At 49.8% G+C, this 57,671-nt stretch carries 37 protein-coding genes (1 of these 37 running past the window's edge); 15 read left to right on the forward strand and 22 right to left on the reverse strand.

Going from position 1 to position 57,671, the window contains the following annotated elements:
* Nucleotides 1-464 precede the first annotated feature (464 nt).
* Both F1593_RS13195 and F1593_RS13200 read left to right on the forward strand, forming a co-directional pair.
* The gene (locus F1593_RS13195) at nt 465-1,382 is read left to right on the forward strand and encodes a hypothetical protein (RefSeq protein ID WP_149402037.1); all 918 of its coding nucleotides are present in this window, start codon (nt 465-467) and stop codon (nt 1,380-1,382) included.
* Nucleotides 1,383-1,507: 125 nt separating this feature from the next.
* Entirely contained in the window at nt 1,508-1,846 is a 339-nt protein-coding gene (locus F1593_RS13200) for a hypothetical protein (protein WP_149402038.1), read from the forward strand.
* A gap of 77 nt (nt 1,847-1,923) precedes the next feature.
* Here F1593_RS13200 and F1593_RS13205 read toward each other — a convergent pair whose 3' ends face one another.
* Both F1593_RS13205 and F1593_RS13210 read right to left on the reverse strand, forming a co-directional pair.
* Nucleotides 1,924-2,997 (reverse strand): NADH:flavin oxidoreductase/NADH oxidase, encoded by a 1,074-nt coding sequence (locus tag F1593_RS13205; RefSeq protein WP_149402076.1) that lies wholly within the window; start codon nt 2,995-2,997, stop codon nt 1,924-1,926.
* A 275-nt stretch (nt 2,998-3,272) separates the two neighbouring features.
* Complete coding sequence (locus F1593_RS13210) at nt 3,273-4,997, reverse strand: aldehyde dehydrogenase family protein (protein WP_172632095.1); 1,725 nt, start codon at nt 4,995-4,997, stop codon at nt 3,273-3,275.
* Between the two features lie 224 nt (nt 4,998-5,221).
* On the opposite strand from F1593_RS13210, the gene F1593_RS13215 reads away from it, so the two are divergent.
* Entirely contained in the window at nt 5,222-8,488 is a 3,267-nt protein-coding gene (locus F1593_RS13215) for a S41 family peptidase (RefSeq protein WP_149402040.1), read from the forward strand.
* Between the two features lie 461 nt (nt 8,489-8,949).
* Nucleotides 8,950-9,591 (forward strand): DUF4870 domain-containing protein, encoded by a 642-nt coding sequence (locus F1593_RS13220; protein ID WP_149402041.1) that lies wholly within the window; start codon nt 8,950-8,952, stop codon nt 9,589-9,591.
* A 104-nt stretch (nt 9,592-9,695) separates the two neighbouring features.
* Here the strand turns inward: F1593_RS13220 and F1593_RS13225 are convergent, their stop codons facing one another.
* Entirely contained in the window at nt 9,696-10,184 is a 489-nt protein-coding gene (locus F1593_RS13225; RefSeq protein ID WP_149402042.1) for a hypothetical protein, read from the reverse strand.
* Nucleotides 10,185-10,797: 613 nt separating this feature from the next.
* Here F1593_RS13225 and F1593_RS13230 point away from each other — a divergent pair.
* Nucleotides 10,798-12,117, forward strand: coding sequence for a S53 family peptidase (locus tag F1593_RS13230; protein WP_149402043.1), 1,320 nt, complete (start codon nt 10,798-10,800; stop codon nt 12,115-12,117).
* 125 nt (nt 12,118-12,242) lie between these two features.
* On the opposite strand, the gene F1593_RS13235 is transcribed toward F1593_RS13230, so the two are convergent.
* Nucleotides 12,243-14,093, reverse strand: coding sequence for a serine/threonine-protein kinase (locus F1593_RS13235; protein WP_149402044.1), 1,851 nt, complete (start codon nt 14,091-14,093; stop codon nt 12,243-12,245).
* 478 nt (nt 14,094-14,571) lie between these two features.
* Between F1593_RS13235 and F1593_RS13240 the strand changes: the two genes are divergently transcribed.
* From F1593_RS13240 to F1593_RS13250, 3 genes are all read left to right on the forward strand, one after another.
* On the forward strand, nt 14,572-14,883 hold the full coding sequence (locus F1593_RS13240) for a GlsB/YeaQ/YmgE family stress response membrane protein (RefSeq protein WP_149402045.1): 312 nt from the start codon (nt 14,572-14,574) through the stop codon (nt 14,881-14,883).
* A gap of 276 nt (nt 14,884-15,159) precedes the next feature.
* Complete coding sequence (locus F1593_RS13245) at nt 15,160-15,507, forward strand: peptide chain release factor family protein (RefSeq protein WP_149402046.1); 348 nt, start codon at nt 15,160-15,162, stop codon at nt 15,505-15,507.
* Nucleotides 15,508-15,576: 69 nt separating this feature from the next.
* A complete protein-coding gene (locus F1593_RS13250; RefSeq protein ID WP_149402047.1) occupies nt 15,577-17,007 on the forward strand; it encodes an outer membrane protein assembly factor BamB family protein in 1,431 nt (476 codons plus the stop codon).
* A gap of 157 nt (nt 17,008-17,164) precedes the next feature.
* On the opposite strand, the gene F1593_RS13255 is transcribed toward F1593_RS13250, so the two are convergent.
* Both F1593_RS13255 and F1593_RS13260 read right to left on the reverse strand, forming a co-directional pair.
* Nucleotides 17,165-17,632 (reverse strand): hypothetical protein, encoded by a 468-nt coding sequence (locus F1593_RS13255; RefSeq protein ID WP_149402048.1) that lies wholly within the window; start codon nt 17,630-17,632, stop codon nt 17,165-17,167.
* A gap of 142 nt (nt 17,633-17,774) precedes the next feature.
* Nucleotides 17,775-18,731 carry an aldo/keto reductase gene (locus F1593_RS13260; protein WP_149402049.1) on the reverse strand — a complete coding sequence of 319 codons (957 nt, stop codon included), beginning with the start codon at nt 18,729-18,731 and terminating at the stop codon, nt 17,775-17,777.
* A gap of 290 nt (nt 18,732-19,021) precedes the next feature.
* Between F1593_RS13260 and F1593_RS13265 the strand changes: the two genes are divergently transcribed.
* Entirely contained in the window at nt 19,022-19,450 is a 429-nt protein-coding gene (locus tag F1593_RS13265) for a PPOX class F420-dependent oxidoreductase (RefSeq protein ID WP_149402050.1), read from the forward strand.
* A 325-nt stretch (nt 19,451-19,775) separates the two neighbouring features.
* On the opposite strand, the gene dhaM is transcribed toward F1593_RS13265, so the two are convergent.
* From dhaM to glpK, 6 genes are all read right to left on the reverse strand, one after another.
* Nucleotides 19,776-20,180: a dihydroxyacetone kinase phosphoryl donor subunit DhaM gene (gene dhaM / locus F1593_RS13270; protein ID WP_149402051.1), complete on the reverse strand. Its 405-nt coding sequence runs from the start codon at nt 20,178-20,180 to the stop codon at nt 19,776-19,778.
* 41 nt (nt 20,181-20,221) lie between these two features.
* A complete protein-coding gene (dhaL, locus tag F1593_RS13275; RefSeq protein ID WP_149402052.1) occupies nt 20,222-20,857 on the reverse strand; it encodes a dihydroxyacetone kinase subunit DhaL in 636 nt (211 codons plus the stop codon).
* 24 nt (nt 20,858-20,881) lie between these two features.
* Nucleotides 20,882-21,883: a dihydroxyacetone kinase subunit DhaK gene (dhaK, locus tag F1593_RS13280; RefSeq protein ID WP_149402053.1), complete on the reverse strand. Its 1,002-nt coding sequence runs from the start codon at nt 21,881-21,883 to the stop codon at nt 20,882-20,884.
* A gap of 113 nt (nt 21,884-21,996) precedes the next feature.
* Complete coding sequence (locus tag F1593_RS13285; RefSeq protein WP_149402054.1) at nt 21,997-23,676, reverse strand: glycerol-3-phosphate dehydrogenase/oxidase; 1,680 nt, start codon at nt 23,674-23,676, stop codon at nt 21,997-21,999.
* 103 nt (nt 23,677-23,779) lie between these two features.
* Nucleotides 23,780-24,664, reverse strand: coding sequence for an MIP/aquaporin family protein (locus tag F1593_RS13290; RefSeq protein WP_149402055.1), 885 nt, complete (start codon nt 24,662-24,664; stop codon nt 23,780-23,782).
* 166 nt (nt 24,665-24,830) lie between these two features.
* The gene (gene glpK / locus F1593_RS13295) at nt 24,831-26,336 is read right to left on the reverse strand and encodes a glycerol kinase GlpK (RefSeq protein ID WP_149402056.1); all 1,506 of its coding nucleotides are present in this window, start codon (nt 26,334-26,336) and stop codon (nt 24,831-24,833) included.
* A 510-nt stretch (nt 26,337-26,846) separates the two neighbouring features.
* On the opposite strand from glpK, the gene F1593_RS13300 reads away from it, so the two are divergent.
* On the forward strand, nt 26,847-28,019 hold the full coding sequence (locus F1593_RS13300) for an aminotransferase class I/II-fold pyridoxal phosphate-dependent enzyme (RefSeq protein WP_149402057.1): 1,173 nt from the start codon (nt 26,847-26,849) through the stop codon (nt 28,017-28,019).
* A gap of 51 nt (nt 28,020-28,070) precedes the next feature.
* On the opposite strand, the gene F1593_RS13305 is transcribed toward F1593_RS13300, so the two are convergent.
* The 5 genes from F1593_RS13305 to F1593_RS13325 form a co-directional block, all read right to left on the reverse strand.
* On the reverse strand, nt 28,071-28,805 hold the full coding sequence (locus F1593_RS13305) for a thioesterase II family protein (protein ID WP_149402058.1): 735 nt from the start codon (nt 28,803-28,805) through the stop codon (nt 28,071-28,073).
* A gap of 18 nt (nt 28,806-28,823) precedes the next feature.
* The gene (locus F1593_RS13310; RefSeq protein WP_149402059.1) at nt 28,824-34,232 is read right to left on the reverse strand and encodes a non-ribosomal peptide synthetase; all 5,409 of its coding nucleotides are present in this window, start codon (nt 34,230-34,232) and stop codon (nt 28,824-28,826) included.
* Nucleotides 34,229-38,233, reverse strand: coding sequence for a bifunctional LLM class flavin-dependent oxidoreductase/SDR family oxidoreductase (locus F1593_RS13315; protein ID WP_149402060.1), 4,005 nt, complete (start codon nt 38,231-38,233; stop codon nt 34,229-34,231). Before F1593_RS13315 ends, F1593_RS13310 begins: the two co-directional genes overlap by 4 nt.
* A 30-nt stretch (nt 38,234-38,263) precedes the next feature.
* Nucleotides 38,264-43,579 carry a hybrid fatty acyl-AMP ligase/type I polyketide synthase gene (locus tag F1593_RS13320; RefSeq protein WP_149402061.1) on the reverse strand — a complete coding sequence of 1,772 codons (5,316 nt, stop codon included), beginning with the start codon at nt 43,577-43,579 and terminating at the stop codon, nt 38,264-38,266.
* Between the two features lie 649 nt (nt 43,580-44,228).
* Nucleotides 44,229-44,426, reverse strand: coding sequence for a helix-turn-helix domain-containing protein (locus F1593_RS13325; protein ID WP_149402062.1), 198 nt, complete (start codon nt 44,424-44,426; stop codon nt 44,229-44,231).
* Nucleotides 44,427-45,143: 717 nt separating this feature from the next.
* On the opposite strand from F1593_RS13325, the gene htpG reads away from it, so the two are divergent.
* Both htpG and F1593_RS13335 read left to right on the forward strand, forming a co-directional pair.
* Nucleotides 45,144-47,021, forward strand: coding sequence for a molecular chaperone HtpG (htpG, locus tag F1593_RS13330; RefSeq protein WP_149402063.1), 1,878 nt, complete (start codon nt 45,144-45,146; stop codon nt 47,019-47,021).
* A 645-nt stretch (nt 47,022-47,666) separates the two neighbouring features.
* Nucleotides 47,667-47,906: a hypothetical protein gene (locus F1593_RS13335; RefSeq protein WP_149402064.1), complete on the forward strand. Its 240-nt coding sequence runs from the start codon at nt 47,667-47,669 to the stop codon at nt 47,904-47,906.
* 180 nt (nt 47,907-48,086) lie between these two features.
* On the opposite strand, the gene F1593_RS13340 is transcribed toward F1593_RS13335, so the two are convergent.
* Nucleotides 48,087-48,947 carry an aldo/keto reductase gene (locus F1593_RS13340; protein ID WP_149402065.1) on the reverse strand — a complete coding sequence of 287 codons (861 nt, stop codon included), beginning with the start codon at nt 48,945-48,947 and terminating at the stop codon, nt 48,087-48,089.
* A 242-nt stretch (nt 48,948-49,189) separates the two neighbouring features.
* Between F1593_RS13340 and F1593_RS13345 the strand changes: the two genes are divergently transcribed.
* Complete coding sequence (locus F1593_RS13345; protein WP_149402066.1) at nt 49,190-50,341, forward strand: M20/M25/M40 family metallo-hydrolase; 1,152 nt, start codon at nt 49,190-49,192, stop codon at nt 50,339-50,341.
* A 119-nt stretch (nt 50,342-50,460) separates the two neighbouring features.
* Here F1593_RS13345 and F1593_RS13350 read toward each other — a convergent pair whose 3' ends face one another.
* The gene (locus F1593_RS13350; RefSeq protein ID WP_216368863.1) at nt 50,461-51,309 is read right to left on the reverse strand and encodes an IS630 family transposase; all 849 of its coding nucleotides are present in this window, start codon (nt 51,307-51,309) and stop codon (nt 50,461-50,463) included.
* 13 nt (nt 51,310-51,322) lie between these two features.
* Nucleotides 51,323-51,601, reverse strand: a complete 279-nt coding sequence (locus F1593_RS13355; RefSeq protein ID WP_149402067.1) for a helix-turn-helix domain-containing protein — start codon at nt 51,599-51,601, stop codon at nt 51,323-51,325.
* A 997-nt stretch (nt 51,602-52,598) separates the two neighbouring features.
* Here F1593_RS13355 and F1593_RS13360 point away from each other — a divergent pair.
* Nucleotides 52,599-53,507 carry a G1 family glutamic endopeptidase gene (locus F1593_RS13360; RefSeq protein ID WP_149402068.1) on the forward strand — a complete coding sequence of 303 codons (909 nt, stop codon included), beginning with the start codon at nt 52,599-52,601 and terminating at the stop codon, nt 53,505-53,507.
* Nucleotides 53,508-53,638: 131 nt separating this feature from the next.
* Here F1593_RS13360 and F1593_RS13365 read toward each other — a convergent pair whose 3' ends face one another.
* Together F1593_RS13365 and F1593_RS13370 are read right to left on the reverse strand one after the other, a co-directional pair.
* Nucleotides 53,639-55,105, reverse strand: a complete 1,467-nt coding sequence (locus F1593_RS13365) for a PQQ-binding-like beta-propeller repeat protein (RefSeq protein WP_172632096.1) — start codon at nt 55,103-55,105, stop codon at nt 53,639-53,641.
* 18 nt (nt 55,106-55,123) lie between these two features.
* Nucleotides 55,124-55,654, reverse strand: a complete 531-nt coding sequence (locus F1593_RS13370) for an RNA polymerase sigma factor (protein WP_149402070.1) — start codon at nt 55,652-55,654, stop codon at nt 55,124-55,126.
* Nucleotides 55,655-56,605: 951 nt separating this feature from the next.
* On the opposite strand from F1593_RS13370, the gene F1593_RS13375 reads away from it, so the two are divergent.
* Nucleotides 56,606-57,671: the 5' portion of an acyl-CoA dehydrogenase family protein gene (locus tag F1593_RS13375; RefSeq protein ID WP_149402071.1), read on the forward strand. It continues 140 nt past the right edge of the window; the window shows 1,066 of its 1,206 coding nt (coding positions 1-1,066); its start codon is at nt 56,606-56,608; the stop codon falls past the right edge of the window.

A 57,671-nucleotide genomic window follows, 5' to 3' on the forward strand; every position in this document is an offset into this window, starting at 1 on the left:
GTGCAGGAAAGGTGCACAGCACCTTTCCTGCACTACACACTAAAAAGGGCGCAGGCGCGCACGCGCCTGCCAGCCAGGGAGCAGCAAGATCCCGCTGGTATTGGGGGCTGACACTCTCTATGAGTGTGTCAGCCCCCCATGCTCGCCGCGATCTCTGTGCATGAGTTTTCGCACCTGCGGTGCTCAAACAGATTTTTATTATGTGATGTAGAAAAGGTTCGAAGAACCTTTTCTACATCACATAATAAAAAGGGCGCAGGCGCGCACGCGCCTGCCAGCCAGGGAGCAGCAAGATCCCGCTGGTATTGGGAGGCTGACACTCTCTATGGTGCAATTTTCATATTTATAATGACAGGTCGGATATTTTTATAAATTCATTATGTCCATATGGTTAAAATGGTGTTATCCTTATATAAAGCATGGAAGATGCATTGTTGTGTTTGTTTAGATGGAAAGGGAAGTGTATGACATACGAGGCGCCAGAGCACGATCCTCAGCAGCTAGAACATATTATGGCGACTGTTTTTACATGTCGTAGTATTGTGAAGTATAATCTTACACTGGGCGATACCCAGAAAACAGAGCTATTGGATGATATTGATACCGCCCTGGAGGTATTACGCACGCAGCTGATTGCACAACCAACCGTAAAACCTGATGCAACACATGCGCACCCGCAAAGCCGGAATCTGTTTAGTCCTGTGACAGAGGATCAGGCGCAACCCAATCAGTCCGGTCTCACTCCTGAAGAGACATTGCAATCGCTCTATCATATGTATCATAGATATGTTGATACTCAGCAGTCTACCAGTATCAGTACTTTTATTGAGCGTTTTAATGACGTAATGACAACCCTTAATGATATACAACGTTTCGCAGAAATGAACGGTAGCTCTTATGAGCCCTGTTCACCACAGGCGATCATAACCGATCCTTTGCAGAGAATACGCCTCTTTATCTCCGATATCTATTATATCTTCATGGATTTTATGCGTTTGTTGTCTGAAGTACTCCAAAGCAATGATGTGCAGTTGGATACGGAGAAACTTTCCTCTTTATCAGATAGGGAAAAAAGCCAGAGGGAGCTTGGACATCTACCCTCGATAGCTCATCCTCATGGAGAGACCTATAGCTTGAGCTTATTGGCTCAGGTGTACACTCATCACCAGCAATTAATCCACATGAAAGGGCATTATGCGCATCGTATCAATGAAAGTACTGCATTTTTAGAGTTTCTCAAGGAGCGTTTTGTACCACAAGCCAGCGAACAGCCCGAGCTTGTGAAGCATATCGATGGGGTAGTGAAGCTACTGCTGGATATGCAGCATCTCCTCGCTGGTTATGAACGGGTAGCAGCCGCTTTGCTTGGACTGGGGAGCTAATCGGCAAGCAACAAAAAGATAGCTAAGTTGTCTGTTCCAGGAGCAATTTGAAGCCAAAGAAAGCGCTCATCCTTGTAAACAGTAGAGATGTCGTTTTGTTGTTTGAGAGATGAGAGGTTCATCGTATGAATGTTATGGCTATCGGGCATGCTGAATTATATATCTATCCAGAGAAAGTTGCTCCTCAAGATCGCATTGTATCTCCACAGCGCATTGATGTAGCCAGCACGCAAGAATTATTAGAGGTTCTGACTTCAATGTCTGCTGAGACCAGTTTTAGCGTCTTGCTGGTGATCAATGAGTGTGTCGTGGGAAATGGCAAATACTTTATGACCCATGAGACGGTGACGATTCTGCATGAGTTTGGAGCCTGTATAGGTTTCCTGGTCAAGCCACTGGCGCTGCTACGTGAGGCACGCCTGGAGTACCAGCAACGCTATCGTGAGGAGCAGGCAGCAGAATAGCCGCCCTCGTACGGAGAGCGGCTATTCTGCTGCCTGCCAGGTATAAAGCGTCTGGATGGTGTATTCAGGTATAAGCTTTAGCGTTTGGCGCGTTCGTATTGCTTGGGCCATGCGATATCGCTGCCGAGTTCATGGGCGGCGCGTAGGGGCCAGTGTGTATCGCGCAGCAATTCACGCGCTAAAAAGATCATATCGGCCTTATCCTGTTCGAGGATGTTATTGGCCTGGGTTGGCTCGGTAATCATGCCGACCGCACCTGTGGGAATCTGGGCCTCGTGATGGATGGTGTCTGAAAAGGGTACCTGATAGCCGGGGCCAACGGGAATTTTGGCCTGCTTCACATTGCCACCGGTCGACACATCGATCAAATCCACTCCGTGCTCTTTAAGTGCCTGGGCTACCTCAACGGATTCCTCTAATGTCAGACCACCCTCCTCTAACCAATCTGTGGCCGAGATGCGAACGAACAACGGCAGTTCTGCGGGCACAACTTCTCGGATGGCATCCGTGACTTCGAGCAGGAAGCGCATGCGATTTTGTAATGAACCACCATATTCATCTGTGCGGTGATTGGAATAGGGTGAGAGAAATTGATGGATCAGATAGCCATGGGCGGCATGGATCTCCAGGACCTGGAAGCCTGCTTTTAAGGCTCGCTGCGCTCCACACTGGAAGTTTTTGACGACTTCAGCTATTTCAGCAACGCTTAATGCTTCTGGTTGGGGATAGGTATCTGCGAATGCAATGGCACTGGGAGCTACGGTTTGCCAGCCACCATCTTCAGGCTTGACTTCACCATCGCCTGGCTCATCCCACGGCCTGTGAGTTGACCCTTTTCTTCCTGCATGAGCCAATTGCATGCCTGCTACAGCCCCTTGCGCTTTGATGAAGGAAGCGATGCGGGAGAGCATCTCGATATGTTCATCGCGATAGATGCCAAGATCCTGGGGTGAAATACGCCCACGTGCTTCGACGGCAGTAGCCTCGGTGATAACAAGTCCAGCTCCACCCACGGCTAACGCGCCCAGATGCACCAGATGCCAATCCTGTGCGAAGCCATCTTCTGCTGAATACTGGCACATAGGAGCGACTGCGATACGATTTTTGAAGGTCAGGTTGCGCAAAGTATATGGTTCAAATAGCTTGACTATTCCACTATGCTTTTGTTTACCCGTTACGGCTGTCTGTGTAGCGCCGGTTGGGAGTGTGCTCATACAAAAAAACTCCTCAATATGTTTCATCTCTAAGGATAGGTAGCCGTTCGCGCCGAAAACAGTGGGGCGCATCTATCTGATAATTATTGTTTCCATCTATGACAACACAACCACATGCCTCGATTATTTCATGCTTTGTTGTCCACTGTTCTGATAGTGTGCGTCCTGTGATGTACTTGTGAGTATTTCCAGTGAGCGATTTTGGCGAACGATTAGCGTCCCATCGCGGTGGCTGCAATGTCGAGCAATTTCCGCCAGGAGGGTGCGGTTTCAAAGTAGGTGAGCTTCTTAAAGAGCTTGTACGCCACCTTGTTCTGGCTGACAAACCAGGGCGGTGTCATGAGACTACGGAAGGGTGCGCGCAAGACACATTTTTGCAATTGCGAGAACATCAGGGTATTATGAACGATCCCGTTGCCGGATTGAATATCTTCGATACTGTGTCCAGGGAAGGCTCCCCAGGGCGTGACTGAGATGACAAAGCTGGTACCAGCCCAGTAGTTGACGCCGATAGTGCCATAGCGTAAGTCGGCGATGGCCTGATCAATGGCTGCGGCTACCCCAGGTAGCTTGAGAGTAGCGGGATGGACAATCAAGGTGACGTTCAGGGTGCCCCAGAGTTGTTGATTAGCAAAGGTGACGGCTTTTTGAATATATTCTACGATCGTGGACGCCTCCAGTGCGGTCTCAGCGCAGAGGCTACAGAAGGCTTCTGTGGTAAAGCAGATATCATCGCTCTGGTTGGCCGGAACATCAGGTATGAAGGTCCAGGGCAGCAATGTTTGATCCTGTTGTCCAAAGAGTTCCGCTTCGGGATGGGCGGCGAGGAAGCGCTGTTGGCGTTCACGCGCACCGGGATAATAGGCGGGACGGGAGGGGAGCTGCGCGAAGATGTGACGCATCTGCTTGAGGAGCTGCGTCCGTTGGGTCCAGTTGCGTTGTTGAATGATGACACGGGTGGCATTGCAATTGAAGCCTTCGTTGTTCGCCACGGATGAGACAAGGTGTTCGGCCTGATAGGCGATATCTTTCTGGCTCCATGGTCCAGGGACAATGATGACGGGACTGACATTGCCCAGTTCGCCGGTAATCGGTTTGGTCAACAAGGATTGTCCGCTTGCTTTACGCTGTTCTCCCTCTTCACCTGTCCCAAAGACGATGGCCTCAAAGGTTTTGTCCGAGCCAGTAATATGAATCTCATCAATACCGGGATGCTGGCAGAGATAGCTGCCCTCATCGGCACCGCCGTAGACGATATCCAGAAAGCCTGGCTTAATCAGGGCGCGAAATGCTTCGGTAAGCAAGGGGCCAAGGTAGGCATTGACTGGATTAGCTTTGTAGAGTACCACCCTGTTCTCTACAAATAATTTGTAGAGGAGATCCAGCGGTCCGATGCTGGCGACATTGCCCGCGCCCAGTACCAGTGCCAGTTTGCCTTCCTGTTCTTTTGTCTGATAACTGATGGCCTGTGTGTCTGGGAGACGCTCCACTGTGACGCCAGGCTGCATCCAGACCTCTGCCGTTACGCCTGGGAACAGGACGCGATCATAGGGGCGAAAAGGAAAGACTTGCGCGGTTACCTGTCCATCCGGCCGTGTTACGACTGGTCCGGGAATGTGGGGATGTCCGTCTTGTTGAATATCGCTCAAGACCTGACGTAACTGGCGCAAGGTTAGGAGTACAGGCCATGCGCCACCCCCCCAATCCTCACTTACCAGTGGATCATGCTCATCCAATCCTTTCGCCTGTGCGATAGCGGCGACCCAGCGTTGCGCCAACGAGGCAAAGTCCGTGATTAAGGTATCGATGATTGCAAGACGCGTGGCAAGCGGTGTGCGTATCCAGGCATCTTTGTGCTCGGTCAATGTTTGGACCGCGCTATCCATACTTGTGTGCGAGGATGGGGCAATCTCTCCCAAATGTGTATCAACCGTCATCTTCTTTTCCTCATAGAAACGATAATGCATTCGACGCATCTTCATGTCTGATCTTATTCTATGCCAAAGCCTGCCAGATAGCAACATGCCTGTCAGGTTGGTTGCGGGAGTGAGATGACGATTTTTGATATTCGTGTTATTCTACAGGAAAATAGATGTATTTATGGGTTTATTCTAGCCGTGTACATATTCCCTTTACGTACACTCTTAAATAAGGAGCAGATATGCCATCACAGGGTTACGTACGTTTCCCACATATCTATCAGGATCGCATTGTCTTTGTGGCAGAGGATGATCTGTGGTTAGTTTCTAGCGCTGGCGGACGGGCCGAGCGCCTTACTGCGGGTCTCGGTGAAGTGAAGCATCCGCGTTTTTCGCCTGATGGGGAATTATTAGCCTTTGTCGGACGTGAGGAGGGACCCAGCGAGGTCTATGTGATGCCTGCTCAGGGTGGGATCGCGCAACGCTTGACGTTTCATGGGAGCAATTGCCGTGTCCTGGGATGGACACCGGATGGCTCGGAGATCCTCTATTCCAGCAATGCCGAGCAATTCACCGGACGCTTTGAGACAATTTATGCGGTGAAGCCCACCGGCGGCGCTTCACGACATCTTCCCGTCGGGATGGCAAGCGCCATTTCTTATAGTTCAACCGGTGGTGTTGTGCTGGGTCGTAATACGAATATGCGCGAATTCTCGCACTGGAAGCGCTATCGCGGCGGTACAGCAGGCCATCTCTGGTGCGATCGTACAGGTGACGGGCAATTTGAGCGGCTGTTACAATTGGGCGGAAATGTCGCTGATCCCTGCTGGGTGGGAGAGCGCATCTACTTCCTTTCGGACTATGAGGGTGTGGGAAACGTGTATTCGTGTACCCCCACCGGTGAAGATCTACGCAAGCATACACAGAATACCGATTTTTATGCCCGTCATCTCTCAAGCGATGGCAAGCAACTCGTCTATCAATCGGCGGCGGATCTGTATCTGTTTGATCCGCAGACGGAAGAGTCGCGCCATCTTGAAATCACATTGCCCAGTATTCGCAGTCAGCGCAGCCGCAAGTTTGTTACGGCCTCCAGCTATCTGGATACCTATGCCCTCCATCCTCAGGGCCATATGATTGCTCTCACAACGCGTGGTAAGGCTTTTACTCTCGGCAATTGGGAGGGCCCGGTTCTTCAGTATGGTGAGACTGATGGTGTGCGCTATCGCTTTTTAGAATGGCTGAATGATGGCAAAAAGCTTGTGGCAATCCATGATGCCCCCGGCTACGAAGAGCTAATTGTCTTCACACCCGAAAGTGCAGAGGCGCCACGTACGTTCCCTGAGATTGAGTTTGGGCGTGCAACCGATTTGACTCTCTCTCCGACCGATGATAATGTGGTCATTGCGAATCATCGCAACGAACTGATCCTGGTCAACCTGGAAGATGGCACATCACGGGTACTGGATCATAGCGATCATGGTGGTATTCATGGAGTGGCCTGGTCCCCTGATGGGATATGGGTGGCGTATGGATATGCCCTGGCATCCAGTAAAGTCGCTATCAAGCTAGCAAATATTGAGACTGGTGAATTACATCAAATTACCAATCCCATTTTGACTGACAGCCGGCCCGCCTTTGATCCCGAAGGCAAATACCTCTACTTTCTGGGAGAGCGCATCTTTAATCCCGTACGTGACAACTTGCATTTTGATCTCAGCTTCCCCCGTGGTGTCAAACCTTATCTGATCACCCTGCGCAATGATCTACGTTCTCCCTTTATTCCTGAGTCCCGTTCTCCTGAGGAGAAAGAAAAGGAGAAGGAGAAGGAAAGAGAGAAGGAGAAAGACGAGACTCCTGAGTCGGCTGAGACAAATGGCGCGCATGAGGATGGTCAGAGCGAGTCGAAAGAGAAGAAGGTCCCGGCTATCACGATTGATTTCGACGGCATCACTGAACGCATCTTACCGTTCCCGGTTGCAGAGGGGCGCTATCGCCGCATTGCAGGTATCAAGGGCAAGGCGCTCTTCCTCTCATTCCCGGTTGAGGGTGTGCTTCACAGTCCCGCAGCGGGACGTGGCACACTGGAGTTTTATGATTTCGATGCGTATAAGACCGAGAAGCTTTTTGATGGCGTGGGGAGTTTTGACCTTTCTCGTGATTATAAGACCTTGATCTATAGTCTCCATCATCGTCTGCGAGTCGTGAAGGCAGGAGAGAAACCCAAGTCTGAGGGGAATAGTGACCGACCGACACGGGAGAGCGGCTGGATTGATCTGCATCGCGTTAAGGTGTCGGTACAGCCATCAGCCGAGTGGAAGCAGATGTTCGCGGAAGCCTGGCGTCTCCAGCGTGAACAGTTCTGGAGCGAGGATATGTCTGGTATTGATTGGGAGGCAGTCTATCAACAATACGCTCCCCTGGTCGAACGTGTCAGTTCACGCTCAGAATTATCTGATCTGCTCTGGGAGTTGCAGGGTGAATTGGGTACCTCACATGCTTATGAGATGGGTGGTGATGTACGACATGGCCCCCATTATCGACAGGGCTTCCTGGGTGTCGATTGGAAGTATGATGAGGAGCATGAGCGCTATCGTATTGCTCATATCGTCAAGGGAGATCCTTCTGATAGTCAGTCCACCTCGCCATTAACCAGTCCAGGACTGAATCTTGCAGTTGGTGATGCGATCCTGGCGATCAATGGACAGCGTGTTGGCGCTGGACGAGGACCAGCGGAATTGCTGGTTAATCAGGCCGGTAACGAGGTTCAACTGCTGGTTGAGCAGGCTGAGAGCAAGGAGACGCGAACCGTCGTGGTCAAGGCTCTGGCCAGTGAAACGCCCGCCCGTTATCGCGAATGGGTGGAAAACAATCGCCGCCATGTCCATGAAGCCTCGCAGAATCGCGTTGGCTACATCCATATCCCCGATATGGGGGGACCAGGCTATGCCGAGTTCCATCGCGGCTATCTATCCGAGTATGACTATCCCGCACTTCTGATAGATGTTCGTTGGAATGGCGGTGGAAATGTCTCTGGCTTGTTGCTTGAGAAACTGGCGCGCCGACGTATCGGTTACGATTTCCCGCGCTGGGGACAACCGGAAGCCTATCCCAGTGAATCGCCACGGGGGCCCATGGTTGCCCTGACCAATGAGCATGCTGGCTCAGATGGCGACATCTTTAGTCACAGCTTCAAGCTGATGGGATTAGGTCCCTTGATTGGTAAGCGTACCTGGGGCGGAGTAATTGGCATCAGCCCACGCCATCATCTGGTGGATGGAACTGTCACTACGCAGCCCGAGTTCTCTTTCTGGTTTAAGGATGTTGGTTGGAACGTTGAAAACTATGGTACCGATCCTGACATCGAAGTAGATATCGCGCCGCAAGACTTCGTCAAAAGTAACGATCCACAATTGGAGCGTGCCATCGCTGAAGCTTTACGCCTGAGCGAAGAATATCCTGTACTTGAACCCCGACCTGGCGAACGCCCACGCCTGGGTCGCTTCTAGGACAGATCTAACCTCGACTTTGTACAATTTTGAAAACGTGAGCTCGAAAATGCGTCGCGCTCGCCCTTTTTCGCAGGCTCAAATGCCTAAAAATGTACAAAGTCGAGTTAACAAAGTGTTTGATTCCCCTCACCAGCGGGATCTTGCTGCTCACCTGCTGGCAGGCGCGCAAGCGCCTGCGCCCTGTTTAGTGTGTGGTGCAGGAAAAGTGCTATGCACTTTTCCTGCACCACACACTAAAAACTGTTTTGAGCACTGCAGGTGCGAAAACTCATGCACAGAGATCGTGGAGAGCATGGGAATCAAACACTTTTTCTCTTTTCGATCTGTCCAAAGAGGACCACAGCTTTTTTGTGACAATTTCGCGACATTTTTGTGATACCAGCTTTACATTTACCCCTTATGCTAGAAATGATTCAATTTGATACGCGCCATTAGAGTATTCAGAAAGGCCATTTGCGATGTCACAATCATTTCAGCCTTCACAGGAACAGATTTTTCAGCAGCAGCGCAGTGCTGCACATGATAATGATACCTCTTTCGATCCTCAGCAATACGAGCGTCAGTACCATGCTCAATGGCCTGGCGATATTCCTTCTTCACCTGAAGAGCCGCAACAGGTGCCGCCAATGCAGGCAGGGCCGGGTCAGCAGGTGCCTCTCTATACCTATGGGTATGTGCCACTCTATGCTACAACGCCTCCACCAATTATGGGCAGTAATGTGTTTGGACAGATGGAAACTCCATCTGCCGCAAGGCTGGGTGGTGTACTGAGCTATCTGGGTGGCTGGTTCACCGCTATCCTGATGATTTTATTCGTGAAGCAGAATCGTTTTGTGCGCTTCCATGCTATGCAATCGCTGCTCTTCTTTGGAGGCTATACCTTCCTGTTTATTGTATCCCTCCGCTTGATCAGTCTGCATATCACACTGATCCGATATCCAGTTATACCGTTTTTTGTGATGCTCAATGTGATTGCGTTTGTGGGTTGGATAGTGGGTTTAATCGGAGCGTTATCTGGAAAATATATTGGATTGCCATTTGTGTCTGAGTGGGCGCATCGTTTTGCTCGGGATCGCCACAAGCCTGGTACGGTGAAATAAGTGGATGGTGGTATGCTTGCTGTTCATATATCAGGTATCAGGAAAGTCCCCGAACACAGCAGAGGCTGACGGGGACTTTCTTTGTTGGTTGTTGGGATCTCTTTTTAGTCGTTACTGCTCTGTGAGATATGACTGTACTCAGCACCAGCATTGTTGACGTAGATGCCGGGTTGGGCGATATACGCGGTCTCAAGGACTCTCAGAATGGCTGTGCCGTCCAGATAGATATCGGTTTGCTCGACCTGCTGAATCAGGCGTAACGTGTGCCAATCTGCTGGATCAAAGTCGGCTGGTAGTGCGATGACGCGATTAACGACCGGGGCGACACCAACTGTTTCGACTGCGAGTGCCCAGCGCTCTTGCTGCTGAATGAAGCGTATGAGCAGGCGTGCCTTGTTGCTATAGTGGGCTAGAATGCCCAGCGCAGATTGTCCTTCGGATAGAGGAGCAATCAGACGAAGGGTGGCTCCAAATTCAAATTGAGGTAGGGCAGTCCCCTTCAAGATGATCTGTTCTCCAGCGGTGCTAGCAATCTGTGTAAGTGTATCTTCCTGTAAATGCCAATCTAAAAATACGATTTGTTCTGTAATCATGGATGTGTAATTTCCTTGTTGTGGCTTGATCTGGCTTGATCTGGTTTGATTGTGGTTTGCGCTCCAGGCTACTGATTATCTGGCTGTATCAAGGCAGCGGACAGCCTGCCAGTATGCGCTATGTAAGATGTTGGAAGTAGAAGAACGATTTTTGAAGGATGTCCTGACTCACTGTAAACTGTTATGAACTCTAGCATAGCTATCTCCCCTTGTCAATGTCTCCTTTTCCCTCCACTTCTATACCTCTTAAAGGGCCTGAAGTCCCTGGTCCTGGAAGAATGTCCTGAGAAATAGAGGACCTTTGACTATGGATATATTGGCGTTTTGTCTGTAGCTGTGTTGGTATTGTGAGTTGTTCGTGCTCGTTTTCCTTGAATATGTTGATAAATAGCTGTATGTACTGACATAAATAGCCCTACCTGGATGATCCGGGTGGTCTATATAATAACCTTAAAGAGAATACATGAGACAATCTATAAAAGTATGTGTTCTTCCCGTTTTGCGGTATGTAGTAGAAAGGATATATGTAGTGCGCTATTCCTTCCATACGCGAATGCGAACGCGTAATCCATTGATATTTTTGTTGCTGATATGTTGCTGCCTGGGTTCTTTGTTGAGTACCTCAATCCAGGGACATGCCTCCGCGAATATGTTTACACAGGTGATCCATAAACATCATGCCCTCCGTTGGTTGAGTAAAGATCCTCCCGATGACGCAGGCTGTCGAGTCCAGATGCAGATGCCCTGTTATAGTCCAGACGAAATCCACAATGCCTATGGTTTGACGCCGTTGCTGCACAATGGTTTCAATGGCACCGGTCAGACCATCGTGTTAATTGATTCTTTTGGGAGTCCTCATCCACTGGCTGATCTCAAACGATTTGACAAAGATTATGGTTTACCAGATCCCCCATCGTTTAAGGTCCTGAATCCCCTGGGGACGGTCCCGTTTGATACCAGTAATTCGGACCAGATGGGATGGGCCCAGGAGACGAATCTCGATATTCAGTGGGCACATGCGATAGCTCCCGGTGCCGGTATCGTATTGTTGACCAGTCCCGTCTCTGAGACCCAGGGCGTCCAGGGGCTGCCAGAGTTTTTGAAATTAGAGCAGTATGCTGTTAATCATCACCTCGGCAAGATTATCTCTCAAAGCTGGGGTGCTACAGAAGAGACGCTGTTTATGCCCACTGGCAAGCAGGTAATGAATAATTTCAATACATTTTACCAGGCAACCACCAGCGAGCAGCATGTAACCTTTATTGCTTCATCCGGGGATAGCGGTAGTGTCAACCCTGATGTCAATGGCAATAACTATCCTTTTGCGACTGTTGGTTTTCCGGCTGATTCGCCCTGGGTGACTGCGGTGGGTGGTACGAGCTTGCACGCTGATACGAGTGGTAACTATCAGTCTGAAACGGTCTGGAATGGTGGAGTCGGCAATGCCTCGGGCGGTGGCTACAGCCAGTATTTTAAAGCACCTGACTTTCAGAAGTCGTTACCCGCAAGTGCTATTGCTGGCTCGCATGGATATCGAGGCGTACCTGATGTCTCCTACAATGGAGATCCCACTACAAGTATTCCGGTGTATCTCAGCTTTATGAGCGAACCCGGCTATTATCTATTCGGGGGTACCAGTTCGGGCGCACCTCAATGGGCGGGCCTGGTGGCTATTACCAACCAGCTGGCGGGCCATCCGCTTGGCTTTATCAACAATGAACTGTACAATATTGGTAGTAATCCCTCATTGTATGGTCTGGCATTTCATGACATCATTCAAGGAAATAATACGCAGGGCAACATCAGTGGCTTCAGTGCCAGCGTCGGTTGGGATCCGGTGACAGGTTGGGGAACACCAAAAGCGACGTACTTGTTACCTCTACTCGCCCATCTACCAGCGCTTACCGTTATTCCCTTCAGCAAGCACTGGTAGCGACACCCATGATTTTCCCGTTCTTTGTGTATGAATTTTTGCATCTGAGATGCTTAGAACAATAATATAGTTGTTCGCAACTCAGATGCTCAAACACTTTCTTTTCTTCTCTTTTCTGGCGTGTGTTATTCAGTTTTGATGTTCCAGACCTGTACGGAGCCATTGCCGTTGGCAGAGACGATATGTTTGCTGTCCGATAGCCACGTGATGGCAAAGGCTGATGCTGTATGGACGGGATAAATACCGACCTGGTTGCCATTCCCATTGCTGTTACCTGCGCCGTTATTGCTGGCAGTGCAGGCATGCCAGACATGCACCTTATGATCTTTACTGGCGGAGGCAATCCAATTTCCATCTGGTGACCAGAGTACCGTGCCAACCCAGTCATTATGTCCACGATATTCGCAGAGCAAGTGTCCTTTGTTGAGTGGCTCCCAGATATGGACAATGTTATCTTCACCCGCGGAGGCGATGCGCGTGCCGTTACTGGACCAATCGATAGCGCGAATCCAACTGGGATGTCCACGATAGAGGAAGAGTCGGCGCCCCTGCCCGCTATCCCAGATATGAATTTCGTGTCGCGCACCCGATGCCAGAACCTTGCCATTGGGAGACCAGGCCAGAGCGCGTACCCATTGTGTATGTCCATGATAGATCAGTTGTTGTTGTCCTGTCGTGGCCTGCCAGATATGGACGGTATTATCTGTCCCATTGCTGGTTGAAGCGATCCATTGACTGTCTGGCGACCAGACCAATGCCGATACAATGCCATGGTGACCGTTATAGATGGCTTTGTGCTGTCCCGTGCGTGTATCCCAGACGTGAATGCTTAGATCCAGGCTGGCGGAAGCGATAAATTGTCCATCCGGCGACCAGGCCAGGGTTGTCACGCTTCCCATATGCCCTTTATAAGTCAGTATGCATTCACCTGTGGTTGCGCCACGTATCTGAATAGTGCGCTCACGGCTCCCATAGGCAATCTTATGCTTGTCAGGTGACCAGGCCAGGGCATAGATAACATCGTTGATGGTTGCATGTTCTTCCATTCCTCTGGCAGGTACACAGCGCGATGGGGACGCAATGTCCAGAGGCTTTGTTTCCAGCACGGGCGACGTCTCTGGTGGGTAGGAGGCAGATGACCAGGTTGGCTGGATGATACCCTGATCCGCCAGATAGGTTTCTTCGAGTGTGCGCGCGAAATCCTGAATAGAGCTAAAGCGTAGGCGAGAATCTTTTTCTAACGCGCGCATAATGACCGCCTCGACGGCTGGTGTAATCTCTGTCTGTTCTTTATTGAGCGAGGGAGGACGTGTAAACGCATGCTGTACAATCACCTCTTCATAGGTGCCATTGAAGGGACGCTGACCGCTCAGCCATTCATAAGCAATGATTGCCAGCGCATATTGATCACTGGCGGGCTGTGGTTTGCCACGTGCCTGTTCTGGAGCCATATACGCAATTGTGCCCGAGACATCGCGAATGGGATGTTGCGATGAACTTTGCGCCACCACAGCCAGTCCAAAGTCACTCAACAGAATATCATGCTGGCGCCCCAACAGGAGATTCTCCGGCTTAATATCGCGATGGATCAATTTGTTGTCATGGGCATATTGTAAAGCGTTGGCGATTTGCTTAATGAAGGCCACAACCGTTGCGAGAGGTAATTTGCTCCCACTTTTATAGTGTTGCCGGAGTGAACCGTTAGGGGCATAGCTCATGACCAAAAAAGGAACATGCTCCTCGACTCCAAAGTCGAGGATACGCACAATGTGAGGATGCTCAAGCTGTGCTATTATGCGCGCCTCCTGTTGAAAATGCTCGATTTCCTCGGATGCGAGGCGCGTATCCAATATTTTAATCGCGGCGCGGGTACCTAAATAGACATGTTCACCCAGGTAAACATCCGCGAAGCCACCGTGCCCCAGGATGCTGACGAGACGATAGTGACCAATCTGTTGACCAATGCGGTCGGACATACGAGGACTTTCCAGGGAGTAGATCCCTTTTTCTCTTGATCTAAATTCTTCTTATGCAAAGTATAAACAGGGAAGCGAGAAAAGAAAAGCCTCTTTTGATTAAATTCAGCCCGAGGATAAGAAAAAGAAGTTCTTTAAGCTTTCTTATGTAGGCGAGATAGTGGAACAGTATGTGTCCTGTTAACAAGCCGTTCAGATGCCTATTCTCACGCTCAAGATGCGCTTCTCTAAAGATGAGATGGCAAGCAGAGCAGTGATCACAAGCTATGGAACGAAAATTAGAAGCCTGAGAGATAATTTAGGAGAGGCTTAACCTTTCATGGAAGGCGTGAAAAAGTGTATCCACCTCTCTTCTGGTGATCGTATATACCACAGAAGGGAGAGAACAAACATACATCTCTCCCAGCCGGAATAATTTTCATACTGCGAAACACTTTTGAGTTGTACGATTTGATTAGTGATAAAAGGAGTTCATACCATGGCAGTTTTCGCAACCGTAACAGCATTAACCCTTGCAGACGTCACCCTTAGCTCAATCATCTGGTGGTTAGTTGTTGGTTTGATCGCTGGTGCATTGGCTGGTCTGGTCATGCGTGGTGGTGGTTATGGCATCATCGGAGATATTGTGGTTGGTCTGGTTGGTGCGTTGGTTGGTGGTTTCCTGGCGGGCTTACTGGGTATTGGTAGCAGCAATGTGATTGTCTCAATTGTTATCGCCTTCATCGGTGCCTGTGTCTTCATCGCCATCTTGCGAGCCATTGCTGGTAGCACCCATCGTAGTGCTCTATAACCAAAAATAAGCAGGATGCGTAGAAATAACTTCTATACAATACGATCCAGGCTTATCCAGCATCGATCCCCCAAAGGCCAGCAGTGCCCGGGGGATCGATGCTTTTTGGCATCCTTCTTTTGTAAATTTTCAGGCAGCGAATCGTATTATAAAGACAAGCGCATGGATGTTCAGGCATGCTACAATGAACATTGCATTCGCATGATATGAATTCCATAAAGTGATAGGTTATAAGTGAAGAACAGTATTCTCCACGTTTTGAGATGAGAACCTCTGATGTTTGAACGATATCCAACTGATCGTGTATCGCTGGAGCGAGATTGTGATCTTGAATTTGTGATTGCCAGCGGTCCAGGCGGACAGCATCGCAATAAAGTCGAGTCAGGCGTGCGTCTGACCCATCGTCCTACGGGTGTGGTCGTCATGGCTACCGAGCGGCGTTCCCAGCACTCCAATCGAGATGTCGCGTATGAGCGCATGGCTGAACGTCTTGAGGAGCGGCAACGTATTCGTACGCCTCGCAGGCCAACTCGTCCCACGGCAGGTAGCCGTATCCGCCGTCTGGACAGCAAGCGTCTGCTCAGTACGCGTAAACGCCTGCGCTCCTTGCCCTTCAATGATTGATAGGGCATTTTGCTTAACTAATTGTGTTTTTTCACCAATGTGATAGATCAGATCCAAGGAGCATTGGATATGTATAGAGAAATATCTTCTTCGCCTTTTGTGCGCTGGTCTCGCTATTTATTTTCCTGCCTACTCTGTATGCTGGCGCTGACCCTGATCAGTTGTTCGAGTGGGGCGACCGCGAGTCCGGTCAGTACCAGTCCCACCAGTCAACCAACGGTAGTTGGAACCACCGCTGCGAGTTCCAGGAAGTGGGATGATTGGTTCACGTATCACCACGATATGACCCGTACCGGTTATCTGGCCTCAACTCCTGATCCTCAGCATCTCACCAAAGCCTGGCGTATCAGTCTGGATGGAGCGGTCTTCGCGGAGCCGCTGATGGTCAAAGGGCATGTGATTGTGGCGACGGAAGGCGATTCGCTTTACGCGTTAGATCCTCGACAGGGGAGTGTGCTCTGGCATACCAACATAGGCACGCCGGTCCAGCGCTCAACACTCCCCTGTGGAGATATTGATCCGCTGGGCATCACCGGCACGCCAGTCTATGATCCCGCTACGGGTTTGATCTTCGCAGTTGCTGAGATCAGTGGCCCCCAGCATGTTCTGATTGGTGTGGATGCCGCTACGGGTGCGGTAAAGCTTCGCCGCACGGTGGACATTCCTGGCATGGAGGTAGATGTGCATCAGCAGCGCGCCGCGCTGGCCCTATCTCATGGTATGGTTTATATTACCTATGGCGGTCTGGCGGGCGATTGTGGACAGTATCGCGGTACTGTCGTGGCATCCCAGACAAACGGCAAAGGGAATCTCCTATCCTATCAAGTGCCGGTTACACGGGAAGGCGGCATCTGGACCACGCCCGGACCAACCATTGATAAACAGGGGAATGTTTATGTTTCAGTTGGCAATGGCGAAGCGACGAGCGGCGACTGGGATCATAGTGACTCTGTGTTGCGTCTCTCATCTCAATTGCAACTCCAGGATGGTTTTGCTCCCACACAATGGCAGCAAGAGAACAGCCATGATACTGATCTCGGCTCGATGGGGCCAGCGCTCCTCTCCAATGGCCTGATCTTTATCGCTGGCAAATCTGGTAGCGGCTATGTTGTGCGTGCCAATGCGCTGGGGGGGGTAGGAGGACAACTCTCTGAAACCAGAGTCTGTGATGGCATGGCAATGGGCGGAGCCTCAATCGTCGGCTCTCAGGTCCTCATCCCCTGTAATGATGGTGTCCGGCGCATCACCGTCCACAATAACGGATCGGTCTCGGTCGACTGGCATGCCTCGAACATGGTCGATCCCGCCATTGTCGGGGGTCATACCGTATATGGTCTGGATGGCGGCGGCACGCTCTATGCGGTTGATCTTGCCACTGGTGCCACCCGTACCAGCATCAGCCTATCTGAAGATGTACCGCACTTTGCAACCCCGATGTTATCCGGCACAAGCCTGTTTGTCGGTACCAATAACGGCATCGTAGCTGTCAACCTATCCTGATTTTGCATGCCATAAGGTATTGTTCATAAAAGGAAGCGGATAAATGTCTTCACTGGCAGGCATTTATCCGCTTCCTGATGATTTATATTTGCTTTGCCATTTGCATCGGAATGCAGATACTTTTTATTCCAGATATGGTTGATGACCTGGAGGACATTTAGACGCTTTGCTCAACCCAGAGTGTGATCTGTTTGACAGTGATTTTGCCTTTTGAGAGCAGGGGACGTATGTCGGGATGGCGGGTGACCTGGTCGATGAGGCGATCCCGATTCTCGGGATCCAGGAGCGCAGGATGTTGGGAGCGGTCGACCTCAATGGTTGCTTGAATGATGTTGTGGGCGATGGTTTCTGGCGTTTCTGTGTTGGGGATGGGAGCGTCCTGTGTGCTTACTGTTTCTGTAGGCGCTGCTATCGAACTGGCGGCAACTTGTGGGGCCGAATCAGGGACACTACTGGATGCTTGTTGTGCGTGCTCTGGATGCAGTTCATTGAGCCATTTGAGTAATTCCTGGACCTGATGGGCGTCCAATTGTAATGGCCGCAACAGGGTTGGAGCCTGGATTTGTAGTGAGCCGTCGTCATCGCTGCTGACGGTATACATGCCGAGTTGCTTCCTGCTTCTCATCGTGCTACCCTTTCTCTCTCTGTATCCTTCTTGTCGCTTGCTAGATATATTTTTATCTGTTTGCTATCGTACCATATATTTTTCGATGAGCGCTTGCTGGCCGGGTTGGGATTGGCGTCCAGGCCCGGCCAGCAAGGAGCAGTTAATGCCAGCCGCTTACTTTGTCTAAGTGTTCTCCTTCTTCCTGCGTAATACGCAGATTGAGGGCGTTCAATAGTTCCTGCGTCTGTTCGACTGAGGTGGCGCTAGCAATGGGAGCGGTGATACCCGGTCGACCAATAATCCAGGCCAGGGCTACCTGGGAGGGAGTCGCCTGATGTGTCCTGGCAATTTCCTCAACCTGCGCCAGGACAGCAAAGCCTTTTTCATTCATATAGTTACTCTGCACGCCTTGTGCACGCTGGCTCTCTGGCAGCGCTTGCCTGGGCTGATATTTTCCTGTCAGAAAGCCGCTAGCGAGCGAGGAATAGGTGATGACACTGATTTCCTGTTCCTTGCATAACGCTTCCAGGTTTTTTTCATAGGTAGCGCGGTTCAGCAGGTTATAAGGTGGTTGGATACATTCATAGCGATCATAGTGATGTTGCAAACTGATGCCAAGCGCTTCAGCCATGCGTTCCGCTGTATAGTTTGAGGCCCCGATATAACGGACTTTGCCGGCTTTAATCAATTCATTAAAGGCTCCCAGTGTTTCTTCCAGTGGCGTATTGGTATCATCGCTATGCGCCTGATAGAGATCAATATAATCAGTTTGCAGGCGGCGAAGTGAGGCATCAACTTCTTGTAGAATATAGTCGCGTGATAAGCCACGCTTTCCATCTCCCATCTGCATTCCGATCTTGGTGGCAATGATGACCTGTTCACGATTTTTGCGTGCTGCCATCCACTTACCCAGGATGGTCTCTGACTCACCGCCGCTATGGCCGGGTACCCAGGCTGAATAGACATTTGCCGTATCAATAAAATTGCCGCCGCCCTGAACATAGGTATCAAGTACCGCAAAAGAAGTGGCTTCATCGATGGTCCAGCCAAAGACATTGCCACCCAGGCAGAGTGCTGAAACCTCTAAGTCAGTTCGTCCTATCTTACGTGTTAGCATCGTAGCTCCTTTATTTGTGCAGTGGCTGTATATATTGTAATTATATATATAGCTACCACTCTGTATATGTTCATACGGGTACACACAAGGTTATGTTTTATGGATCATCCCCCATTTCATTATGACACATCTTCATGGAGGCATGATCCCTGGCGTATCGAGCAGGTAATTGAATGGGTCGCACTACGACAGAGTTGATTGGGGATACGGGAAGGTGTGGGATGTTGTAGATTGTTATAGGATTTGTGAATGTGTAGGCATTGCATGCCGAGTATTGAGAGGATTTGTGTATGGCTGTAACGACAATTTCTGAGGAGTGTCGCACGTTTCTTTCTGAGAAGGTGCATACGGCGAAACTGGCTACGGTGCGTGTGGATGGTCGTCCGCATGTGGCTCCTATCTGGTTTGTGCTGGATGGCGATACAGTGATTTTTATGACAGGTCGCGATACGGTGAAGGGGAAGAATCTGGCTCGTACAGGACAGGCGTCTTTGTGCGTCGACGATGAATATCCTCCTTTTTCGTATGCCATGATCGATGGCACGGTGACGCTGTCTGAGGATCTAAAAGAGATGAAGCCATGGTCAACAAAATTGGCCGCTCGCTATATGGGAGAGGCCGAGGCTGAAGCTTTTGGCGCTCGCAATGCGGTAGAGGGGGAACTTCTGGTACGCCTGACACCGACGAATATTGTGTTCTTAAAAAACATCGCTGACTGAACAACTTTTGAGTTGACAAGAGCGCCCGGACAACCATCTCCACATGGCAGTTCAGGTGCTCTTTGTATTGTTTCGATTGTTCATCTATCTGCTTCTCCTGACCATCAATCTTAAGTTTTCGCGCATGAAGCTCTAAAAATACTGGCTCTCCGTCCTTGCGGGTGAAAGCGGGGTGCAGGGGCGGCAGCCCATGACGGAGCGCGAGGTGTCCTCGCAAACTCCCCCTCCTCTCAATCCCCCGGAAGGATAGAGAGCATAAATACTTTTGTAATGTTTTGCAGGATTAGCACTTAAGTGCCAATCCTGCAAAACATTACAAAAGTATTTATGCTTGATGACCTTTGGGCATGTCGTGCCCGTTGTTAGCGGCCTCAGCTACCTCTTGTAAGGTGCTGCCTGCGGAGGCTTCTACGGCGGCCAGGACGGCCCCTTCGACCAGGGGTGCAGTACTGATAATAACACGCTCTTTTTCCTGGGCATCCAGCATCTCCAGGGCCATTTCCGTGATCATTACGGCACTACCCAGGTCGAGCAGGACCAGTGTCCCATCGGGGCTGGAGGCTTTCTGTAGCGCCGCTGCGACCTTGTCGATTGAGGTGCCAATTGATCCGTCATCGGTTCCACCGGCTACGGCAATGGTAACTTCACCCATCGACATTTGTCCAGCCAGTTCTGCAACACCTTCGGCCAGACGTGCGCTATGTGACACGATTACAATACCAACTGCCAAAATATCCTCCTTGCAGGGGCTTCCACTTCCCCTACTCTTGCTTATGCTTGCTTGATGCTATCGGCCAGTGCCTGTAAGAGGAGCCAGCAGGATGTCGCGCCGGGATCTTGATGGCCGACACTGCGTTCACCAAGATAACTGGCTCGTCCCTTGGTGGCTGTCATCTCAATTGTTGCTTTCGTTCCTACCTCCGCGCCTGCAACCATTGCCTGGACAATCTGCGCGAGTGAAGCCTGTGCGGCCTGTGCCTGTTTCGCTGCTTCAATCGCGGGAGCCAGGGCATCCAGCATCGTCTTCTCGCCGGTCTGGGCCTTGCCACGTGCTTTAACCCCCTCCAGGGCTGCCTCAAATAGGGTGATCAGATCCGCGCTTTCCAGTGTTTGTTTGCCCGCCGTAGCCACGCCTGCGCGCAGAAAAGCGGTACCATAGAGCGGTCCACTGGCTCCGCCTACGGTAGAAACCAGAGTCGTACCCGTCGTTTTCAGTAAAGTACTGATATCAGCCTCTTCCATCCCCGCCAGTTTCTTATTGACAGCCTGAAAGCCACGATCCATATTAATGCCATGATCAGCATCCCCGATTGCAGAATCGAGTTGCGTTAAATAGGCATTGTTTTCGTGAAGTACCTGCCCTGAACGTTGTATCCAATCTCGAATATCCCCAGTCGTCACAGGCATAGATAATAACTCCTTTAGCAATCCTTAGCGGCCCCAGCGTAGCGCCGGAGTGTGTACCGGTGCGTCCCAATATTTCAACAGTTCATCATCCAGACGGACCAGCGTGATTGAGCAGCCCGCCATATCCAGCGCAGTGATATAGTTGCCGACCAGCGAACGGGCAATAGAAATAGCTTTGCCTTTGAGAATACGTTGCAGGGCATTGTAGACAATATATAACTCAATCAGCGGTGTGCCACCCATGCCATTGACCAGCGCCAGGACTGATTCACCATTTTTTAATTGTAAATCTTCAAGGATAGGTGTGATCAGGGTCTCCGTAATATCATCAGCGTTAGTTAGTTTGGTGCGGCGGCGTCCTGGTTCGCCATGGATACCGATACCAATCTCCATTTCATTCTCGCCCAACTCGAAAGTTGGCTTGCCTGCGGCAGGGACGGTACAGGATGTCAGGGCCATCCCCATACTGCGACCATGATCGTTAACTTTGCGAGCCAGCGCCACAACCTGATCCAGCGAAGCCCCTGCCTCCGCGTAGCCACCGACAATCTTCTCTAGCAGGACCGTCACACCTACACCGCGCCGACCAGCCGTATACAAACTATCCTGTACTGCGACATCGTCATTGGTGATCACGCTGGCAATTTGAATACCTTCGGCGTCAGCCAGTTCTGCAGACATCTCAAAGTTCATGACATCCCCGGTATAGTTTTTGACAATGTGCAGAACGCCTTTCCCGCCATTAACCGCATGTGTCGCGGCTAGCATTTGATCGGGAACAGGAGAGGTAAAGACGGCTCCAGGACAGGCTGCATCCAACATTCCGTAGCCAACGTAGCCTCCATGCATGGGTTCGTGTCCACTACCGCCACCTGAAATAATACCCACTTTATCGCGTATTGGTGCATTTTTGCGCACAATAATCTGGTTTTCCAGATCAACCGTAATCAAATCAGGATGAGCAAGTGCCATACCAGCCATGGCCTCTTTTACCACATCATCGGGATTATTGATGAGCTTCTTCATGTGCATCCTCTCGTCTTTTCGTGTCAGGTTGGGACTTTTAGATCTTGCAAGCACATCATACAGGCTAACGCGTATCTGATCTTAGTATACGCGCTAGCTGAGATGTTTGTGTATCAGTGTCTTTCAGCCAGTACCTCTCGCTGGATGTTTGTACGATAGGTTTGTATCAATTCCTGTTGTGCATTCGAGGGCCAGTTGAACTCGCTGCTCATCAATTGCGTGACATCGTTTAAGACATCCTGCCCGCGTGCGCGGTCTTCCAATACAATTGAAGTGCGCCGTGCCAGAATATCCGAAGGTGTCATGGCCATTTCATAGCGGCAGGCATAGATCACCTCGGCCCGGATATAGGGTAAATCGCTGATCAATTGCTGAGCCAGACCAGGATTTTGCTCAATACTATCGTAAATGAGATGGGCATTGGAGCCGTAGCTCGTACCCAGATGGTGAATAATCTCGTTGCTCAAGCCTGCCTGCACACCACGTTTTTGTAATTCATGTTCTACTCGCGGCCAGGCTGCACTTCCCTGTAAGGGCAGGTTCTGGGTTGGATGGGTTGGCTTGACGCCATCGCGGCGATTGATCACATCCAATGTGTCCTGTGCCATCCGTCGATAGGTTGTTAGTTTCCCGCCGGTAATCGTGATCAAGCCTGTGGGGCTTTCAACCACGGCATGGGTCCGTGAAAGTTTGGCGGTTGAGGCATTTTTCTGTCGAGTCTTCACCAGTGGTCGATAGCCAGCATAGGTACTGATGATATTATCTTCAGTAAGATGTACTGAGAGATAGCGATTAAGGTATTTGAGTAGATAGGCAATATCTTCCTGTGTCGCAGTGGGATGATTGAGATCACCTGATCCAGTATCAGTGGTCCCAAAGATGACACGCGACTCCCAGGGGACAATAAAGAGGATACGCTTGTCTTCGGTTTCAGGTAAGACGACGGCATCCTCTCCGACCTTTAGATCCTCGCGTGAGAAGACCAGATGTACGCCTTTACTGGGCTCAACCTGGATCTCAGGCATAGGGCCAGCCAGGGCTTCCACCTGTTCAGCAAAGACACCGGTTGCATTAATGATATGGTGTGCCCGCACCGTCAGGTTTTGATTGCCCATCACATCATGAATATGGGCTCCAGTAATCTGACCATTCTCCATCTCAAAGCCAGTTACTTCCGTGTAGTTTGTGATGATCGCTCCATAGCGAGCCGCAGTCCTGATGAGAGCCATCGTCAGACGGACATCGTTAGTCTGACCGTCATAATAGATGAAGCCCTCTTTAAGCCCTTCTGGGATCAAGGATGGCGCACGTTCAAGTACTTCCTCGCGACTGATATGGTGGTGGCTGGCGATATTGTGCCGCCCTGCCAGACCATCGTACATATACAGACCAATGTTCAGTAAGGTATTCAGTCCGACGCCACCAGGCGTGGTAAACGGCATACCAACGGGATGAAGGTCTCCTTCGTAGATCGGGAGCACAAAGGCGACAGGTTTAACCAGATAGGGCGCGTTCTGAATGAGCAGGCCACGTTCTACCAGGGCTTCGCGGACCAGGGCGAAATCGAAATTAGGGAGATAACGAATGCCGCCATGGGCCAGTTTGGTTGATTTACTGCTGGTGCCACTGGCAAAATCCATCTTTTCAAGCAGTGCGACCGAGTAACCACGTGAAGCAGCATCTAGAGCGACACCTGCGCCGGTTACACCACCACCAATGACTAACACGTCAAAATGATCGCTGCTCAGCGTGTTGAGGTTTTGTGTACGTTCGTGTGCTGATAGAGAATGCATAGCTTGTATTTACGTACAGACGTCAAATAGTTTTTATATGCTATTTCGCATACCATGCGCCATTCACGTCTGTACGTCCTTTCGTTGGGATTATTAGAAAGCACTACGAAGCTGGTTCACGGAGCGACTCACCTTTGCGGACCGCGTCACCTGAAGCTGACAATTTTCTCGCTTCAATGACTTTGCCGATAGTGTAATCATAGATGAATGCTCCCACAGCCCCACCTGCTAATGGAGCAACAATTGGTATCCAGGTATAGTAATTAAGACTACGACCACCATCCACCAGCGCAATCCACAAACGCGGACCGAAGTCACGGGCGGGATTAATCGCATATCCGCTATTGAGACCAAATGATGCGCCGATGGCGGCGATCAGAAGTCCAATAATCAAAGGATTCAGATTGGCCTGGACTGGTTGATTGCGAATATCGGTAATGGCAAAAATGAGTCCGACCAGCAATGCGGTACCGACGAACTCGTCTCCAAAGGCTCCAAAGAGTCCGACGAAGGGTTTGGGTGCGGTATAAAAGACCGTGCCTACGGTATTGGTAAGGGATGCTCCTTTTGCCAGGCTAACCGCATGATTAATGGCACCTTTATAGACGAAGTACACAATGGCCGCGCCGATGAAGGCTCCTATAACCTGAGCTAGCATATAGGGGATGACCTTGTTCCAGGGGAATTTACTTCGTACCGCAAAGCCCAGAGTGACCGCTGGATTCAGATGTGCTCCACTGATTGCCCCCGCCACATAAATGCCGAGCATGACCGCGAAACCCCAGCCAAAGACTATAATGATCCATTGGTTCGCGAATAAGCTGGGTTGAGTGGCCGTGCCACTCGGTCCTAATGTATTGAACAGTGCAAATGAAGCAACACTGCCAGCACCAAACAGAATCAGAACCATTGTACCAACAAGTTCAGCGATGCACTCACCTAATGTTCCTGCAAGTGGTGAAGTTCGCCTTACAACTGGTGTTTCCATGAACTTTCACTCCGTTCTGGTCGCTAATTGTTCCTGACAACTATCTGTATGGTTGAGCTTACATCCCTGCACTGCTGCATAGAGGTGATTGATTAATTCGGGCACGTTGAACAAAGACGTTAAACAGCTTGTGTCTCAGGTAAAGATTCCGGCTAAGGATGAAAAATCAGGGTTTGGCCCAGCCAAGTGAACGCTGTACCGCACGTTTCCAATCATGATATAAACTCTCGCGCTCATCGGCACTCATGCGGGGCTCAAAGGTACGATCAATCGCCCATAGTTTGCTAAGCTCTTGCTGGCTGTGCCAGAATTTGACTGCCAGCCCAGCCAGATATGCGGCCCCTAATGCAGTCGTCTCAGCAATTTCTGGACGTTGTACCGCAATACCCAGGATATCTGCCTGAAATTGCATCAGCAGATTATTAACGACGGCACCACCATCAACGCGCAAGGTTTTTGCCTCGATACCGCTATCGGCAGTCATCGCTTCAAGAACTTCGCGTGTTTGATAGGATATTGACTCCACCGTTGCGCGTGCGATATGTCCCATCGTCGTGCCGCGTGTCAGGCCTACAATGGTGCCACGAGCATAGGGGTCCCAGTAGGGTGCGCCCAGACCCACAAAGGCTGGCACCAGAAAAACACCACCATTATTCTCCTCCGTCTGGGCCAGACTCTCCACTTCTACGCTCGATCTGATGGCGTGTAAGCCATCACGTAACCATTGCACGGCGGCTCCTGTAACAAAGATACTTCCTTCCAGGGCATAGGTGATTTCTGGCTTCTCTTTTTTGCCCAATCCCCAGGCAATCGTTGTGAGTAGACCATTTTTGGAGTGAATAGCCTCGGTACCGGTATTCATCAGCATAAAGCAGCCAGTGCCATAGGTATTCTTTGCCATTCCTTTTTCGTAACACACCTGTCCAAACGTCGCCGCCTGTTGATCACCTGCGATCCCTGCGATTTTAATCGCGCCCCCAAAGAACTCAGGATCGGTTTCGCCATAGACACAACTGGAAGGGGCGACCGTTGGCAGCATCGAACGAGGAATTCCCAATTCGGTGAGAATTACCTCGTCCCACTTTTTTTCGTAAATGTTGAAGAGGAGTGTACGCGAAGCATTGGTATAGTCGGTAATGTGGACGCGCCCCCTGGTCAGTCGCCAGATGAGGAAGGTATCAATATTACCAAACAGCAGCTCTCCACGCTCAGCTTTTTCACGTGCCCCCTGGACATTATCCAGAATCCATTTTACTTTCGTGCCAGAGAAATAGGCATCGGTGACCAGACCTGTGCGGGCGCGAATTTCTTTATCAAAGCCTTTCTCTTTCAGCTCATCACAAATGGGCACCGTCAGACGGCTTTGCCAGACAATCGCATTATGGACTGGCCGACCGGTACTCTTTTCCCACACGACAGCGGTTTCACGTTGATTGGTAATGCCCAGTGCGGCGATATCGGATGCTCTCGCTCCGGCCTTCCGCAAGGCCTGTTGCGCCACGCGGAGCTGCGTATTCCAGATATCTTCTGGATTATGTTCGACCTCGCCGGGCTTGGGATAGATCTGGGGAAACTCTTCTTGATCAATACTGACAATATTACCTTCATGGTTAAAGAGGATTGCTCTGGAGCTGGTTGTTCCTTGATCTAAACTTAGCACAAAACGAGCCATGAAAAACTCCTCTTCTATAACGTTGTACTTCGGCGTCAACGTCTGGTTGCTTTAACGATACATGTAATACGAATGACTAACCTTGTACGTTCCACACTCAATCTTACAGCACTTGTGGCTAAAGATACTTGAAAGCGTTTTTCATCTTAGCTAGAGCAAGGGGGGATCTGTGATAGTGCAGAGCTTTTTTTGCCCTGTTATTGTTGTGTCTATCGAGATAACATCTTCTGCTCTTCATTTGTTTGGATGAATTTACTATAGAAGATTTATCTTTTCCTGCTATGATCAGCTATCATTTCTGGCTGAGCATATGATACGTCATTATATCATTTTGGCAGGGAGCGTGTGGCTGCTGTTTATGTTGTGCCATTGATAAAGAATGCCGGGTTGCGCGGATGTTATAATTAGCTACATTAATGGGAAGCCCGGTGTTCTGCGGATACGTTAGCCAGAGCATAACAGGATAATGGATCGTATCTGTGGTCGTGTTAGTTAGTAGGAGTTTGTTGTATGCCTATTTCAGCTCGTCGTGTTGAGACTTTTGGGACGACTATCTTCACCGAAATCAATGTTTTAGCCCAGCAATATCACGCCTTAAATCTGGGACAGGGGAAGCCGGATTTTGATACACCATCTGATATTGTGGCTGAACTGGTCAAAGCGTCACAGGCTGGAAATTATAATCAATATGCGCCGGGGCCGGGTACGCCAGACTTACGGCAGGCCGTGGCCCATCATGCGGCCCGTTTCTATGATCTGGATATTGATCCTGACAGAGGAGTGATTGTGACAGCCGGGGCGACCGAAGGATTGTTATCCTGCGTCCTGGGATTAGTTGATCCTGGCGATGAAGTGATTGTGATCGAGCCATTCTACGATTCCTATGTCCCCAATATCATCATGGCCGGAGCTGTTCCTGTCTTTGTTCCCTTGCATCCGCCGACCTGGACCTTTGATCCCGATGAATTGCGGGCCGCTTTCAGCAATAAAACGCGAGCAATCATTCTCAATTCTCCCCATAATCCCACTGGACGTGTCTTCACACGTGAGGAACTGACCCTGCTGGCAGAATTATGTATTGAGCATGATGTGATCGTGATTAGCGATGAGGTCTACGAACATCTCACACTTGGAGATGCCAGCTATCTCTCGATTGCCACCCTTCCAGGTATGTTCGAGCGCACCGTCACTGTTAGTAGTGCCGGAAAATCCTTTAGCGCCACCGGTTGGAAGATCGGCTGGGTCTATGGACATCCTGATATTCTGGATGGCGTCGCACGGGCGCATCAATTTATCACCTTTGCCGTCCATCATCCTACCCAGCAGGCGGTAGCGTATGCGCTCAATCAGCCGGATAGCTACTATCGCGCCTTTAAAGAGATGTATGAAGATAAAGTAGAGCTCTTGATGTCCTCGTTGGAAGGGAGCGGCTTGCAGTATAGCAGGCCACAGGGTACCTATTTTATTATGGCTGACTTTTCGCACGTCTTTGATGGGATGCCTTTTGACTTCACGCGCTACTTGATCTCGGAGATAGGTGTGGCCTGTATTCCACCCGAGTCAATGTATAGCAAGGAGCACAGGCATATCGGCAAAAACTATGTGCGCTTCTCTTTCTGTAAAAGCGACGAGGCGCTGCGTCAGGCACGTATCCCTCTGCAAAAACTCCGCCTCAAAGCTTAGGATTTTTTTCCTGACAGTGAGACGGAGCTATTTCTTGCATGCATGATGGCGCTAGCGATAATAGGGTTGGATGGCTTGCAGTAGTTGTGCTTGCTGGTTATGGAGATAGAAATGTCCTCCCTGAAACATCTGTTGGGTGATAGGCCGCGTACTCTGGGCCTGCCATGCGGCGAGATCACTTGCAGGGATATCCTTATCTGTTTGACCACCGAAGACAGCAATGGGAAGATTGAAGGGCTCCTCGGGCTGATAGTTGTAGGTCTCGCACAACGTAAAGTCGGCGCGTAAGGTCGGTAGAAAGAGTTGGAGCAGTTCTTCGTTTTGGAGGACTGCTTCAGGCGTGCCGCCCAGGGTGCGGAGGGAGTGAATAAACTCAGCATCAGGCTGACTATGGACTGGCTCACTACGGCGTGGGAGCTGAGGGGCACGATGAGCGGAGACGAACAGACGTGTTGGTAGTGTCAGCCGTTGCCGACGTAATTCACGCGTCAATTCAAAACTCAATAAGGCACCCATGCTATGTCCAAAGAATTGAAATGGCACATTCATGTACGGCAGGAGTTGTTGTGCCAGTTGTGGCACCAGTGCCGCAGTATCTGTATAGGCGGGCTGCTGTAGTTTCATTTCGCGACCCGGCAACAGGACTGGACACACCTCCACGCCTGGCGGCAAAATTTGCTGCCAGGTGCGGTAGATGGAGTTGGCACCTCCCCCGGCATAGGGGAAGCAGAAAAGCCGATTGGATGGATGTGACTGATTCGACACGATCCAGGGTGTATTTGTCATTCTTAAGACCTATTTCCATTAAAAGTAGTAGGTGGCGCAGCCAACCTGCAAACCAGATCCAACATTAATAATCAAACCAATATTGCCCTTCTGGACCTTATGCTGATCGTAGGCAGCCTGGAGCGTGTAGGCCAGGGAGGATGTAAAGAGATCATGTTCAGCCTGAACATCGATTACTTTGTCCCGGGATACTTCCAGAGCATTGCTCAACTGTGCGATAAAGCTGCTTGAGATCTGAGGTGGCAGGATCAGGTTGATCTGTGAGAGTGTGAGTCCTTCGTGTCTCAATGTTTCCTCCATGGTTGCTTGAATACAGCGGATGTAATGCTGCTCCAGCAAGGGATGGCTCTCAAACTTCAAGAGCGTTTTGCCGTTGCGTACCTCGGAATGGGAGCGTACATCATCCACATAGTCTGGGAAGCTTTTGAAGACGAATTGGCCGAAGCCGGTTGTGCCGTCCGCACTCTCATCAAGGATCAGGGCCGAGCCGGTCTCTTCGATGCCGACCAATTCCGTTGGAGCGAACTCGCGATTATTCTCGACCTCAGAGGCCACGATCAGGGCTGTTTGTGCGCGTCCGGCCTTAATCATACCAATCGCTACCTGACAGGCATTGAGGGTGCCCAGACCACCATTTAAAACATCCAGCGCGAACGTCTTTTTATCCTCTTGCGTTTCAATATCGGCATTGATGTCGAGACGACCTTCGACCAGGGCCGCCACCGCAGGCTCGCAGAGGAACTCATCGCGATAGACACCAGCATAGATTAGCAGATCAATGGCGCTACGCTCGTGCGGATAAGTCGCCAGACAGGGATCAGCGGCGGCCTGGATCAGTTCCAGGGTCTTCTTCTCGACCCTGGCATCTGGCGCAATTGTGCCGATAGATGCGATCTGTACGCGTTGCTGCGCTGGCAGGCGAGAGACAAAGCTGGCGTCATGCTGGACCTTCGTTGGGGTATATTCCCCGGCCTCACGCCGACGAATGCGATCGGGTAGATCATCCAGGGTATAAATGGCGGTTCCAATGGTCGCGCCGGAGCCGGTGATGCCGAAGATGGCGTTGTCTCCGCTATTAATATGGCCCGCACGAATATTATCCATCAAGGCGATCATATGAGTCGTAGTGGCTGTATTGCCGCGCTCCTCAATATTATAGATCACGCTATCCGGTGTACAGAACTCTTCACCGAAGTACTTATTGATCTCGCGTGGCACATCTTTGATGGTGGTTTTGGAGGTCTGGTGCACAAGGATATGCTGGAAAGCTTCCTTCGGCCATTGCGTACGCTCCATAATCATACCGGCATGTGAGACGGCCTGTTTGAGATTGACAGCTGAGACCGTCACAGCATCTGTATACATGATCGCTCCACCGTGTGGTTTGTCAGTCGCCTTACCGATACAGGCCTCGCTATAGCGTCCCAGTGTATACATCTCAAATTCGTGGAAGCCAACGGTATTATCAGGGGCTTGCTCCAGGATCAGCGCGGCACCGGCATCGCCAACGGTGAGGCAGGCCAGACGCGAGTCCATAAAGCTCTCAATCTCCTTCTGGGCCGTTAATGAGAGATGGCTGATATATTCGCCGCTGACCGCCATCCCGCGCCGGATCAAGCCGGTTTTCAGGAAGGCATCGACGATATAGGCAGCGGTAAACAGGCCCGTACAGGCATTTGAGACATCCAATACAATCGCATTGTTAAAGCCGAAATGTTTCTTAATCTGTACTGAATGGTTGGGCTCAAAGGTAAACTGGAAGCCTGGCGCATCACAGCGTGAGATATTGCCACAGACAATCAGGTCGATATCCTCTGGATTGTATTTTGAGTTCAGCAGGCAGTTGGCAACGGCCTGGATCGCAATATCGAGTGAGAACTCATCTTCACCGGCCATGCGACGATTCTTGACTCCCGTCAGCTTTGCCAGTGGGAAGCGGATCGGTGTGGTACAGCCTGCCAGTACCTCTTCGCTGCTCACAATCTTCGGTGGAAGATAAGTTCCCAGACTCTCAATCACTGTATTTGCTAGCTTCCCCTCTTTCTTCTCTATCACCTCGTCTTGGGTATGTACTGCAATCGGAGACTGGAAAGTTGGCTGGCTGACTGCTTCCTGGATGATGGGATTTGAGGATGCAGAGAGGGGGGGAGCTGCTTGTTTGTTATCCAGGGAGGTTGCCAGTTCGGCAATGGTTTGGAATTCAAAGAGCATTTCCAGGGCCATGGGAAGGCCAGCATCCGTGGTTTTGGAAACGAGGTCCAGGCTCTGGATTGAAGCTCCGCCAAGATCGAAGTAGTTATCATTGATGCCGATCTTTTCCAATCCCAGCACCTGCTCCCAGATTTCTGTCAGTTTCTTTTCGGTTGCGGTCCGGGGCGCGCTATAAGCGACCTCAAGTTCTGGGCGGTTGCTATCTGGCTCAGGAAGTGCTGTACGCTGAACTTTGCCGTTAGGAGCCAGTGGGAAGGCCTCCATAAAGATAAATGCGGCTGGCACCATGTAGTCTGGCAACTGTTCCTTGAGGAAGCTACGCAGTTCCTCGATAGAGGGCTGGCTGGCAACTGATTCGGAGATTAGATAGGCCACCAGCCGTTTGTTGCCGGGTGTATCTTCGCGTGCCACAACCACACAGGCTTTGATCTCAGGATGCTGTGTGAGCGTAGCTTCAATCTCTCCTAACTCGATACGGAAGCCACGAATCTTGACCTGAAAGTCGATGCGCCCCAGAAACTCGATGGCACCATCGGGCCGATAGCGTGCCAGATCGCCGGTCTTAAATAAGCGTGCTCCAGGCTGTCTGCTAAAAGGATCGTCGATAAAGCGTTCGGCAGTCAGTTCTGGACGCTGATAGTAGCCGCGTGCCAGTTGCACTCCTCCAATATGGAGTTCTCCTGGCTGATTGACCGGTACTGGCTGTAAGGCTGGGTTGAGGATGTAGATCTGGGTATTGGCAACCGGACGACCTAGTGGGACACTGGTTCCTTGCATGCCACGCCGGCATTCCCAGTAGGTCACATCAACCGCAGCCTCGGTGGGACCATAGAGGTTATGCAGTCTGGTAATCCCTTTGAAGCGACTATAGAAGCGTTCCTGCAGCTCAGGAGCCAGTGCCTCACCACTACAAATAACATGCCTCACGTGCTGGCATCCTGTCAGATCTGGTTCTGCGAGGAATGCCTGTAGCATAGAGGGCACGAAATGGAGTGCAGTGACCTTTTGTTCGGCAATCACACGCGCCAGATAGGCTGGATCTTGATGTCCACCAGGACGGGCGATGACCATTGCCGCGCCACTGATCAAGGGCCAGAAGATATCCCAGAGTGAGACATCGAAGCTAAAGGGCGTCTTTTGCAGGACACGATCCGCCGTCCCGAGTTGATAGGTCTGTTGCATCCAGAGCAAGCGGTTTGTGATTCCTTGATGGGTATTCATCACGCCTTTGGGCTTGCCGGTCGAGCCCGAGGTATAGATCATATAGGCCAGATTATGCGGTCCGGCCTGCTGGCCTGGGTTGGCGATCTCTTCAGTTTGCGCGCTATCCCATTGCTCATCCAGCACAATGACGTGAGCTCGGGTCTCGGGCAAGCGCCCCTTGCTCTGTGGTTGCGTCAGGAGAACAGGCACCTGCGCATCATTGAGCATATACGCCAGACGCTCGGATGGATAGGTTGAATCAAGTGGCACATAGGCACCACCGGCCTTGAGGATAGCTAGCAGGGCCACGATCATCTCAAAGGACCGTTCCATACTGACACCGACCAGTACATCGGGTCCCACCCCCAGCTCTTGCAGGCGGTAGGCCAGATGATTGGCGGCCAGATTGAGTTCGCGATACGTTTTGCTCTGTCCCGCAAAGATTAAGGCAATCTTATCAGGTGTTCGCTCGACCTGTGCCTCGATAAGTTGGTGTAGTGTGCGCGGCTCAGTATATTCCTGACTGGTTGCGTTCCAGTCTAGCAGGATTTGCAGACGCTCTGGTTTGGTTAGCAATGGCAGGGCCAGAAGTTGTTGCTCAGGCTGCGCGACAATGCCCGTCAGTAAGCTCTGGAAATGATTGGCAATCCGTTCGATGGTTGCGGCATCAAAGAGATCAGTATTATAGCGGAAATCGGCACTGAGCTCACCGGCGATTTCAAAGACAGTCAAAGTGAGATCGAAGGGGGCTCCCTGCTGTCCAAAGGCGAAGGGTTCAAATTCCAGGCCATTTTGTGCCAGGAGACGAGCCAGTTCCCCCTGTCCCAGGCGTTCGAGATCCTGATTATTGCGTGTGCGCTGGCGATCCCAGATAAAGAGCGTCTGATAGATTGGTGAATAACTGGCATCCCGTTTGGGTTGCAGGCGTTCGACCAGCAATGGGAATGGAAAATCTTGATGTTCCAGGCCATTCAACACGCCCAGGTTTGTCTGTCCGAGCAGGCTCTTAAAAGTCGCATCGGCAGTGATATTGGTGCGTATCAGAATGGGATTGGCAAGATAGTCTATGACGCGCTCCCACTCGGATTTAGTTCGTCCCAGGGCAGGTGTGCCGACGATAATATCTTCCTGATTGGTATAGCGATAGAGCAGTGTCTGGTAGGCAGTGAGCATCAGGGTAAAGAGTGTTACTTTTTCGGTGCTAGCCAGAGCACGGAGTTGTCTGGTCAATGTGGTATCAATGGCGAAGCTATGGGAGGCTCCGCGATAGGTTTGTACGGGTGGGCGTGGATGATCATTGGGCAGGCTCAGGACGGGCAGTTCACCTTGTAGCACCTGTTTCCAATAGTCCCAATGGCGCTGACCCTCGCTTCCAGCCAGCATCTCATTTTGCCAGGCGACAAATTCGCTATGTTGTGGTCCAGTTGCATCCAATGGAGCCTGGATGCCAGCCAGTTCAGCGGCATAGAGCACGAAAAGCTCATCAACAACGATGTCCATAGCCCAGAAATCAACAGCAATATGATGCACCACCAGCGCCAGAATATAATCTTCCGGGGCACGTTGATAGAGCTTCACCTGCAAGATGGGACCTGTTTCCAGATTGATCGCCTGGTTGCTAATGGTAGAGAGTTCTTGCCGAATTTTTTCCAGGCTCCAACCGCTGACTGGTATCTCCTCAAAAGGCAGGACACGGCTACTGACAAGGCGTTGGGTCGGTTCACCATCGTGTAGTGCATAACTGGCTGTGAGAATGGGATAGCGTTGCGTCAGCTTTTGTAGTGCCTTGCGCAATGCCTGCACATCGAGGCGTGCATTGATACGGGCCGCGTACAAGAGATTGTAGGCGGCACTCTCAGGAGCAAGCTGTGAGAGAAACCAGAGCGCCTTCTGATTCTGCGAGATCGGTTCCCAGGATTCCTGGGCCTTAACCTTTTCGCGTAGCAATCTGGCTAGCAGCGCGCGTTTGGCCGTGGCTGACAGGTTGGTATGCTGCTGTGAAGAATTGTTCATCGACTCAAATCTTCTTTCTGGACTATTTGACTGAGTAATGCTTCTACCTGCTCGTCGGAGCGTTGGTCGATTTGTTCCAGGAGCAGCGCTGCATCCTGAGGGTCAAGGCTTTGGACGGCCTCGTCGATACCCTGTGAGATCTGTGCATGTGAATCAGGCATCATTTGAGCAAGTAGGGTATCGACATCTTGATCCGAGAGTTGATCTAAATGTGCTAACAGGCTTTCCGCATCCTGCGCAAAAGGATCGACCAGCAGACTGGTAGCGACAGGCGTGAGATCCGGTTTTTCTATGAGTGTTGTTTCTATGACCTCTACTGCTACGATCTCTTCACTTGCGGCTGTCGTTTCTGCTGCCTGTGGGACAATGATAATCTCGGTCAGTTGCTGGCATACCTGACTGGCGAATTGTACGATGCTTGGTCCCTGTAAGAAGGTTACAATCGGAATACGGATCGTGAGTTCCCCTTCCAGGCGATTTTTAAGCTCAATCGCCATCAGAGAGTCCAGACCCAGGGCCGTCAATGGTTGATCGTTGTCCAGGCGTTCCAATGGCATGCGCAATATGCTGGCAACCTGGCGCTTCAAATACTCTTCGAGGACTGATTGCCATTGTGTGGCCGGAGTTTCGCGTAAGGTTTGCAGGATCGAATTGGCCTGGGTGGCCTGCCCGGTTGGCTGTTTCTGTTGCACGAGATGGCGTACCAGGGGCAGACTGGCAATTTGCTGATAATATTGTGCCAGTAACTCCCAATCTAGTTTGAGCACTCCAATACGCGCCAATCCCTGTGGAATCAAGATATCCAGTGCTCCAAGTACCTGCCTGGGATTGATACGTTGAATGCCGCGTGATTCCCAATATTCGTGTACGCGTAGTCCTTCGGCAGTTCCACCGAAGCCAATCTCGGAGATTGCGCCCCAGTCAATGCTGATGGCTCGCTGCCCATGTGCTCGTTGATAGTGCGCCAGGATATCCATAAACTCACCGGCGGCGGCATAGTTGCCCTGGGCCGCGGAACCAAAGAGCGAGGCACCGGATGAGAAGGATACAAAGAAGTCCAACTCCTGCTGTTTAAGCAGGTTATAGAGCACCCAGGTACCGATGACTTTGGGACGGAATACCGCCGCTAAGCCTGTTGTTGTCAACTGCGCCAGCGGACGCACCAACGACTCACCCTGTGCATCCTGCCAGACCGACGCGGCATGGATAACGCCACGAATTGGTGGATGCCCCTGTTGGGCGAACGTATCCAGCCAGTTGCCGAGCTTCTCGCTATCCGTGATATCCAGGGAAACATAGTGAACCTGTGCCCCCAATGCTTCTAGTTCAAGAATACCAGTCGCTTGTAACGCCTGACGACTGCCCGCTGGCAGTGTCTTCCAGGCCGCACGCTCCGGCAGGGCACTGCGCCCCAACAGGATGAGATGGCCTGCACCCTGGCGTGCAAAGTGTTTGGCGACCTCTAAGCCCAATCCCCACAGGCCACCGGTGATCAGATAGCTACCATCTGTGTGAATCGTGAGGGGTTCCGGTGTGAGCGCCTGACTGTGTATCATGCGCGCGACATAACTCCGGGTATCTCGGAAGGCGATCTGATCTTCCTCCGCATAGCTGCTAAGCGCGCTCAGCAACTGCTGTGCCGATTGGCGATTGGTTGCTTCGGGATCAAGATCAATCAGACCACCCCATAGCTCTGGATGTTCCAGTGCGGCTGTCTTCCCCAGTCCCCAGAGAGGTGATTGGGTAATTTCTAGCTGTGCGTTCTGCGTTGTATCCTCGCTAACCGCCTGTGCGCCTCGCGTAACCAACCAGAGCCGGGGTGACTTGCTGCCGCCCTGTTCAATGATTGTCTGAATCAATTGCAGGGCGTGCCCGGTACTGAATACCTGATCCTCTTCTAATGAGGCCACACTGGTTGCTGCGGTTGGCGTAGTATCCAGGCTCCAGAGATGGATAATGCCAGTCACAGCTTGCTGCTGTGTAATCTCTTGTAGCAAGCGTCGTGTATCCTCGACGCGTTCGGGATTGATCTGATACTGTCCCGTGGTGAGGGCGCGATAGTGGCTTCCCGCCACAACACGAATGCTATTAGCTCCCTGTTGCTCAAGTTGTTCAAGCAGTTTTTGAGCGATGCCACTTTTGTCCGCGAAAACCAACCAGTTTCCCTGTAAGACAGTGGGATCGGGCTTCTTGAGCGTCGCGCTCTCCCAATGCAGTTCATACAACCAGTTGGCTAAATCGGCACTCTCCTGGAATGATGTGGTTGGCGCACTTGTCTGTGCACTTGTTGTGCCTGCCAACACTGTATGTTGTAACTGTAAGCCCTGTGCCTCGGCCAGTAGTTCACCTTGATCGTTGAAAATACGCACATTGCCTTCGATCACATCTGCATTGGTGGTGAGATTTGAAGTAAGATATGCCTGGCTCCAGACGACACTATTCAATGGTCGATGCTGTTCAAAGCTACGGATACCGGTAGGCAAATACAGATCTGTCGCACTGTTCAACAGAGCGTCAGGTAAGGTTGCCGTCAACACAAGCAAGCAAGCGTCAAGCAGAGTGGGATGAATCTGATAGGCCTGGGCATCCTGAAGCAGATCAGTGGCAAGCTTAATCTGTCCCAGCGATTCGCCATCGCGTTTCCAGAGGCGTTTGATCCCCTGAAAATGCTCGGCCAGTTGAATACCGTGGCGATCCAGATTGCCATAGAAATCTTCCAGATCGACGCTTTCCTGGCAACGCTGCCGGATCGCACCCAGCGATAGCTCGTTGTCGGTCTTGCTAACCACTTTCTCAACAGGTTTCTCCACCACGCTGACCGGGCTTGATTTATGATGACCATTGCTCCCGTTACTATGGTAGTTGCTGGTGACACTCACTATTTCATTCTGCACCAGCACAGGCTGCTTGCTCAGTTCAGCATTGGCGGTATCTTTAAGCTGATTAAGATAGGGCAGGCTCTGCATTACCAGATCAACATCCACGCCCCAGTCCATCTGACAGGCGATTTCGTTGACGCCCGCACCCTGTAACTGGATGATCAGATCCCGACACTTATCTGGAGTCCCGATCAGGACGCGCTGCGTAGAGATCAGGCGATCCATCACGAAGAGCAGATAATCATTGAGATCCTGTTCCGAAAGGCTATTGAAATCAACCTTCTGACCCCGGCTATACGCGATGGCGTTCGCCAGATAGGAGGCTGATTTGAGATATTCGGTGAAGGGACCCTGGATTTGTTTGCGTATCGTCTCTTCATCATTACCGATAAAGGTATGCAGCATCACAGAAACCTGGCCAGTGGCTGGATCGAAGCCGTGTTCGGCGCGGGCCTTGCGATAAATAGCCAGTTTCTCAGCCAGTTCCGGGACAGATTGATTGTACATATGTGTCAGGACATTGGCCCCGATTTCGCCCGCTCTGGCAAAGGTTTTAGGATTGCCAGCAGCTGTGATCCAGAATGGCAGGTCGCGTTGGATGGGAGTTGGATAGGTCTGGATTTCGGCCTGCTTTCCATCCCCACCGATAACCTGTATCTTTTTACCATGCCAGAGCTTCTGTACCGTCTCGATATCCCGAAATAACACCTCGTTGCGTGCCTCATAGTTTTCAGGCGCTAACGAGAAATCGGTTGGATGCCAGCCAGAGGCAAAGGCAATCCCGACCCGACCATCTGAGAGATTATCGAGCATCGCCCACTCTTCGGCGACCCGGATCGGATTGTGCAGCGGGAGTACGACACTCCCGGCATGTAGCTTGATCTGTCTGGTTTCCCGGGCCAGTGCCGCCAGCAGGACTACTGGATTGGGATACAGCCAGCCATCCCTGGTGAAATGGCGCTCAGGTATCCAGATCGATGAAAAATCATGCTGGTCAGCGAATTTAGTGCTTTCAATCGCCAGACGGTATTTATCGTTATCAAATGGTGTCTCATTACTCGAAAAAAAGATAAGACCAAAATCTATATGCTTAGCGCCCCTGGCCTTGCTTGGTGATGCCACAATATCCTCCAGACTAGTAACCCACGTTCCTCAGTAAGATTGAATTTTGCCAGTTGCATGTAGCGTCCAGAGGCTATGAGGTTGCTCCGGCATACCAATCGTATGGCTGTAAATTGAAAATGATGCCTGCTGATTGGAATCATAAGAGAGCACAACCTGAACCTTCTGGGAGCCTGTCTCCGGTAAGAGCAGAAGCTTTTTCAACTCTATCTCTTTAAGGATATGCTTGCGATCCCCCAGCGCCTCACGACTCGCTGCCTGAGCCATCTCAATATAAACTGAAATCGGCAGAGCCATTGAACCCTGGATGCGATGGTCACGGAGATAGGGCAGATCCTGTATATCCAGTGTGCTTTCCCATACATGGATACTTGCTGGATGAGCCAGCGCCATATACTTATCCAACAAAGGATGGCGCTGGTGTGCTTTGGCTTCCCGCACTGGTTCCTGGTGTTCGGCCACTCTTTGTACTTGAACGGTTGGCAACTCTGTATTCTTCTGGACATCATTGTTGCTGGCGAACCAGTAGCGCTGACGCTCGAAAGGATAGGTTGGGAGGGCGATCCGACGGCGCTGATAATCGCGATCAAAACCTGACCAGTCGACAGCAAAGCCGAGTGTATAGAGCTTGCCAACGCTTTCCAGTAGCGTTTGCCAGTTGCCATGCTCTTTATGCAAGGACGGGAGCCAGTAGACGCCTTCCTCTGCAATGCAGCGTTTGCCCATATTTGTTAATGTCGTTGTAGGACCAATCTCCATAAAGACATCATAGCCATTGGCGACCAGGGTTTGCATACCGGGCGCGAACTGGACAGCGCTGCGTGTCTGGGTACGCCAGTACTGGGCATCGATCCTCTCTCCCGCGTTGAGTATCTGTCCATTAATATTGCTGACCAGAGGAATACGCAAGGGCGCGAACGTAATCTCGCGTGCGGTTTGTTCAAAGGCATCCAGCATTGGCTCGATTAATGGCGAGTGGAACGCGTGCGAGACCGTTATTGGATGGGTGGCGATACCATCGGCTGTGAGCTTTTGGATGATCTCTCCTAATGTAGTGGCATCGCCCGAGAGTACTACGTTCTGCGGCCCATTGATGGCGGCGCTAGAGACAAGGTGCTTGACTGGCTCGATATAGGACATGAGCTTTTCGGGCTCGCTGAATACCACCACCATCGCGCCGCCATCTGGCAGGGCTTGCATCAGGCGACCACGCTCCGTGATCAATTTCAGTCCATCTTCCAGGCTAAACGCACCGGCCACGCAGGCTGCCACGTATTCACCCACACTATGTCCCAGCACAATATCCGGTGTAATCCCCCAACTGCGCCATAATTCTGCCAGCGCATACTCAAGGGCAAAGAGCGCAGGCTGGGTATAGGTTGTCTCATCCAGAGAAGGATTCTCCAGCGCTGGATAGAGGACTGAAACCAGGGGCTGCTCCAGATATTCCTGTAGGACATGATCACACTGATCCAGAATACGTCGGAAGGTAGGCTGGGTATCATAGAGCTGACGTGCCATGCTGATGTATTGCGAACCCTGTCCAGTGAACAGGAAGGCAATTTTATGGCGTGTTGAAACCTGCTTGCGCCCATGTTGTAACGTCGGCGTCTGCTTGCCTTGTATATAACTGGCTAATTGTCCACGGAGCCTCTCGGCGGTTGTGGTAGTGATTGCCAGGCGTGAAGCAAAGTGTGCGCGACCTGTGTTGGCGGTATAGCTCAGATCTGCCATACTCACACCAGGATGCTCTTTCAGATAATTCTGATAGTTTTTCGCGCTGTGCAGGAGTGCTTCCTCGCTCTGAGCCGAGAGCGTCAGGAGATGCTGAGAACGCTCGACATCATTGGCGATTGGTTGAACATCGGGTGCCGCCTCCAGGATCATATGCACATTGGTACCGCCAAAGCCAAAGGCACTCACGCCCGCGATACGTTCCCGGGTCGGCCACGCCTGGACCTGTGTAGGGATGGCAAAGGTGGTGTCTACAAAAGAAATGTGCTCATTGAGCTTCTGGAAATTCAGATTGGGGACAATCTCGCCCTTTTGCAGGCAGAGTACCGTCTTAATCAGACCCGCAATACCAGCCGCTGATTCCAGATGCCCGATATTACTCTTGACCGCCCCCAGCAGCACAGGATGCTCTGGGATCTGTTGCTGCATCAGGACTGCTTTGAGGGCCGCAACCTCGATGGGATCACCCAGAGGAGTGCTGGAGCCATGTGTTTCGACAAAGCTCACCTGCTGTGGCTCGACATTGGCATTTTTGAGTGCCTGCCGAATCACCGCCTCCTGGGCGGGACCATTGGGAGCTGTCAGGCCATTGCTGCGACCATCCTGATTTACCGCTGAGCCACGAATGACCGCCAGGATATTATCGCCATCGCGTTGCGCTTCAGCCATGGATTTCAGGAGCACGAGACCACAACCTTCGCCTCGTACATAGCCATCGGCGGCATCATCAAATGTCTTACAATGACCGACCGAAGACATCATACGGGCCTGCGAGAAGGTGATCGTTAAATCTGGCGTCAGAACCAGATTGACACCGCCTGCCAGGGCCAGCGAGCATTCATGATTGCGTATGCTTTGACAGGCTTGATGGACAGCAAGCAAGGATGAGGAGCAGGCGGTATCCATTGCCATACTGGGGCCGCGCAAGTCCAGTACATAGGAAATGCGGTTTGCGGCGATGCTATGTGCGTTGCCTGTGCCCGCGTAGGCATCGGCATCCTCTGGACGGCGGAATTGTAGCCGTGAATAATCATCGCTACTGATACCGACAAAGACACCTGTCTGGCTACCTGCAACTGTATCGGGTGCATGGCCGGCCTGTTCCAGGGTCTCCCATGCGACCTCTAACAGCAAGCGCTGCTGTGGGTCCATCCCATCAGCCTCGCGTGGCGAGATACCAAAGAATGCTGGATCAAATTTATCAATATTTTTGAGAAAGCCGCCCCAGCGTGTATTCATCTTGCCGGGTGTTGCGGGTGTCTCAGCATAGTAAGACTGACTATCCCAGCGCTCAGCAGGAACCTCAGAAATACCATCGATGCCATTGCGCAATAGCTGCCAGAACTCCTCAGGATTATTCGCACCCGGGAAGCGGCAACTCATACCGATAATCGCGATATCATCTTCCGCGTAGGCACGTTTTTTTGGAGCTGGATGCAGAGTATCAGCAACCTGTTCCTCATTTGCCAGATAACGAGCCAGCGCATCGATACTGGGATAATCATAGGCCAGAGTAGGCGAGAGAGGTTGTTGTAACAGATCCTCTAAATCGGCCGAGAGGCTGACCGCCAGGGCCGAGTCCATTCCATAGTAGGCAAATGGAGCGTTTACATCAATCGCGCCCGGTTGTACCTTTAATGCCTGTGAGACATGCTCAATCAGCCAGACACGCAATTCAGCCGCGTTCAGTGTATGAGCACTCTTTGAATCTGACGCTACCCGGGTAGGAGTAACTGGTGGCTGAACTGGTTGGGCTGCTAATTTGGTTGCTGTCCTTTTCTCGCGAACTTTGCTGGTAGCCTTTTTCTCTTTAAGAACTTTTGCTTTTGGTTCTGCCCCGCCTGTTGCAATCTTTGTAGAATCGCCTTGCTGCCAGGCTTTGACGACATCTAGAGACCCATTCAAGAAACTCTCGCGTGTGCCACGGCGTTGTACCTTGCCACTCGATGTTTTTGGCAGGCTTCCAGGCTTAATCAGAGTAATGGCGTAAGCCTGAACCTCATGTTGTAACGCGATAGCCTGTCGTATCTCTGCAATAACAAGCTCAAGATCAGCTGAGAGGGAGGTGCGTTCGACTTCATGCACGATCACCAGACGTTCTTCGCCATCGGCCTCTATCGAGAAGGCCGCACCACCATTGAGGCGTAAAGCCTTACTGCTGGTTTCTACCGTCTTCTCAATATCCTGGGGATAATGGTTACTCCCGCGAATAATAATCAGATCCTTCAAGCGCCCGGTAATAAATAATTCGTTGGTATCTGAGAAACCCAGATCGCCGGTTCGCATGAATGGACCCTGTCCATCGGTCAGGTATGCCTGGAATGTTTCGGCTGTTTCCACAGGTCGCTGCCAGTAGCCCTGAGCCACGCTTGGTCCAGAGACCCAGATCTCACCCACATGATAAGGTGAGCAAGGGGTGCGCGTTTCGGGATCAACAATCAATACTGTTTGATCAGGCTGGCTCTTACCAATACTGACCAGTGTGCGGGCATCGAATGCATCCGCTGTCGTCTCAGCCGCTTGATCCTGTTTGAGCGCGCTGCCATCGAACGATTTCACTGTTGGATAGACCCCTTTGCTGCCAGCGCTCACAACCAGTGTCGCCTCTGCCAGACCATAGCAGGGATAAAAATAATTGGGGCGGAAGCCGGTTGAGGTAAAGGCGGAGGCAAAGCGTTCCATAGTATCTTCGCGTACAGGTTCAGCACCATTGGCGACGGTCGACCAGTTACTTAAATCGAGCGTCTCTTTTTGTTCTGGGGTAACCTTACGCACACAGAGATCAAAGGCGAAATTAGGGCCTCCACTGATCGTTGCTCTGGTGCGAGAGATGGCCTGGAGCCAGCGATATGGTCGTTGTAAAAATGTCGTTGGGGCCATAATCGTCGACTCATAGCCCGCATAGAGTGGTTGCAGAACTCCACCGATCAAACCCAGGTCATGATAGAGTGGAAGCCATGTAACGCCATGTGCATCTTCGGGATGTTGACAATAATTTGCCACCAGCGATGAGTTATGCAGCAAATTTCCGTGGCTAATCATGACCCCTTTAGGGACACCTGTCGAGCCGGATGTATATTGCAAGAAAGCCAGTGTATCGCTATTGACATCTGGCATTGTCCACTGCTCTGCGATCGCAGTGGGAAGTGTATCAGTCACAAAGAGTGGGGTTGTTTGTAATTCGGGTGTTTGTGCGATGAGGCTTGTCACTTTGCCTTCCATCGCTGTTGATGTTAGAACTGCATGGGCAGCAACATTTTGGGTAATAGCTCGGAATTTTGTCAGTGTACGATCCGAGCGGACCGCCGATGGTGGGTATACAGGGACGGCAATGATGCCACTGTACAGGCAACCAAAAAACGCGGTAATAAAATCTAACCCTGATGGGTAGATGAGTAAGGCACGTCCCCCGCTGGGCACACGCTCCCGTAAAGAAGCGGCAATAGTTCTTGCTTGGTGATCAAGCTCCGCGAATGTGAGGGCATCTTTTTCTTTTTCTCCGTCAGTCAGAAAAGTGTAAATGCGCTGTTCGGGCTGTTGGATTGTCCTCCAGCGAAGGAGATTGACCAGAGTAGAAAACTTACGCGAGGGTGGCGATATACGTGTTTCCAATTTTACTATTCCTGGTCGGGAAATATCGAGTGCAGATTGCTAAAATATAGACAAAAAGAACCCGAGTAACATATTTATTAATGCGTCTATTATTGATAATACCTTCAAGTCATGTGGCTGTCAACCGCTGTATCGAGGGTAAAAATTCAGCCTGGCAGGCGGTGCTGACCATGAAAAGCGCTGAGAAAAAATCCCCACGCTGCAATTTTCTGCTCTTTCCAGCACTATATTTATGTGACATTATAGCAGAGGGGGCTGAGGTTCTGTATGGTCTATTCACCCCTTTTACTGCATCTGCATGAAAAATCGACTTGTATTTTACATGAAGCTATAGTTCTGATGGGCAAGATAGTAGTCATACCTTTGTAAGCAGGCACCCTGGGTGCGAAACCTCATGTGCGGAAGCTCACAGAAGATAGGAGTGTCTGGCACAATCGGAACATAGATGGTGAAGAGCAAGAAAATGTTTGTGCGCGTTGAAGTAGAAGAGAAGAGTAAACAGTCACGATAGAGAAAGAGAAGAGGACCAGACCATCCGAGAGAGCATTAGAGAAATGAAACGTATTATAGAGAGATAATAATTACAGTTCCAGGTTAGTTGCTCTTGTGAGGTGGTTTTGGTCCTCTTTTAGCATTGTGTCTCTAAATATTATTCAGCAGCGCTAGCGGCAGAAGGATCGCCGATCACGCGATTCAGGGTCTCGCGTTTAATACGATAAGCCTGACGCTCATTAACGTGTGGCAAAATGACAGCTTCCAGCGCGCCCTGCTTGACCCAACGGCGTACAGTTGTATCGTCAACACGTAAAATTTGAGCAACTTCGGATACAGTTAATAACTCGCTCATTATGGTAATCTCCTTGTTATTTTTAAATTCATGCATATTGCCTGTCATTGACTACTCTTCCAGCCTTGCTGGGTCGGGGCTATCAAGCACACAGACCAGAAGGCAAAAGCAGTAGCCACCGCGCGACAGGATTACACAAGAGAACATTGTATGTGCATTGTACAACAACGTGTCATGCAAGTAAAGAAGAATGTAACTTTTGGTATGCATATGCTATGTCACTTGTGTCTGCGTTATTCAACTACCAGCAGTTTACTGTGCTGTTTCGTAGATGCTAGCATAGGCAAATCCTATTTTGTCTGTATCAGCATGACTCACATGTAATCAATACTCACCACGGCCTACATGCTACAGCTACAAATCCCTTAGAATGGGTGCAGCTGTGCTTAGTAAGTAAAACTGAGATGTGTTTTATGTTTATCGATGCACACACGTGCTACAGGATTTACCTGTTAAAACGAAACTTGTTCCGGTACCGATACAAAAGAGCCTCTATGGCAAAATAAATAGCCAATTTGGTATATTTATAGGTGGCCCAATCTTCTTTCTTCTCTCCCTACTGCCGAAGGTGGCAATAAAGAGAACTAAAAAGCCCTGGATCAGGCCATTTTACTGTTGAAAAAAGAGGCTGGTTTTGGTACACTGGTAAACGAAAAATGCCTCTTTGCGCGCTATTCTTTTCTCAATTATATGTTGTTGCTAGGGAGGTTTTGTTTTATGTCTACGGACACACAGAAGGAAACGCTTGGTTTTCAAGCGGAAGTAAAACAGTTGTTGGATCTGATGATCCATTCGCTGTATAGTAACAAAGAAATATTTCTGCGTGAGTTAGTATCAAACGCGTCAGATGCCATTGACCGCCTGCGTTTTGATGCTCTCTCTAATTCTGCTCTTTATGAGCATGATACTGATTTCAAAATTCGTATTGCTTACGATAAAGATGCTCGTACCATCACGATTTCTGATAATGGTATTGGTATGAATCGTGAGGACGTGATTGAGAATCTGGGAACGATTGCGAAATCAGGCACCCGGGAGTTTTTTCAGGCTCTGACAGGTGATCAGCAGAAAGATGCCAATCTGATTGGTCAGTTTGGTGTTGGTTTCTACTCGTCATTTGTGGTCGCTGATCAGGTGACGGTATTAACACGTCGCGCTGGAGTTCCAACTGCTGAGGCGGTGCGCTGGGAATCCACAGGACAGGGTGAATACTCAATCGAGACAATCGAGAAAGAGTCCCGTGGTACTGACGTAATTTTACACCTGCGTGCCGATGAGGATGAGTTACTTGATGGTTATCGCCTGCGCACGATTGTCCGCAAGTATTCTGACCATGTGACCTTACCGATTGTCATGAAGTCAGAGGACAAGGATAAGGATGAGTGGGAGGTCGTCAACACGGCTTCGGCGCTCTGGACGCGTCAGCCGAGCGAGATTACTGAAGAAGAATATAACGAATTCTATAAGCATATCTCGCATGATTTCAGTGATCCTCTGGCGCATATCCATAGCCGCATGGAAGGCACACAGGAATACACAATTCTGTTGTACGTGCCAGGCCAGGCACCCTTTGATCTGTACACCCGTGAAGTTCATCATGGTGTCAAACTCTATGTGCGCCGTGTCTTCATCATGGATGATGCTGAAAAGTTGATGCCTCGTTACCTGCGTTTCATCCGTGGTGTCATCGATTCAACCGATCTACCACTCAATGTTTCGCGTGAGATCTTGCAGCAGAACCGTATGATTGATGCCATCCGTTCTAATTCGACCAAGAAGGTATTGACGCTGTTCTCTGATCTGGCAAATAGCGATGCAGAGAAATATGCAACCTTCTGGGAGCAGTTTGGCCGTGTGGTAAAAGAAGGCCTGTTAGAGGATGCCAGCAACCGGGATCGCCTGGCGAAACTCTTACGCTTCTCCACCACCACCTCTGGCAGCAATGCCCAGACTGTCTCGCTGGAAGAGTATATTGGACGCATGAAAGAGGGCCAGGACAAGATCTATTATATTGTGGCTGATAGCTATGCGGCTGCAAAGGATAGTCCATTACTGGAGATTTTCAAGAAGAAAGGCATCGAGGTTCTCTTGTTGTCTGATCCTGTTGATCATCTGGCAATCCCTGAGCTCCAGGAGTATGAGGGTAAGCAATTGCAATCCGTCTCCAAGGGAGCGGTAGACCTCAGCAATCTGGAAGATGAGCAGGAGAAAGAAGAGCAGCAGAAGAGTGCTGATGAGGCGAAGGGCTTGCTGGAGCGCTTGAAAGCAGTCCTGGGTGAAGAGGTCAAAGAGGTCCGTACAACCAATCGTCTGACCACATCTCCGGCCTGTCTGGTTGTGGATGAATATGGCATCGATCCTAGCCTGAAGCGTCTCTTACAATCTGCCGGTCAGCAGATTCCGAACGACAAGCCGATTCTGGAAATCAATCCCCAGCATCCTATTGTCGTACGCATCAAGAATGAGAATGATGATCAACTCTTCGCAGATTGGGCTCACGTTCTCTTTGATCAGTCTGTCCTGAGCAGTGGCGAACAGCTTGACAATCCTGTCACGTTTGTCAATCGCTTGAACAGTCTGTTAGCACAACTCTAAGCTTCTACGCTGATAACACCAAAAGAACCGCTTGCGCACTTGCGTAAGCGGTTCTTTTCATCCCAACTCGTAGAAGCCACCCTTCATGGGCAATACCGCTTCAATAAAAGGCATGATAAACAAAAATGGAGGGGAATGCGTACCTCAATAATAGTGCCCGGGCATGGGACATCGCGTTGGCACGCACCTACACTTCTCCATTGTCATTCTCGGTATTGAATTCAGGTGTATGTAGCTACATACATCCTCAGCGAGTCATAAAGCCCGACCGCGAGGATCGGGCCTTCATTGTTGGGATATTCTGCTTGCTTGTATGGCAATGTGTACAAAATAATTAGCTTAGAAATTTGTGCAATTTGCACAAACAATAGTCAAATATGATTCGTGAACATCACCTAAATTGTGCGTAAGGTAGAGGTAAGAAGTAGGCTGTATACACTAGTGCATAAAGATTTTTTAAGGTCCTTTTTTTGGTCTCTTTTTGGCTTCCATTTGGCAAATTTTATCGTATTATATGTATGTAAGCGAAAGCGAAACACAAACAATAAAGCCACTGAGGAAATAAGCTGCTATATTGAGTATTTCCCTCAGTCAACAAAAAAAGAAAAATTAGTCACTTAAGGGGAACCTCAAGGAGGAGCACAGATGAATTTACAAAATACTCACAAAGATCACATGAAAATTGGCCGCTACCAGTCCTGGATGGAGGATGGTCAGCTTAAATTATACTGCCATGAATTTGGCAATTCCAGTGGCATGTATTGCTCGATGAGCGTAGAAGAGACGAAAGGCCTATTAGAGCTCTTGAGCCGCAACAGTACAGGCATTAATGAGGCTCTTTATGTGCACGAAAATGATGCAATCGCCCAGAGCCATTTTGCGTAAGAAGTAGCCATGAAGATGTGTGTTTGCAATGGCGCACCACATCACTAAGAGCTACACTTACGTATGATGCTAAATATCTTATAGCAGATTAAAGCCGTTCTGGCTTCCTCGAAGCGAAAGCTCTTCGAGGAAGCCAGAACGGCTTTTGCATTGCGAAAGATAGGCGGGCACTGGCGCGGGTTAGACGAACAGAGGTTGCATATCAAGGCGAGCAACCATTGCAGCCATCTCGCTATCAGGCGTCTTCTCTTCAAAGCGGCTGGCGGCATCGAGTACCTTCGGGAGGAGATGGATATCTCCCACGGTATTCAAGAAGATGCCAGGCAGTCCCAGCGCCCAGTGAACGGCTCGATCAATGTCTGCCTGTTCTACTAATGGCGCATACCAGGTATTATGTGTATGCTGATCTCCCATATACGGTTTATAGGCAATTGATTTAATCGTTTGAACTGCAATGTTGCGCTGGCGGCAGGTTTCCAGCAAGGCATTGAAGTTTTCCGCATAATAGGAATTTTGCAGCATGACATAGTTGTAGGGCAAGAGTACCGAGTCAAAGTCAAAGCGCTCCAGACTACGACGGTGGGTTGCGGCGATTTGTGTGCCATGGCCGGTGATACCAATTGCGCGTACCAATCCCTGCTTTTTGGCTTCAATGGCTGCCTCAATCACGCCACCAGAGCTGAGCGCAATATCCCATTCAATAGGATCGGCTAGATTGTGAAATTGCCATAGATCAACATGATCAACTTGCATGCGCTCTAATGAACGCTGTAACTCTTCCATGGCCTTATCAGCGGTACGTTCGCCTGTCTTGGTTGCCAGAAAGAAATCAGAGCGATGGTGTTTCAGCCAGGGAGCGAGCCGTAATTCTGCCTCACCATAACTGGCAGCTACATCAATGTGGTTGACGCCATATTTGAGCAATACTTCCAGCGTCTGGTCGGCCTCAGCCTGCGTCACTGGTCCCAAAGCCGCAGCTCCAAACAGTGTGCGGGTACTCATATGACCAGTACGTCCAAATGGCAACTTTGCGATTGTCATAAATACACTTCTCCTCGCTCGTTTTTTACTTTATCCTATCATTGTAGCAGATTATGGAGCGTGCTGTTGTACACTGACAACATGTCTCTCCATGTTAGCAATACGTTTGAGCCTCTTTTTCAGCTTTATCAGAGCTGTCCTTGGATATTATAATGCCTGCAGGAACAAGTTGTCTTGCTTTGTGAGAGTATGAAGCTCTATGTGAATGGTTATTTAACGCTTTGAGCGAGAGGAAGTAGATTATGTCGCTATCATCGGAGTATTTAGAACGTATCCGCCGTGACGCTACGGCACGAATTGGGGACGTTGCCGCACTGACGCAACGTATTTGTTCCGTGGCTGCTCCCACAGGCGCTGAGCGGCAGCGAGCTGAGTTTGTGGCTGAACTCTGGCGTGAACGCGGCTATACGCCAGAAATAGATGCCATTGGCAATGTCTATGTACGGCGTGGACAGCGATCCACTTTGCCTGTAGTCATGCTGTTGACACATATCGATACCGTCTTTCCGGCTGAGACGCCTCTGCGTATTCGGCGTGATGGTAATCGGCTCTATGGGCCTGGGATCAGCGATAACAGCGTGAGCGTGGCTGGGGTTATGACGGCGCTGGAGATGCTGGATGCCTATGGCCTGGAGACAGAGCTTGATCTGGTGGTGGTGGATAATGTTGGTGAGGAGGGATTGGGCGACTTGCGCGGGGCCAGGGCTGCGGTTGAACGCTATCGAGAGCAACTCGCGGCGGTCCTGGTAGTGGATGGGAGTCTGGGCACGGTGGTCAATGCGGCGGTAGGTTCGAAACGCTGGCAGATTACCGTCACCGGCCCTGGTGGGCATTCTTTTGGTTCCTTTGGCATGCCCAGCGCGATCCATGGCCTGGGCAGGATTATCGCAGGTCTGTCCACGATGCAGGTGCCGACGGAGCCGCGTACGACCTTTAATGTGGGGATGATTGAAGGCGGCACATCGATTAATACCATTGCGCCGCGAGCCACTGCATTGCTGGATCTGCGTTCGACCGATGTGCTGGCTCTCAAGCAGTTGGAAGAGCAGGCGCGTGCGATCATTATGCAGCAAGCAGGCGCGGGCTTGCGTACAACGATTACACAACTGGGTGATCGACCAGCGGGACGCCTGCCGGAGACTGATCCACTGGTCCAGCTGGCGCTACAAACGTTGCGCTGGTTGGGGATTGAACCCCACTGTGCCGTCTCCAGCACCGATGCCAATATCCCCATCAGCCTGAATATTCCCGCTGTATGTGTTGGGATCACGCATGGAGAGAAGGCCCACACGGTCGATGAATTTATGTATATCTCTTCAATTGGGCAGGGTCTGGCCCAGGTGGTACGGTTATTGCTAGAGATATGCGCTCAGGCAGCGTCCCGCTTGCGGTAAGTAGCGTGCATGCTCGACGTTTTTTGAGGCCAATTGCATGAAATCTTGGCTTATCATGGGAATCGACAGGTTTGAAGCCGGTAAGACAACTCTGGAATTGAGACACTAAGTACAGACTATCATAAATACTTTCCGAGTTTCTGTTCGAGCTTTTCAACGGTGTACGTCCATTTGATCGGCTTGGCTGTTTGATTGTAATAGGCGATGTACTCGTTCAGAGCGGTTTCTAGTGCATGGGTCGAAACAAAATGATTGGGCTGTAAACATTTGCGTTGAAGGAGACTGAACCAAATTTCGATCTGATCCAGCCAAGACGCGTTGGGAGGCAACCAATGAACCTGGAAGTGAAGTCGACCTTCACACGCCAGTTCCTGCTCACGCAGCCAGCCTTCGAGCTGTTTCGGGGCATGCGTGGTTCCATTGTCCAGGATGAAGGTCACCGTCTGCACGTGTCGGCGGAACGCTTCAGGAATGATCTCCTGCTCAAGAAAAGCCTGGAAATCGACAAAGCATTTCCGTTGTCGACAGGTGCCGTAGACCTTGCCGTCAGCGATGGAGAGTCCAGCAAACAGATGGCGTGCGCCGCGTCGGTGATAGCGGGCTTCATGCAGCATTGGCTTCTGCAGACAGGCAGGACGAGGAGGCTGCTCTCCTTCACAGGCTTGAAGGGAGGTTTTCTCATCGAGACTGACCAGCCACGTCCCTGCGCGCAAGAGCGTTTGCGCCTGGGCATACGCCTCCAAAACGGGGCGGGCTCGTTGCAAGAATGTCTGAGGATCATGGATGTGTTGCCAGGCATGAAAGCGCCACGGGCGAAGATGGTCTGCCTTGAGCCATCGACCCACCGTGTTGGCCGAGATGGGGGGAAGCGTAGGATCTTGGGCGATGTGGTGGGCCACCTCGGTTCGACTCCAACGGGAAAGTGGCACCTGGTGTTGAAGTGGCAAGCTGCAAGCAATGGCTGTCACTTGGACACGCACTTCAGGGGGAAAAATGCCTCGGTGCTCCGCTGCGAGGTGCGTCAGTCAGGCAGTGGGTGGCCACCCAGCGTCCACGCCATTTGCGTACAGTGCGATCTGTGGTACCACTGGCCTGGGCAATCTGTTGATTGCTCTGTTCGGGATGGGCGTTGGCGGTAAGAATAATCCGCGCACGCAGAGCCAGACTCTGCTCTGTGGTATGAGCACGAACAAGGTGCTCAAGTTGTTGTGTTTCATCGGCAGTCAATTCTATGGGAAGACTGGGTTTGGGACCACGCATGTCGTTTTACCTCCCTGTTCCAGTCTATCCTTTCACCTTGGGGCTGTCAAACTCGGAAAGTACTTGTGATAGCTTGTACTTAGCGTTCACGTTTAAATGAAATTTTCGTTGGGACCTAACGGCACCAACCATCCCTTGTGTTGTATCGCATCGTATAATGAAAGACCATCTAGTAGGCTTGCTTCATGCTTGCAGTGGCTTTATCAAATGCTTTAAATGTTATATCAGCAAAGTGCATCAGTTCGTCCGATTGTGACTGTTTTTTGCTTTGTTGTTGCTACTGCTCTTACTTCCGCAATTTCTTATGTATACATATTATACAGACTTTCTCAAGTTAAGATGTTGACATATCTTAACTGCAGATACTTGGTGCTACAACAGCGAGCACATGCCGGTTTTGATATAAGATGTTAGTTATTGACTTCACACAGGTCTTGAAGACAAGATGCCTGCCAATCACCCCATTAGCCCTATTTTGTTTCGCCTTCCAAGCATTATATAATTGATGTATATCACGATCATCTATCAGTGCTGTAATTACGATTGAGGAGTAATTTGTCTATATCGGTCTAAAACTTAGTAATTATTATTGACATAAATGAATATTTACGTTATATTATATAGTAACCAAATGACAATAATTATTGTATTCTATAATTAGTAACTTGAAAGGATAGTTTTTAAACTGTTAGTGATTTTATCATAGTAAAGAGAATATGGATATCCTCATTCTTCTATTAAGTAGAATTGTTCGTATTTTTACGTTTATGTAGTAAGATGTATGCAGCTTAGCTATTAAGAGGCAGTTTGCTATCTAGGAAGGAATCTAGATGAATTATTTACGACGGATCTCACCTGTCCTTGCGACATGTTTATTTAGTGTTCTGTTTTTTTTGTCATCGCTCCTATAAATGTTTTCGCATCACCCTCTGTTTTTTACCATAGTAGTCAATCTACAAAAAACACTTGCCTTCAACCACCACAAAACGTTGATTTGATGACACTTTCTGATACAGAACTCCTTTCTTATGGTCTCCCTACTCATAATGAAATAAAGGGAGAACTTACTTTCTGGACTAAAGCTCTTGCTCATGCCAAACACCGTACCTGCGGCACTAGTATTAGCAGAATCAAAACCAAGACTCAAATTCATCCTCCTAAAAAAGTTGAGAATTGGTTACGGTCTAATAACTGGTCGGGTAATGAAGCGACTGGAAATCGAGCAACATACAGGGTAGCATATGTAGAGTTTAATGTGCCAACTATTGCAACAAATGATCTACATGCAGCAGTAAGTGTTTGGGCTGGTGTTGGTGGGGACTATAGTTTTGGAGGTTCCAATGCAGTACTGCCTCAAGTTGGTGTATTTTCGCAACCTACATGTACAGGGTCTAGTTCAGCCTCTTGCCAGTACAATGAATCATTCTGGGAAATTGCAGGTCCCAAAAATGACCCTGGCCAGATGAATCTTCCTCTGTCACAGCTTAATGCCGGTGACCGAGTATATGCGTATGTGAGTTCAAATGTTAATAATGATGGTGATAATTACTTTTTTATCTCGAATGAGACAGTGAACAACTATAACTCCCATATGGATACTTCTAAAGTCTTCTCGGATAGCGCAACAGGTGAGTGTATTGTAGAGCGTCCAGGTTTCCTAAATGGTGGTTTATACGATCTCGCAGACTTCAACACCAACGCAGGTCATTCTATAGAACTTGATAACTGCACAATTGGAGATAGGAATGACAATCAAAAAGGTATTGGTAATTGGCCCCATGATGGAATGCAGTTGTGGAATACAAGCTTCACATATGTGATGGCTCAACCTGGCTCTATTTTTAATAATGGCTACAATTACTCGGTATATTGTACAACATATTATAACTCGTGTTATAATCAATAACACGAGTTATTAATCAATTTCTACTTTTCTCTATATTGCCTTTAATAAATAAGGTGTTAAGAGATAGTGGATTTAAAATAAAGTCATGCATAAAAATTGATAAATATTTTATGTATGACTTTATTTTATCTTCATAAAAGCGAATAAAGTGTACGGTGCCAAAGTACATGCCCATCGACTGCACGCAAGGTAAACAATTCTATCTGACCTTCACTGGCATACACAGCATAAATAATTCCTTGTTGAATGATTGGGAAGGCAATTTCTTGCCGGGCTAGTTGCACTTGCCAGAGGCGATGACCGGTATTGATTTGAATGGCAATAATAAGGCTAGAACGAAGATTATCCGTTGTAAGCATAGAAACATAGATAGCATCCCCTTCAGCATTAAATGAACCAAACAGTGTTCCAGGGCGTGTTTGATATTGCCAGAGTAAGATTCCTGAAATTGATTTCAGGGCGTAAATTGATCCGTCTTCTGCTGAAACAAATACAATACCCTTAGCTACAGATTTTAGGGATATGTTACTTATTTCTGAAGGCGCAGTCGATGGTAACTTATAGCGCCAATGTACATCTCCATTACTTGTTTGTAGCGCTTCTACATAGCCATCCACAACTGTGTAAAGAGTTGAACCGTCTGCTTGCAATATAGAAGCATTCATATGATCCAGAGAATTTTGCCAGAGTAGTGAGCCACTCGATGCATTCAATGCATATATATGAGCACCTGAAGATTGAGATCCTGGGGTGTAGGAAGTAAAGTATAGATTGCCTTGCAAGATAATAGGTGGAGAAAGAAACGCATCTTGATTCGTTACATGATATTGCCAGATGGCTCTTCCATCGCTAGCTTTTAACGCGTATACAGTTTTTGTAGATTTATATGTGTATCCATAAAGAATGTTGTTCACTACTGTTGGCGGAGCACGATTCTCACTACCAAATGGAGATTGCCAGAGCAGTTTTCCATCACTAATACGCATCGCGAATGTAGAGTTTGTTCCACTTGTGTATAAAATTCCATTTGTTACCATCGGATCCCCGGTATTGGGGATCTTATAAATATGTGTTGAAGTTCCTGTCTTAATAGAATAGGACCGAATATCGTTTCCCGTATTTATATAAAGATCAGTTCCATAGATAAATGGTTGAGGCTGAATAGAAATTGCCAAACTGGATGTTCCTTGCCCATTCGGAGAAACATTACTTTCCTGACCGGGGAATATACTAAACTGAGAGAATATGAAAACAATTGCACTTAAAGAAAATACTACAATGATAATAGCAATCAATAAATTGAGGCGCCAAACCTTTTTCCTTGAGTGCTTTAATTGGGGAATTGCTTGACTCGTATTCATAGCGGTTGCTATATTTGATTGATATGTTTTTTGATCTAGTCGCTGGAACACTGATTTTTTTGCCTCTTCTAACATCAGGGCGTTTATCTGTTGGTTACTGTAGAGTTGTTGCAAATTTTGAATCAGATTTTGATTACGATTTGATGGTTGCATTTGATTGTCATCCCTCCTATTCTCGATGAAGTCAGTCACGCGTTCGTCAACCGTTTCGGGAGTAAAAGGATCGTCTGTAAACATACAATTGTCTCCTCTCATTTATGCATGATAGGTATTGCGCAGATGATTTATCGCTCGTGAGAGTAGCACTCGAACAGTGCTATCACGCTTGCCCAAGATGGATGCGATCTCGACGCAGCGAAGTCCATTGGCAAAACGAAGGAATAATACTTGTTGCTGCAAAGGTGGTAGACGATGTATAGCAACTTGTAATTGTTGGAGTTCTTCTTGCTTAATTACTTTTTGTTCGGGATCTTCATTCTTGTCTCCACTAAATATTTCCTCTACCAGTTGTAGTGCTACCTCTGGCATCTTTCCTGTTTTTCGATATTGATCAATGATCTTATGCTGGGCTACGCGCCGTAGCCATGCAATTTGTTCGTTCGTACTGAGACTGAGAAAACCTTTCCATTCTAGTGCCGCGAGAAAAACTTCCACCAGAAGATCTTCTGCTTCTTCTTGAGAAGAAAGACGCGAACGAACGTAAGTGAAAAGAGGGAAAGACATTCTCTCATAAAGGATTGCCATTGGCGAGTCCTCTAAATAAGTGTCAAATAACTTTTTTTTCATGCTCTCTCTCAAATTATCTTAATAGCCTTGCAAAGATTACTATACATCTTGCATCCTGTTCATATACATTTGAAGCAAGTTAATTTCAAAATGCGTTACGTTAGATTGATAGTGCGCAGCATGATTTTCAAAAATAATTTGCAGATTATATTTCGTAGCATACAATTTGGATTTCATTTCTATGTTCATTCTGATTTGAAATAAGCAACATAGACTACTCTTGGAAAACATATTTTGCACATCAGTGACACTATTAAATCGTAAAAAGCGCCAAAACGTTACAGTGTAATTTACTTCTACATTTTTTGAAAAAATATATGTCTTAGTGACTGCTATACAGAAACGGGTTAAGTCAGTTTCACGTTGGGATGCAGTACTAGTAGCAGAGATAACATGACTCTCTCTTCATCTGGCGCCGTAGTGGGACGATAATTCATCACTGTCTATCATATGGGTCTGCGTTATAAATATCTAGTAAATGGGGTAAATCTGGACGGCGTCCGAGTGCGTTTATGATATGATGATTATGATATAGGTAGCCGTATCCACGCAAGGGGATATGGTTGATGAGATCGATTGAAAGCGGCACCCCTCGTGGGGAAACCGCATTGTCCGCTCTTCCCTTCAGGTGAGAGGCGCGTGCGATGGATTTCTCCACGAGGAATGCCGCTCTGTCGTTGTCTTTCCGTTGTCTTTTTGTAAACTATTTGGCTCTCTATCCTTCCAGAGGATAGAGTGGAGGGGGAGTTTGCGAGGACAGCCATTCCCCCGGCATGGGCTTCCGCCTCTGCACTCCGTTTTCACCCGCAATGACGGAGTGCCGACTATTTCTGCAATGATGCTTTATTTGCGCTGTATGCACTGCTTTAAAAGAAGAATAATCGCTGACGATGCTTGATTAATGATACATAATGCTGAACCATTGTGTCACATCTATCTAAAGGAGTTCGCATGAGTTTCCTCGCGTATCCAAGCACGACCGAACAAAAAGAGTTGCTGGCACTGGCTGGCGAACTGGCTGATATCTTTGCTCAACGGGCCTCCGAGCACGATTGGGAAGGTCGCTTTCCTGTAGAGAATTTTAAAGATTTACAGAAAGCTGGCTACCTTTCTCTCTCCATTCCACGTGACCTGGGTGGTCAGGGGGCGTCGCTTTTGGATCTGGTCCACGCGCAGTATCGTCTGGCGCAGGGAGATGCCTCAACGGCTCTGGTGGCCTGTATGCACCTGATGCACATTGGTCGGCTGGTAGAGGATCGTACAGAGCATCCAGAGCCGATTTTGCGTCTGTGTCAGGATGTGATTGAGCATGGCGCGATGATCAATAGCGCGGTCAGCGAGCCAGCTACTGGGAGTCCCAGCCGGGGTGGTCGCCCGCAGACAACGGCATATCGCCAGCCCGATGGTTCCTGGCAGATACGCGGTCGGAAGAACTTTACCACTGGCAGTCACGCCCTCAGCTATTTTATTGTGGGATGTAGTATCGAGGATCAGGCTGGCACCGCTTCAGGACTGGCTCCCCTGACAGCGGAGCGTGGGAATTTCCTGGTCCCCAGCAACGTTCAGGGCGTGAGTATCGAGGATACCTGGAATACTGTGGGCATGCGTGGATCTGGCAGCAACGATTTGATCCTGGATGATGTTCATATCTCTCCTGAAAGCTATCTGGATGTTCTGGTACCCACGGAGCCTTCGATTCAGACGAAGCAGGGTGTCTGGGGATTAGTACTGGCAGCTGGCTATCTGGGCATTGCTCAGGCGGCCCGTGACGAGGCGATACGCTTTGCACAGACACGTCGTCCCAACTCTCTCAAGCAGTCCATCGCCACTGTGCCACATATTCAGGATAAGCTGGGAAAGATTGAGGTGTTGCTTTTGGAGAGCCAGGCTGTCCTCTTTGGCCTCGCTGAGCACTATACTGAGGACAATCAGCATGTGGATGTGGCGCTGATAGGGGCTGCCAAATATCTGGCGGTCAACAACGCCATTCAGATCATCGATCTTGCTATGCGGGTCG

Origin of the sequence: Dictyobacter arantiisoli (genome assembly GCF_008326305.1) — a bacterium.
Taxonomy (GTDB): Bacteria; Chloroflexota; Ktedonobacteria; order Ktedonobacterales; family Ktedonobacteraceae; genus Dictyobacter; species Dictyobacter arantiisoli.

Coding starts and splice junctions, on each gene's coding strand:
- dhaK (WP_149402053.1), bottom strand. CDS start 21,883: ATGAAGAAGCTCATCAATAATCCCGATGATGTGGTAAAAGAGGCCATG.
- glpK (WP_149402056.1), bottom strand. CDS start 26,336: ATGGCTCGTTTTGTGCTAAGTTTAGATCAAGGAACAACCAGCTCCAGA.
- F1593_RS13245 (WP_149402046.1), top strand. CDS start 15,160: ATGTTTGAACGATATCCAACTGATCGTGTATCGCTGGAGCGAGATTGT.
- F1593_RS13285 (WP_149402054.1), bottom strand. CDS start 23,676: ATGCATTCTCTATCAGCACACGAACGTACACAAAACCTCAACACGCTG.
- F1593_RS13360 (WP_149402068.1), top strand. CDS start 52,599: ATGACACTTTCTGATACAGAACTCCTTTCTTATGGTCTCCCTACTCAT.
- F1593_RS13235 (WP_149402044.1), bottom strand. CDS start 14,093: ATGTCCGACCGCATTGGTCAACAGATTGGTCACTATCGTCTCGTCAGC.
- F1593_RS13240 (WP_149402045.1), top strand. CDS start 14,572: ATGGCAGTTTTCGCAACCGTAACAGCATTAACCCTTGCAGACGTCACC.
- F1593_RS13210 (WP_172632095.1), bottom strand. CDS start 4,997: ATGACGGTTGATACACATTTGGGAGAGATTGCCCCATCCTCGCACACA.
- F1593_RS13345 (WP_149402066.1), top strand. CDS start 49,190: ATGTCGCTATCATCGGAGTATTTAGAACGTATCCGCCGTGACGCTACG.
- F1593_RS13215 (WP_149402040.1), top strand. CDS start 5,222: ATGCCATCACAGGGTTACGTACGTTTCCCACATATCTATCAGGATCGC.
- F1593_RS13325 (WP_149402062.1), bottom strand. CDS start 44,426: ATGAGCGAGTTATTAACTGTATCCGAAGTTGCTCAAATTTTACGTGTT.
- F1593_RS13260 (WP_149402049.1), bottom strand. CDS start 18,731: ATGCTAACACGTAAGATAGGACGAACTGACTTAGAGGTTTCAGCACTC.
- F1593_RS13335 (WP_149402064.1), top strand. CDS start 47,667: ATGAATTTACAAAATACTCACAAAGATCACATGAAAATTGGCCGCTAC.
- F1593_RS13310 (WP_149402059.1), bottom strand. CDS start 34,232: ATGAACAATTCTTCACAGCAGCATACCAACCTGTCAGCCACGGCCAAA.
- F1593_RS13225 (WP_149402042.1), bottom strand. CDS start 10,184: ATGATTACAGAACAAATCGTATTTTTAGATTGGCATTTACAGGAAGAT.
- F1593_RS13255 (WP_149402048.1), bottom strand. CDS start 17,632: ATGAGAAGCAGGAAGCAACTCGGCATGTATACCGTCAGCAGCGATGAC.
- F1593_RS13200 (WP_149402038.1), top strand. CDS start 1,508: ATGAATGTTATGGCTATCGGGCATGCTGAATTATATATCTATCCAGAG.
- F1593_RS13340 (WP_149402065.1), bottom strand. CDS start 48,947: ATGACAATCGCAAAGTTGCCATTTGGACGTACTGGTCATATGAGTACC.
- F1593_RS13300 (WP_149402057.1), top strand. CDS start 26,847: ATGCCTATTTCAGCTCGTCGTGTTGAGACTTTTGGGACGACTATCTTC.
- F1593_RS13305 (WP_149402058.1), bottom strand. CDS start 28,805: ATGACAAATACACCCTGGATCGTGTCGAATCAGTCACATCCATCCAAT.
- F1593_RS13365 (WP_172632096.1), bottom strand. CDS start 55,105: ATGTTTACAGACGATCCTTTTACTCCCGAAACGGTTGACGAACGCGTG.
- dhaL (WP_149402052.1), bottom strand. CDS start 20,857: ATGCCTGTGACGACTGGGGATATTCGAGATTGGATACAACGTTCAGGG.
- F1593_RS13265 (WP_149402050.1), top strand. CDS start 19,022: ATGGCTGTAACGACAATTTCTGAGGAGTGTCGCACGTTTCTTTCTGAG.
- F1593_RS13370 (WP_149402070.1), bottom strand. CDS start 55,654: ATGAAAAAAAAGTTATTTGACACTTATTTAGAGGACTCGCCAATGGCA.
- F1593_RS13250 (WP_149402047.1), top strand. CDS start 15,577: ATGTATAGAGAAATATCTTCTTCGCCTTTTGTGCGCTGGTCTCGCTAT.
- htpG (WP_149402063.1), top strand. CDS start 45,144: ATGTCTACGGACACACAGAAGGAAACGCTTGGTTTTCAAGCGGAAGTA.
- F1593_RS13220 (WP_149402041.1), top strand. CDS start 8,950: ATGTCACAATCATTTCAGCCTTCACAGGAACAGATTTTTCAGCAGCAG.
- F1593_RS13290 (WP_149402055.1), bottom strand. CDS start 24,664: ATGGAAACACCAGTTGTAAGGCGAACTTCACCACTTGCAGGAACATTA.
- F1593_RS13355 (WP_149402067.1), bottom strand. CDS start 51,601: ATGCGTGGTCCCAAACCCAGTCTTCCCATAGAATTGACTGCCGATGAA.
- F1593_RS13195 (WP_149402037.1), top strand. CDS start 465: ATGACATACGAGGCGCCAGAGCACGATCCTCAGCAGCTAGAACATATT.